The following is a 55,672-nucleotide window of genomic DNA, read 5'->3' as shown; positions in this document are numbered from 1 at the left end:
CCATCGATGCCAAGGACTTGAAGCCGCGCGGCTTGGTCAAGGGCGTGCGCCTGGGCGAACTCGGCGAGGGCGTTTCGCGGCTGATCCTTACCGGCAAGGGGCCATTTGCTGTCGACAAGCTGGATGTGCTCAAGAATGAGGACGGAACCGGCTACCGCATTGCCATCGACATGTCGGCCGCCTCCGAGCGAGAGTTCGACGTGGCCCTTGCCAACCAGGCGCTGACCACGGGATCGACGGTTTCGACCGACAAGGGCGGGCGCGTTGGCACCGGGCCGGTCTCCAATCCGGGCCATCGCTTCACCGTCGTCATCGACCCCGGCCATGGCGGCATCGACGGCGGCGCCGAGGGCCTGAACGGCACCATCGAGAAGAATGTCACGCTGGCCTTCGCCACGGAGCTGCGCGACAAGCTCACGGCTATTGGCAAATACGATGTCTTCATGACCCGCGACACCGATGAGTATCTGCGCCTGGACGACCGGGTGCGCATCGCCCGCCAGCACGAGGCCGATCTGCTGATTTCGATCCATGCCGACACAATCAGCGTCAAGGGCATCCGCGGCGCCACCGTCTATACGGTCTCCGACAAGGCGTCGGATCCGCAGGCGCAGGCGCTTGCCGACCGTGAAAATCTCTCCGACCAGTTCGCCGGCATGGTCATCAAGGACGATAACAAGGAAGTCACCGACATCCTGATCGACCTGATCCGCCGCGAGACGCACACTTTCTCGATGAGTTTCGCCCACACGCTGGTCGGCCAGCTGTCGACCAGCGTCGGCCTCATCAACAATCCGCAACGTTCCGCGGGGTTCAAGGTGCTGAAGGCGCCGGACGTGCCATCCGTGCTGGTCGAACTCGGCTATCTCTCGAATGCCAAGGACGAGGCGCAGCTGCTCGACGCCGAATGGCGCGACAAGGCTGCGCAAAGCATAACCAACGCCGTCGCGCTGTTTGCTTTGGCCCGTGCCGGAACGGCAGCCGGGGGCTGACATGTCTGGCGACGCCTGCAACCAGGGGGCGGCGTTGCGCGTTGACAACACCCGGTGCCTTTATTTCTGGCGCATGGTCACGAAATCAGGCCTTGCCGTATTTTGTCCACATGGTGGCGACATGGGTTTTCGATTACGGATTGGGACCGGCTCGAAAGCTTGCGTGGAAGGCGGCTTCGTTTAGGAAACTCCCGAACCAAGGACTGGAGCGGGTATGATTCGTCTCATTGGCTATTTCTTCGGCGTCGGTACGACGCTGGCGCTGCTGGTCGCGGCGGGCGTTGCGCTTTACATCGGCCATGTAGCAAAGGATCTGCCTGACTACGAAGTGCTGGCCAAGTACGAGCCGCCGGTGACCACCCGCATCCATGCCTCGGATGGTTCGCTGATGGCGGAGTACGCGCGTGAACGGCGCCTGTATCTGCCGATCCAGGCGATCCCGGATCGCGTCAAGGCGGCCTTCCTGTCCGCCGAGGACAAGAACTTCTACAGCCATCCCGGCGTGGATATAACGGGTCTGGGCCGCGCGGTGCTCACCTATGTTTCGGGTGGGCCGATGCAGGGTGGTTCGACGATCACCCAACAGGTTGCCAAGAACTTCCTTCTCACCAACGAGCGCTCTCTGGAACGCAAGGTCAAGGAAGCCATTCTTTCGTTCCGCATTGAACAGGCCTATTCCAAGGATCGTATCCTGGAGCTCTACCTCAACGAAATCTTTTTCGGCTTCAACGCCTATGGCGTCGCCGGCGCCGCACTGACCTATTTCGACAAATCGGTGAACGAACTGACCGTGGCCGAGGCCGCTTATCTGGCGTCGCTGCCAAAAGGTCCGGCCAACTACAATCCCTTCAAGCATGCCGATCGCGCGATCGAGCGGCGAAACTGGGTCATCGGCCAGATGGTCGAGAACGGTTACGTGACCCCCGAAGAGGGTGCGAAGGCGAAGGCCGAGCCGCTTGGTGTCGCCCCACGTCGCACCGGCTCGTATCTGTTCGCGGGCGAGTACTTCACCGAAGAGGTCCGTCGCCAGATCATCGCCCGCTATGGCGAGAATGCGCTCTATGAGGGCGGTCTTTCCATTCGCACCACCCTTGATCCCAAGGTTCAGCTCATTGCCCGCAAGGCGATGCAGAACGGCCTGATGAAATACGACACGCTGCGCGGCTATCGCGGACCGGTGACGTCGATTGATGTGTCGAGCGACTGGGGCGTCCCGCTGGGGGCTGTCAAAGGCCTGGAAGACGTTCCCGAATGGTCGCTGGCCGTCGTGCTCGACAGTTCCGCGACCGGCCTCTCGATCGGCTTGCAGCCGGCGCGCCAGGCGTCGGGCGAGATCGTCAAGGAACGTGTCGAAGGCACTGTCAGCAAGGACGACATGGGCTTTGCCATGCGCCATCTGGTCGATGGCAAGACCGTCAAGGCCAAGTCGCCGGCCGAAGTGCTGAAGCCTGGCGACGTGATTTTCGTTCAGAAGAACGAAGGCTCCGAGAATGCCTACAGCCTGCGCCAGGTTCCCGAAGTGGAAGGCGGCCTGATCGCCATGGATCCGCATACAGGCCGTGTGCTCGCCATGGTCGGCGGCTTCTCCTATTCGCAGTCGGAATTCAACCGCGCCACCCAGGCGATGCGCCAGCCGGGTTCCTCGTTCAAGCCGATCGTCTATTCGGCCGCACTGGACAATGGCTATACGCCGGCCTCGGTGATCATGGACGGGCCGATCACCATCCAGAGCGGCAACACGACCTGGACGCCGAAGAACTATGACGGCACGGTCGCCGGACCGGCAACCCTGCGCTCCGGTATCGAAAAATCGCGCAACCTGATGACGGTGCGGCTTGCCAACGATATGGGCATGAAGCTGGTCGTCGAATATGCCGAGCGCTTCGGCGTCTACGATCATCTGGCGCCGTATCTGCCAATGGCGCTGGGCTCCGGCGAGACGACCGTCATGCGCATGGTTTCGGCCTATTCGATCATGGCTAATGGCGGCAAGTCCATCAAACCATCGCTGATCGACCGCATCCAGGACCGCTACGGCAAGACCGTGTTCAAGCAGGATGAGCGTGGCTGCGAAGGCTGCAACGCGCCGGAATGGAAGAACCAGCCGGAGCCGGAACTGGTCGACAATTCCGAGCAGGTGCTCGATCCGATGACCGCCTACCAGATCACATCGATGATGGAAGGCGTGGTGCAGCGCGGCACCGGCGCCACCATCGGTGAACTGGGCCGTCACATCGCCGGCAAGACCGGCACCACCAACGACGAGAAGGACGCCTGGTTCATCGGCTACACGCCGAACCTCGTGGTCGGCCTCTATATGGGCTACGACACGCCGCGCGGCCTTGGCCATGGCGCCACCGGCGGCGGTCTCGCCGCCCCGATCTTCAAGGATTTCATGCGCGTGGCGCTGGACGGTACGCCCAATGTCGACTTCAAGGTTCCCGACGGCATGAACCTGATAGCCATCAACCGCAAGACCGGCATGCGTGCTACGTCGGGTGATGCGGGCACCATCATCGAGGCCTTCAAGCCGGGCACCGGTCCCGCCGACAGCTATTGGGTGATCGGCATGGGCGCCGACGGCTCCAACGCATCGGGCGGTCCGCTGTCGCCGCAGGCCAACCAGGCCATTCAGGATGGCGGCGGCGGCCTCTACTGACGGGTCCAGATGCCGACCGCTGGGCTGGCCTCAGGCCGGCCCATTTCGCTTTACACGTGGCGGCGCCGTCCCTATGTATCGCGCCGACCGAAGTGTCACTTCAGCAACAGGACAAAATACCAGGCCATGCGCGCGGAAACGCAGAATATTGTCGACGAGATCAGGCAGGCGATAACCCTGCTGAGGAGGCATCTTTGACTGGGATCAGGCCATAAAGCGGCTTGAATACCTGAACGTCCGCGCCGAGGACGCCAGCCTCTGGAACGAACCGCTGGAAGCGCAGAAGCTGATGCGCGAACGCCAGGGTCTCGAAGATGGCATCACAGCGGTCAAGCGTTTCACCCAAGCGCTCGAAGACAATATCGGCCTGATAGAGCTTGGCGAGGAAGAAGGCGACGAAGGTATCGTGGCAGAGGCCGAAGCCGCGATACGCTCGATGCAGGGCGAGGCCAAGGCCCGCCAGGTCGAGACGCTGCTGTCGGGTGAAGCCGACGCCAACGACACCTATCTCGAAGTTCATGCCGGCGCCGGCGGCACCGAAAGCCAGGACTGGGCCTCGATGCTGTTGCGCATGTATACGCGCTGGGCCGAACGTCGCCGCTTCAAGGTCGAGGTGCTGGAAGTTCATGACGGCGAAGAGGCCGGCATCAAATCCGCCACGCTGCTGATCAAGGGCCACAATGCCTATGGCTGGCTGAAGACGGAATCGGGCGTCCACCGCCTGGTGCGCATTTCTCCCTATGACAGCAATGCGCGTCGCCATACGTCCTTCTCCAGCGTCTGGGTCTATCCAGTCGTCGATGACAGGATCGAGATCGATGTTTCGGAATCGGATGTGCGCATCGACACCTATCGCTCGTCCGGTTCGGGTGGCCAGCACGTCAACACCACCGATTCGGCTGTGCGCATCACCCATATCGCGACCGGCATTGCGGTCGCCTGCCAGGCTGAACGCTCGCAGCACAAGAACAAGGCGAAGGCCTGGGAGATGCTGCGTTCGCGCCTCTACGAGGAAGAGCTGAAGAAGCGCGAGGCCGTCGCCAACGCCACCGAGGCGTCGAAGAGCGACATCGGTTGGGGTCACCAGATCCGCTCCTATGTGCTGCAGCCCTATCAGCTGGTGAAGGATCTGCGCACCGGCGTTGAAAGCACCAGCCCGTCGAGCGTGCTCGATGGCGACCTCGACGATTTCATGGAAGCCTCGCTGTCGCAACGCATCGAGGGTGGCGCGGGCGAAGCCGTGGCCGATCTGGACTAAGACTGCCAGGCCCAGGCGGGTTGGCTTGGGCTGGATCCCGATGCACCGTCAAGCCTCGCGGAGAGGATCAGCGGATGACGAACCGGCAAACAACAACCGGCAACAAGCTCGCCGGGAAATGCCTTTGCGGCGCGGTTCAATACGCGGTGGCTGACGAGTTCGTCTATGCCGCCAATTGCCATTGTTCGAATTGCCGGCGTTCGACCGGTTCGGCCTTCAAGCCATTCGCCGGCATCGAACGCGCCAAGCTCAGCCTCACCAACGGCGCTCGCGACCTCATGATCTTTGGCGACGAGCGCGCCAACCACGATACCCACTGCAAGCTGTGCGGTTCATTACTCTATTCGATTGTACGCGAGGGCGCTTTCGCCCATGTCGCCATGGGAACGCTCGTCGATGCTCCGGCAATCCGACCGACAATGCACATCTTTGTCGGCTCCAAGGCACCGTGGTACACAATCAACGACGATCTCCCGCAGTTTGAAGGACACGCAACCTAGCCTGATCGATCCACCCGGCAGGCGTGGTGACCGGGATCTCGTCTTGCGCCAACTCATAAATCGGCTCACCATCGAAGGAGGAGGAGACAAAAGCATTTATGGCCGGTCGCGGCATATCTGCTGACGATCCGGCCACTGGGAAGACACGTTCCGGGAACGGGCAAGCAAAAACGCTTGAACCTCGTTTGAAAGGAACGTTCCCATGTTTGCTGCCAGTTCCAGATCGGCCATCGCCGTTCAGACGGTTGGCCAGCTTCTCCTACCGCTATGTGCTGCCTGTGTAATCGCGGTCGTGTCGGCGCCGGCCCTGGCGCATGACGCCAAGCCGACCGCGGCCAAGCCGCAAGGTTGGAGTTATCCATTCGCCTGCTGCGCCAATTACGATTGCCACGAGGTATCGCAGACCTCGATCAGCGAACGCCCCGAAGGCTATGTCATCAAGGACACCGGCGAGGTGCTGGCCTACAGCGACAGACGGATCAAGGACTTGCCCGACGGCGAGTTCCATTGGTGCGCGCACGAGGCCGGGCTCGATGCCGGCAAGACCATCTGCCTGTTCGTGCCGCCACAGTCCTATTAAGGCCTGGACTCATAATCAGGAGGAGACAGCGGCTGCGATGCCGATCGCAGCGAGCACAGTCTCGGCGTTTCGGTTGTCGTAAACGGATGCTAGACCATAACGGAATTGCCAGGAGACAGGATTCCCTGTGACTGAAAGAATCACCATGGCCGAGTCATTACCGGCAACCGCAGTCGTGCGCGTCTCGCGCGCCAGCTACGATCCGAGCCGGTTCGCCGAGGTCGACGCGGCGAGCAAGAAGACCTCGCAGTACATAATCCCGGCCATCAGACGGCTGCCGGGGCTCCTTCACTTCTATGCCGGCGTCTCGCCGAAGGGCTCGATCGTGCAAGTCAGTGTCTGGGACACCGACGAGCATGCAGCACAGTTGGACCGGCTGAAGGAGATGGTCGTCGACGGCCGCAGGGATATGGAGGCAGTCGGCGTGACGTTCACCCCGATTTTCAACTACCCGATCGACTGGACCTGGACCGTCTGACCTGAAGTCGCTGTTTGCCGACAAAGCCTGCTGACGGACAGTTGTCAGGATCGCCTCTTTATGGTGCCTTGCCGCTGGGTGGCGGACAATGGAGAGGTGATGTTGATGACCATCAAGGGAAGCTGCCACTGCAAGGCGACGACATTCGAGGTTTCTGAGGCGCCGCGGACGGTGACGCAATGCACCTGTTCGTTCTGCTCGAAGCGCGGCTCGCTCTGGGCCTATTACATCCCGTCGCAGTTCAAGCTCATCACGCCACTGAAGAACGTTTCCTTCTATCAATGGGGCTCGAAAACCGTAAAGCATGGTTTTTGCCCCACCTGCGGCTGCGGTACCTTCACCGAAACACCGGACTGGTCGACCGGCGAGCCGGATTTCGACAATCCCAAGATCAGTGTCAATTCGCGATTGTTCGATGATTTCGATCTCGACAAGCTGGAAGTGGTGGTCATCGACGGCAAGAATCTCTGGTAGGTGGCCAACGCGGTTCGTCACGCAACCGATCCTGGGAAAAGCCGTTGCAGGCGCCTTTCCTGTTCCGCTTTTCGCCGCAATTCATGGTACAAGTCGCGGGAAGGGCTGATTTGGCGCCGAAAAGGCGCGACTTGGAGAGGGACCATCTATGAAGAAGACCGTGCTCGTCGTCGTGGCGACGGCTCTGCTCGTGAGCGCTTGCACCACCACCGATCCGTATACGGGCGATCAGAAGATTTCGAACACGGCTGCGGGTGCCGGCCTTGGTGCCCTCGCGGGTGCCAGCCTTGGCCTTCTTGCCGGTGGCAATGACCGCCGCAACGCGCTGATCGGTGCCGGCATCGGCGCGCTGGCCGGCGGCGCCATCGGCGCCACCATGGATCAGAACGAGGCTGAGCTGCGCCGGCAGCTCCAGGGCACCGGCGTCAGCGTCACTCGCAGCGGCGACCAGATCATCCTCAACATGCCGTCGGATATCACCTTCAATATCGATCAGGATGCGGTGAAGCCCGGCTTCTATCCGGTCCTGAATTCCGTTGCACTGGTGCTGAAGAAGTTCCGCCAGACGACTGTCGACGTGTTCGGTCATACCGATTCGACCGGTGGCGAACAGCACAATTTTGATCTGTCGCAGCGTCGGGCATTGGCGGTCGCCAACTATCTGTCCGGTCAGGGCGTCGATCAGCGCCGCTTCGCCGTCACCGGCTTCGGCAAGACGCGGCCCATCGCATCCAATGCGACGGCCGCCGGCCGCGAGCAGAACCGCCGCGTCGAAATCCAGCTGTCGCCGCTCACCTGAGCGATATCGATCTGAAAAACGAAAACGGCCCCGCAAGGGGCCGTCTTTATTTGAGGGACGTCGACGCTCTACTCTTCAGACACGGCGCCAGAGAATTAGCGGGTTCTAAATAACGACTTTCCCGCAGTCATGGAAAGGAATAGCGTCGTCCCATTCCAGAGGGGATGAGGCGGTACAACTGGCTGCGCTATAAGCATTTTTTCGCCTCGGTCTTGCACGGCCAGATCAGAAAGTCTGGGAGGAATGCATGACAAGAACAGGCCTTGGGCGCGGCGGCGTCCTCGTTTTGACCGGTGTTGTGGGCGCATGGTTGGGGGTCGCTACGGCTTGGGCCGAGGACGCCAACAAGGCCGACATCGATGCCTTGAAAAAGTCGCTCGCCAAATATGAAGACTACACCGCCGCCGTTCGCGACCTCTATCTGTCGACCGTCGGCTGCGTCTACTATAGCGGAGAAAAGATAGCGGGCTCTATGGAATACCCGAAAGGCGCCATGGGCATCCATTTCGTCAACGTTCCCAGTGTCGGCCAGAAACTCGACCCGATGAAGCCGAACGTGCTGATCTACGAGCCGACCAAGAAAGGCTTGAAGTTGGTCGGTGTGGAATGGCTGGTGCCGCTGACGCCGGACGTCAAAGCGCCGCCGAAGCTGTTTGGCCAAACCTTCATGGGTCCAATGGAGGGACACTATCCGCTCATTCCGAGAGAGTTCGTCCACTACGATCTTCACGCATGGCTGTTCAGGGACAATCCGAACGGCATGTTCAGCCCGACGAACCCGAACGTGAAATGCACCAAGGCCGAGTTTCCGATGCTGGAGAAACCGACCAAGATGATGCCCGGTCCGATGTAACGGCCGAGCCGAGCCTGAAGCTTACTGCGAAGGCAAGCCGGATCGCTGGCTTGCCTTCCAAAGCGGACGGGGCTCAGACCTTGGCGACGATCTTCATGAAAGCCGGCATGTCGTCGCCGAAGCCGACCGTGGCGTCGTTGTCTTCCTGGTGATGGCGGGCAGGGCGGGCGTTGCTGCGCTGCGGCCTGGTGTCGCCACGCTCCGGTGCGCGCTGCTCGTTGCGATCGGACGTCTTGCGCTCGCCGTTTTCCGAACGAATCGCTTCCTTGCGCGCGCGCCGTTCGCCCATGTCGGCGACAGGCGCCTCGATCACATCGGCCTGCTGATCCTGCTGGGCGACGGCCGGGACGGCCTCTTCGCTATGCTTCGCGCGGCGTTCGCCGCTTCTCTTGCGCTCGCCCCGGTCCTTGCGGTCCTCGTCCTTGCGGCCGGCGCGACGCGGCGCGCCTTTGCCCCGGCGCGGAGCGTCGTCTTCACCACCTTCGCTGGCGACCACGGTCGACAGGTCGCCGTCATGCCATTCGATCTTGTTGCCGATCAGCCGTTCGATGGCGTCGATGTACTTGGTGTCGGACTTGGTTGCGATGGTGAAGGACTTGCCCGAGCGCCCGGCGCGGCCGGTGCGGCCGATGCGGTGGACATAGTCCTCGGCATGGATAGGCACGTCATAGTTGAAGACGTGGCTGACATCGGGGATGTCGAGGCCGCGCGCGGCGACGTCGGACGCCACGAGATAGCGAAGTTTGCCGTCGCGGAAATTGGCCAGCATTTGCATGCGCGCGCGCTGGTCCATGTCGCCATGCAGCGCACCGGCATCGAAATCATGCTTCAGCAGCGAGCGGAACAGTTCCGACACCTCGATCTTGCGGTTGCAGAAGATGATAGCGTTCTTCAGTTCCGCGTCTTCGGCCTTGATCAGGTTGCGCAGCGTCTCGCGCTTGTCCCAAGGCTTCGAGCCGGATTTCACCAGCCGCTGGATGATGTTGGTGGCAGCCGACGCAGCCTTGGAAACCTCGACGCGCACCGGCGCGTGCAGGAATTTTTCAGTGAGCTTGGTGATTTCCGGCGGCATCGTCGCCGAGAAGAACAATGTCTGCCGGGTGAACGGGATCATCTCGCAGATGCGCTCGATATCGGGGATGAAGCCCATGTCGAGCATGCGGTCGGCCTCGTCGATGACGAGGATCTCGACGCCGTTGAGCAAAAGCTTACCGCGCTCGCGGTGATCGAGCAGGCGGCCAGGGGTCGCGATCAGCACGTCGGCGCCGCGTTCCAGCTTCTTGTCCTGTTCATCGAAGGACACGCCGCCAATCAAAAGCGCGATGTTGAGCTTGTGGTTCTTGCCGTATCTGATGAAATTCTCTTCGACCTGTGCGGCGAGCTCGCGCGTCGGCTCCAGGATCAGTGTGCGCGGCATGCGGGCGCGAGCCCGGCCTTTTTCGAGGCGGGTCAGCATTGGCAGCACAAAGGAAGCTGTTTTGCCGGTGCCGGTCTGGGCGATGCCCAAAATATCCTTGCCGAGCAGAGCGTGCGGAATGGCACCGGCCTGGATCGGCGTCGGCTGCGTGTAGCCGGCGTCGGTGACTGCGGAAAGGACCTTCGGCGACAGGCCTAGGTCTGCGAAGGTCAACGCTTCTTGAGCGATCGTGGTGTCTGAGGACAAGTGTTGTTGTCTTTGGCTGGTTCGGGGAAGCGCAACGGCGTTTGTCGCGGCAAGCGCCACGCGCCTGCAAGATTGGCATTGCGATTAGGCGCAAGCCCGCGATTTGTCAACAGAAACGGGCGGCATTGGCACGATTGTGAAGTCGTAACCTTAATCGCGATGCTTAATCCGGCCGCCCGTCTTTGTGCCGGCTCAGTAACGGAACTGTTCGGCCAGGATGCGTTCGTTCCAGGAGTGATTGGGATCAAACAGCAAGGTCGCCGTTGCTGCCGGCGATTCCCGCACCGTTACAGAGGTCACCGCCTTGACCTCCGTGTGGTCGGCGGCGGCGTTCACCGGCCGCTTTTCCGGTTCCAGAATATCGAAGCGCACGGTCGCCTTGTTGGAAAGCAATGCGCCACGCCAACGGCGCGGGCGAAACGGGCTGACCGGTGTGAGCGCCAGTAACGGCGCGTCGAGGGGCAGGATCGGCCCGTGCGCGGAGAGATTGTAGGCGGTCGACCCGGCCGGCGTCGCGATCATGACGCCATCGCAGTTCAGCTCTTCGAGCCGTATCTGCTCATCGATGCTGATGCGAATCTTGGCCGTCTGGTAGGACTGGCGCCAAAGCGCCACCTCGTTGATCGCCAGCGCTGAAACCGTTTCCCCCTCCGAGGTGACGGCCAGCATCTCCAGCGGGCGGATCGTTTCGGCGACGGCGGCCGCGATGCGTTCGGTGAGCCCGCCGGAACGATACTCGTTCATCAGGAATCCGATTGTGCCCCGGTTCATGCCGTAGACCCACTTTCCTGTTCCCATCGTGTCGCGCAAGGTCTGCAGCAGGAAACCGTCGCCGCCAAGGGCGACCACGACCGCGGCCTCCGCGACCGGACATTGGCCGTAGCGTGCCGACAGGCTTTCCAGCGCCGCCTTGGCGTCTGCTGTGTCGGACGAAACGAAGGCGATGCTGTTGGCGGCTGTGCTCATGGCTCCCCGATCGCGACCGATTGGCGGTGGCAGGTCCGGCCGCGCCAGCGTCGGGGTAGCATGGGGCGGGCGGGTCTGCAAAGAGAGCCGTTGTGCGAGCCGACAAAGCGGCGACAGCGACGTCCGGGCAGGCGGATCGCTTTTCATGACAGGGCACGAATGAATGTGATGGTTAAGACGGAGCTTAAACTCTCGTAAAGCCGGATCGATCATGTTAGCCGGCATGAATGGCGTGGGGGCGCCCGCAGTACCGCCATATCCTTCGGGATGGCAAATGGGCGCTGTGGCACTTTTGACCTGTGCGCATGATCCCTGGGAACATCCTGATGTTCGGGGGCACGCACCAGCCAGATGAGGCCGAGATATTGCCGGTAACACGCCTGATCATCGTTTTTGTCATGCTGGGCGGCTTCGCGCTGATCTTCGCCGAGCTAGTGCGCCAGTCGGAAGAGATGAGCATCAGACCGCTGCCCACAGCGTCACGCTGCGGCGATGCCATCGGAATGCGTTGCCCGCAAAGGGCGCTGTAGAGCGCGAAATCCGCTCACTGAAGGCCATGCAAGTACCGCCGTCGCCCGGTCCTTCGCCTGCATGCAGTTCATCCCTTGGTAACCGATCACCGGCTGGCGCAACACAAGTTTGATCGTTGCAATTGCGGCATCGATGAAAGCACTGGTAGAAGACTGCTCGGATCTGGATAGGACCCTGTTCCCATCACCCTTGGGAAACAACCTTGCGGCGCGTTGATCGGCCGTGTTTCTGGAGGGGAGTGCACATGCAGCGCAGCGTGTTGGTTTCTGGTGGCTGCGGCTTCATCGGCTCTCATCTCGTCGATCGCCTGCTGCGGCGCAATGATATGGAAAAGCTGGTCGTTGTCGACAATCTATGGACCGGATTGCGCGACAACATAGCCCATGTCGCGGATCCGCGGTTCAACCTGCAGATCGCCGATGCCGAAAGCTTCACGGCCGGCCAGCATTTCGATGAGATCATCCATCTGGCGTCACCGGCTTCGCCCGTATGGTACATGCGCGAGCCGGCCCGCACGATCAGGGCCAACATAGGCGGCGCGCTCAATCTTCTGTCGCTGCTAAAGCCCGGCGGTCGCTTCTGCTTTGCCTCGACCTCGGAAGTCTATGGCGATCCCGTGGTGTCGCCGCAACCGGAAAGCTACCGGGGGTCCGTGGACTGCACCGGGCCAAGGGCTTCCTATGACGAGAGCAAGCGCTGCACCGAGGCGCTACTGTTTGAAGAACAGCGCGTCAGCGGGCTCGATGTCCGCATCGTCAGGCTGTTCAACACCTATGGCCCGCGAACGCGCGTCGATGACGGCCGCGCCGTTTCGAATTTTATCAGTCAGGCTCTGACGACGGGAATCCTCACCGTCTATGGCGACGGTTCCCAGTCGCGCAGCTGGGGTTATGTCGACGACATCGTCGATGGCCTGGAGCGGTTCTTCTGGCGCGACTTGATCTCGCACCGGGGTCCCCTGAACATCGGCAACAACCGCGAGATCTCGGTTCTCGAGACCGCGAAATTCGTCTGCTCGCTGGTTCCGGGCAGCCGCATCGAACACCATGCGCCTTTCCCGCAGGATCCGACAAACCGGTGCCCGGACCTGACCCTGGCAAGGCAGGTTCTTCCCGGATGGGAGGCAACGATCGGCTATCAGGACGGGATTCGGCGCACCTTCGAATGGTTCCGGCGGCAGATTGTGACTGGCAGCAAGTCGGCGGCATTAGCCTGAGGATTCAAAATCTTGCGGCCCGTCATGGCAACCGCGAAAGAGAATCAAGCCTGCCGGTGAAATAGGGTTCGAACACGGTTTCGAAAGCCTTCAGCGCCGCGCCGATCGCCTGATGCATGTCGAGGTACCGATAGGTGCCCAGCCGTCCTCCGAGATGCAGGTTTCTCTCTGCTGCGGCCCGTTCGAGATAGCGACGGTAAATCGCCTGATCCCGGCGTGTGTCGATCGGATAATAGGGTTCGTCGGTGCGGCCGGCAAAACGGGAATACTCGCGACCGATGAGCGTCTTGTCGCTCTTGTGCTGGCGTTCCGGATTGAAATGCCTGAATTCGACGACGCGGGTGTAGGGCACGGCTTCGTCGGCATAGTTCATGATCGCCGTGCCCTGATGGTCCGGCGTGTCCATGACCTGGAGATCGATATCGATGGTTCGCCAGCCGAGTTCGCCCTCCGAGTGGTCGAAATAGCGGTCGATTGGACCGGTGTAGACAACCGGCAGGTCCTTCGGCAGCGAGGGTTTGATATCGAAGAAATCGACGCCAAGCCGTGCTTCGATGAGCTCGTGTGCGAGCATCTTTTCGAAGATCGCCGTATAGCCGTCGACAGGCTGACCTTGGAAGCGGTCGTTGAAATAGCCATCCTCGAATGTGTAGCGGACCGGCAAGCGGGCGATGATCTGCGCCGGCAGGTCGCGCGGGTCCGTTTGCCATTGCTTGGCGGTGTAGCCCTTGATGAAAGCCTCGTAGAGGGGACGGCCAACGAGGGAGATCGCCTTCTCCTCGAGATTGGCCGGCTGGCGGTCGCCAAGCTCGGCTGCTTGCCCGGCAATCAGGCTACGTGCTTCGTTCGGGCTCAGCCGCTTGCCGAAGAACTGGCAGATCGTGGCGAGGTTGATCGGCAGCGGATAGACCTTGTCGCGATAGGTCGAGAACGCACGATGGCGATAGGCTGTAAAATCGGTGAAGCCGCGCAGGTAGTTCCAGACGTCCTCGTTGGATGTGTGGAAAAGGTGCGGTCCATAGCGATGAACCTCGACGCCGGTGGCGGGATCTTGTTCGGTATAGGCATTGCCGCCGATATGCCGGCGTCGGTCGATCACCAGCACGCGCCGGCCGAGTTGCGTGGCGATCCGCTCGGCAAGCGTTGCGCCATAGAAACCCGCGCCGACTATGAGGATGTCGGCTTCCCCGATAAAAGCCTTGTCTGTTCGCGGCGCTGTCGTCCTCATGCGTCGAGTACGATCTGCGACAGGTCGATCGGTTCGGCGCATTGCCTGCGCAGAAAGCGCCACAACAGCTTCTTCGGCCGAAAGGCCCTCCGGAAATCCTTTCGCTCCCCAAAGTAGTCGGCCATCATGCGCAGGCCGATCATGGATCGCGATCGCCAGCGTCTGCCTGCGTGGTCGACGGCGCCATAAGACAGTGGAAAGAACTCGCCGAAGCCATATCGCATCGCCAGCTGGCGGTATTCCGCCTCGGGCGTGCGGCCGGACTTGAGCATCGCTGCCGCCAGATGATTTCCAACTGGCCGCGTGTGGCGGATAGGCAAGGCGTCGAAGACAGCCGATTTTCCGAGATTCTGCTTGGCAAGTCTCGTCCACAAGAGGTCAAGACCGAACCCACTCATGGATTCCTTGAAAAGAGGTAGCATCTTGGACGCCACGTCCGCTCTCATGCACGGAGCCATGACCTCGACCTTGTCGATCAGACGAAATTCGAAACTCTTGGAACGCAGAAACGGCAGATGGCTGTAATAGCTGTCCGGCGTCAGCGCCGGCTGTGCAATGTGCAGGTCGAGCCGTCTCATGTTGGCGAACATCGCCTCGATCGTTGTCCGGTCTGCTTCCAGGTCATCATCCGGAAACCAGATATACTGGTAGCGATCAAGGAGTTCCGGCTTCTGAACGAGCAAGGCGTGGAGGCCATCCCACTTGCCGCCGGTGTAGTCGACCCTGTTTTCATGGGGCTGCCGAAATGCCGACGGGGCGGAGCCGTAGTAACTGACGATCAGATCAAACGCGCATCCTGGATCGCCCGCACCCCATCCGCGATGGAGAGAGTTGTCGCCGGCCCTTACGATGACGAGATTGCGGCCGGCCCCCGTCAAGGTTTTGCTTTCGCCACCGATGTTTTGGTCCAGGCCAGTCATGGCGAGCCCCTACACCAAAGCCGGATGAATGCGAAGAGCCACGGATGAGAGCAAATTGTTCGTCTGGCATTGTCAGGCGGATGTCCGGCGCTGCGATTTGCAATACAACGCGAACCTGGAGTCGCGACACGGTCGGGTCACGGCTGCCACGCTGACCAAGACACGCAACCATTTCGGGACGGGACGTTATGAAATTGATTGTTGTGACCCCGGCCGGCCGCGAGAAATATCTTCGCCTGCTCAGCCACTATATCCTTAAAAGTCCTGAGGTGTGCGAATGGCACCTGTGGGACAATTGCCGCAACGAGGCCGATCGGGCCTACCTTCAACGACTGGCCGCTTCCGATCCACGTTGCCGGATAAAGAAACTTCCGCATGCCGATGGCGGGACCAATGTCATCGGCGACTTCTACCGTTTTTGCGACGACCCCGATGCTCTCTACCTTCGCCTCGACGATGACGTTGTTTTTGTCGAGGACGGCTTCTTTCAAAAATTCATGGCAAGGGTCATGGCCGAAAGAGGATCGGCTATCTGGTACGCGCCGTTGATCATCAACAACGCAATCTGCAATTCACTGATCAAACAGCTTTCCAGGGTGGTAGTAGACGGGCCGCTGACATGCCAGGCTTGTTGCGAATTTTCCTGGGCCTTTGCCAGCTTTCCACAGGCGCTTCATCCGGTCTTCATCGAAGCAGTCCGCTCCAACCGGCTTGATGACTTTCGCGTGCCTGACCGGGAGATCAGGCTGTCGCGCTTCTCGATCAACGCAATCGGTTTCTTCGGATCGGATATTGTCGGTCTTGGAGAGGGTTTCCATCCGCCGTCAGGCAGCGATGAGGAAGAGTGGCTGTCGGCGACGCTGCCGGCAAAACTGGACCGGCCGGGCAAGATTCTTGGCGACCTGATCATTGCCCATTTCAGCTTCTACACCCAGGAGCGCGAATTGCTGCGCACCAACATTCTCGACGGCTACTATGAGCTCGCCGGCCTGGCTCCCCCGGTCTACGAGAAGCCTCCAGTCAGTTGGAGAGAGGGGCTGAGGCAGTGGAGGAGACGCCGGAGGGGATCGGTGCCACCGCGCTATGTGATCTCGCTTCCGACAGTCATTTCCGACTGATGCTTGGATTCCGGCCCTGTCAGGGCGCAAGCTGCCGCCTACTGCGTCACCACCTGAAGGTTGGCGTTGCCGTAGAAAGTGTAGGCAAGATAGGTCGGGTCGCCGGTTTCGTAAAAGCGCTTGCGGACGCCCTGGAGGACCTCGGCGAGGTAGACCGGTCCGTCCTTGAGCCGGGTGCTAATGCCGCCGTAAAAATCGCTTGAAAAGGCGGCGGCGGCGCGATCGGTCAAAGGCCACATGCCGCCGATGAAGCCGGACGCGCCGCCCGCCAGCACCGCGGGACCCCATCCCTGCACAAAGCCACCGAGCATCTGGGATTTGCCCGTGTCGCAGGCATTGAAGAAATAGAACGGGTTGCCCTTGCCGTGTGCGGCGGCAACCAGCGCACCCCACGTGTCGGGGTCGAGCGACTGGTCGGCGAGGTCAATGGCGAAAACCGGCCGGCCGCTGCTCGGCTGATTGACCTCGCCGTGACCCGAAAAATGGATGAAGCCCGTCGACACCTCGCCGACCAGTTTCTCGAAGGAGACGAAATCGCCACCGAAGCGGCGGTAGCCGGCGAGCTTGCTCAGAGCGTCGATCTCGACCTCCTGGAACGGCAGTGACTGCTTGTCGACATAGGAAGGAGCGACCGCGGCAACGCCGGTAAAAGCCATCCGGTCCAGTGGGTTGTCGACCTGTGAGGAGGTGCTGCGCGGTGCCCAGCGCGCCAGCCGGTAGTTTATGCCGAGGAAACCATCGCGGGTTGCGCCATCGGCGCTTTGCGGGCGGATCAACTCCCAGGGCAGGGTGGGACTGTTCGAGGTGATCTGGATCGAATGCAGTTCGCCCTTGTCGCGCAGCGACCAGAACACATCCTTGAATGCCTGCGGCACGTAATCCTTGTACAGCGCATCGCCGAAACCTTCGGCGGCCAGCGTGACGAAGCGCTTTTGCGCTTCGGGGTCGCTGCTTGCGGCAGGCTGTTGCAGCGACACTGCACTGCGCAGACCGAGGCCGAGTTGCAGCAAGCGGCGATATTCGGAATCAAGCCAGGTCGCCATTTGCGGCGGTGTTGAGAATGTATCGGTCACCGGTCCAGCCAGATGCGGCGAATGGATGATGATCTGGCCCGGGCCTAATCCGCTTGGATCGTCATAGAGGATGGTGACATCGAGGTCGGGCACCTCGTCGGCTGCGGCATTACCGAGTTGGACGCTGCCGGTCAGCGCCGGCTGGGGCGGGGCGGAGGCGAGCATCAACATGGCGGGCGCGGCCGCCTTTTGGGCCGTGGCACCTGGCGCGGCGGCCTCAACCGGCGCTCCTCGTTGCACTATAACGGGCCGCGACGCCGATCCCAGGAATTTTCCCGCACTGTAGATTCGGGCAATGAACTGGCTTGGCTTGCTGTCCTTTGCAATTGTCCGCGCCTTGAGGTCGAAGCGGACGAAGTCGCTGTCACCTTCACGATAGAGGGTGGTCTGCCGGCTCCATTTGCCGCCGTCGGCAAGGTCAAAGCCCGTAGCAAAGAGGTCTATGTCGATGGGCCATTGGTCGGCGCCCGCCGGCATCGCCATGGCCAGCGCGCCATCCGCCGTCACCGACGACCCCGGCGCCGCTTTCACCTTAACCTCCGGCGTCAGTTGCTCCTCGGTCAAGGCAATCGAAACCGTCACCGTCTCACCCGCCACCACTTCGTCTGGCGCGTCGATAGTCGGATGGCGGACCACTTCGACTTCCGCCCCACTCCCCGACGGCGAAGGGGCAGTTGCTGGAGGTGGGGCGGGCGAGCCGCCTGCGTCCCCGGGAGCATTTTCCACCTGATCGAGGGGTGGCGGAGGTGGTTCGACATCCGCTGGCGCCGCCGCCTCTTGCGGGCTTTCGGCGCCGGTTGCAGTCGGTGGTGGTGCGGGCAATGGCGCGTTATCGCCGCTTCCCGGCGCAGTCTCCGCCTGGTCGACGGGCGGCGGTGGCGGCTCGGTGCTTGACTGCGCATCGGGCGGCTGAGGAGGCTCTGCACCGGCTGTTGCGCCGCCCTTCGGATATGTATCGGCGAGATTGTTCTGAGCGGCCGCCGACGACTTGGCTGCATCTTCCTGATATTTCCTTTGCTCTTCGTACTGCTGCCGAGCCTGCTCCTCATAATGCTGGCGCTGCAACTCCTGGCGTTTGTATTCCTCGTATTGGGCTGCCTCATCGGCGCTGTTGCCCGTCATGGCATCGGGATTGCCGGAGCCCGGTGCAACATCCGCCGGAGGGACTTCCTGGCTGCCGCCATCGAAGTTGCCGGAGCCATAGTCACTGCTTCCGGCGCTCGAACCGTCATTTGCGGAATCGGGGCTGGCCGGTGGGCTATTGTCGCCGCCCTCATTGGCGCCACTCTGCATCGGTGGCGGTGCCGGTTCGGGAGCAACTGCTTCCGGGGCAGCCGCTTGTGGCGCCGCGCCGGCCGGCTCCGGCGGTGCTGGCTCGGCGGCAACTGGATCATCAGGCGTTGTCACGAAGTCTGCCGACAGGCCCGGGCTTGTCCATGGCCGCTGGGCGCCGAGCGTCTGGTCCGCCACGTTTTGGCTGACCGATGCGATCATGGCTTGGATGCTCACGCCTTTTCTGGCCAGTGCGGCTGCCAGTGCATCGGCAAACACCGTGACCGGTCCATCTCCATTCAGCGCAGCGCTTCCTGGTTGAGCGGAAAAGGCGACGATGCCGTTGGGCAGCGGACCAGCCGCAGCCAGACCCCGCGCCACACCTGGGGCGGAGGTGTCTCCGCCGCCGAGATTATCCAGCAAAACCACCTTGAATGTCGGTGTCGACTCAAGCGCCTTCGTGAACAGGTCGAGAGGCAATGCCGTCTGGTCGACCGCTTCCTTGGAATCGGTCCGTGAGCCGCGCGTAAGCAGATAGTTCCTGTCATTGGCCTGGGTCGTATGGCCGACATAATAGAAGATGCCGACGGCATCCGGGTCGGCCAGGGATTTGGCGAAATCATACATGGCGTGCGCGACATCGGCGCGGTCGCCGTCTGAGACCTGTCGCACGGTGAAGCCGAGTGACCGTAGGCTGGCCGCAACGAGTTCGGCGCTAGGTTCGGCGTTGGCGATCGCCGGCGAACCCTCATATCCCGGATTGGCCACAACTAATGCGAGCCGCTCTTCGCCGCGCGCGGCGGAAAAGAACGACATGGCTATCAGCAGCACGGTCGCCACAAGAAGGCGCATGACCCTGACCCAAGCCCACAAGCCGCTGCGAATACGCCAGAGCTTGCCCCAATCCATCAATCAATGGCCTCGTCTGCGACCAATAGCACGTTTGGGGAGCCAGCGCATCGGCCGCCCCGCCGGTGTCGCGGCATCTGCGCAATGACAAAAAGATATTGACTGTATATTTAGTCATAGTTATCCCTGAGGGTGGAACACCGAGTTGGCCAGTTGGCATCCGCCAGTGAATGGCCACTAAGGAGGGGAATATCTTGACAGCCATGCGGCCAGCCGTTGAGGCGAAGGGCGTCACTAGGATTTTCCAGGGGACAGGCCAGGACGCGGTCCGAGCCCTTGACAACGTTTCAGTTTCCATTCGCGAGAACGAGTTTTTCACACTGCTGGGACCATCCGGCTGCGGAAAGACGACGTTGTTGCGGCTGATAGCCGGCTTCGATTTTCCGAGTGCCGGCGAAATCCTGCTCTACGGCCAGGACATCGCGCCGCTGCCGCCGTTCAAGCGCCCGGTCAACACCGTCTTCCAGTCCTATGCGCTGTTTCCCCATATGACGGTGGCCGAGAATATCGGCTTCGGCCTGAAGATGCTGGGCAAGCCCAAGGCCGAGATCGAGGCGCGCGTTGATGCGATGCTGACGCTCGTCCACATGCAGAAATTGAAGAGCCGCCGCACCAGCCAGATTTCCGGCGGCCAACAGCAGCGCGTGGCGCTGGCGCGGGCGCTGGCGCCGCAGCCGAAGGTGCTCTTGCTCGACGAACCCTTGTCGGCGCTCGACTACAAGCTGCGCAAGGAGATGCAGATCGAGTTGAAGCGGCTGCAGCACGAAACCGGCATCACCTTCATCTTCGTCACCCATGATCAGGAAGAAGCACTGACCATGTCGGACCGCATCGCGGTGATGTCGTCAGGCAAGATCCTGCAGGTTGGTACCCCTTGGGACATCTACGATCACCCGGCGCAACGCTTCGTCGCCGACTTCATTGGCGAGACCAATTTCCTGGACGGCACGGTCGAAGGCGCCGCGGATGGCAAGGCACGGGTCACACTGCGCTCGGGAGCAAGGATCCTGGCGACCACCGCCAGCGATTTCCGGCCCGGCAGGCAGGCGACGCTGATGGTGCGGCCCGAGCATGCCAGGCTGGTCAAGGCCGCCGGCGACCTGAGCGGCACGGTCGAGACCGTCGTCTATTTCGGCACCGACACGCATATCCATGTCCGACTGGCGGACGGCGGTCCCTTCATCGTGCGCCAGCAGAATTCACGTTGTGCCGGCTGCGGCTTCGAAGCCGGCGACAAGGTCGGCATTCAGATCGGCGATGCCGCCGCGCAGCTGCTGAAGGATTAGGTCATGGCGACCGCGAAAGAGATCGCCGACAAGGCCGAACGCAACGATATCCGCTCGCGCTGGCTGCTTTCCGCGCCAGCGTTGCTGATCGTCTTCCTCGCGGCGCTCGGGCCGCTGCTGATCGTGGTCGTCTATTCCTTCCTCACCCCAGGCAATTACGGCGACGTGAAATGGCAGTTTTCGACCGACGCCTGGGTGAGCGTGCTGCTTCAGCGAGACGCCTTCGACGACACGCTGTCCTTCGCCAGTGCGCATCTGTCGATCTTCTGGCGCTCGGTGTCGCTGTCGGCCATGACCACGATCCTGACGCTGATCTTCGGCTTTCCGACCGCCTATTTCATCGCGACACGGCCGGAACACCGGCGCGATATCTGGCTGTTCCTGATCACCATCCCCTTCTGGACTAACCTTTTGATCCGAACCTTCGCCATGCAGGAAGTGCTGCGCAACGACGGCCTCATCAATTGGCTGCTGCAGCTGCTGCGGATCACTGATCATCCCATCCAGCTGATGTATACGAATTTCGCCGTCCTGCTCGGCATGGTCTATGTGTTCCTGCCGCTGATGGTGCTGCCGCTCTACGCCAGCATGGAGAAGATCGACTTCCGGCTGATCGAGGCGGGTTACGACCTGTACGCGACGCGGTTCCAGGTGTTGCGGCGCATCATCGTGCCGCTGGTCGCGCCGGGTATCGTCGCCGGCTCGATCCTGGTCTTCATTCCTTCGCTCGGCGCCTATGTGACGCCGCGTGTGCTGGGCGGCGGCACCAATCTGATGATCGGCAATCTGATCGAACTGCAATTCGGCCAAGGGCGCAACTGGCCGCTCGGTGCGGCGCTGTCGATCACGCTGATGGCGATCGTGATGGTGGCGCTGCTGTTCTACGTCCGCAACATGACAAGGTCGGATGGCAGCCATGGCTAAGCGCTTCGATGTCCGCCAGCAGAACGGCTTCGTCACCATGGCGATGGTGTGTTTCTTCCTCCTCTATCTGCCGATCGGCACGCTCGTCGTCTTCGCCTTCAACGACAACGAATCGCTGGCGATCTGGAAGGGCTTTTCGCTGCGCTGGTTCCATGTCGCCTGGAACAACACGCTGGTGATCGAATCCTCAATTCGCTCGTTCCAGATCGCAGCCGTCGCCGCCATCCTGGCGACGATCACGGCAACGATGGCGGCTCTGGCGACGACCCGGACCAAGCCATATCGCGGGCTGACTTTCAAATACGCCTTCATCAACCAGCCGCTGATGGTGCCGGAGATTGTCACGGCGGTGGCGCTGCTGATTGTGTTCTCGCGGATCAAGATCTGGACCGGCTATCCGGGCCTTGGATACTTGATCGCAGCCCACACCGCATTCTGCATCCCGTTCGCCTATCTGCCGATCCGTGCGCGGCTCGAAAGCATGGATCTATCGCTCGAAACGGCGGCGGCCGACCTCTATGCAGGCAAATGGCAGGCCTTCCGGCATGTGACGCTGCCGCTGCTTTGGCCGGGCATCCTGGCAGGGCTGATGCTCGCTTTCGTCGTCTCGCTGGATGACGTGGTCATCACCGAATTCGTCAAATCCGGCGGCCAGGACACGCTGCCGACCTTCATGCTGGGCCAGATTCGTCGCGGCGTGACGCCGGAAATCAATGCGATCTCGACAGTCTTCCTTGTCCTGTCGATCGGCATTGTCACGGCTTTCTTTTTCTTCAGCAGGAAACGGACCTGAGGCCGCGTCGCCGCCGGTCCCAACAATGGGAGCAACGAGCATGAACTGGAAACTGACCGCGACAGCCGTCGGGCTATCGCTGCTGGCTGTCACGGGTGTGGCGCGTGCCGATGGCGAGCTCAACATCTACAATTGGGGCAACTACACCAACCCCGACCTGATCAAGAAGTTCGAGGAGACCTACAAGGTCAAGGTCACCGTCACCGACTTCGATTCCAACGACACCGCGCTCGCCAAGATCCGCCAGGGCGGCGCCGGTTTCGACATCGTCGTGCCCTCGGCCAGCGTCGTCCCCATCTGGATCAGCGAGGGGCTGCTGCTGGAGACCGATCCCAACGCTATGGAGAATTTCAAGAATGTCGATCCCAAGTGGGTCGATGTACCGTTCGACCCAGGCCGCAAATACACGGTTCCGTGGCAGTGGGGCACGACAGGCATATCGGTGAACAAATCAGTCTACTCAGGCGATGTGAACACGTCGGCAATTTTCCTCGACCCGCCGCCCGAACTGGTCGGCAAAATCAACGTCGTGCCCGAGATGGGTGACATCATGTTCCTCGCCATTGCCTACGAAGGTGGCCAGTATTGCACCGACGACAAGGTGTTGTTGAAGAAGGTGCGCGACAAGCTGGTCGAGGCCAAGGCGAAATGGCTGTCCTTCGACTACGGTGCCGTCGACGGCCTGGGCAAGGGTGACATCGCCGCCGGCGTCAACTGGAACGGCATTTCGCTGCGCCAGCGGCTGCAGAACGACAAGATCGTCTACGGCTATCCCAAGGAGGGCTATCCGATCTGGATGGACAACGTCGCGGTTCTCAAGGACGCCAAGAACGTCGACAACGCCAAGCTGTTCCAGAACTTCATCATGGATCCGCAGAACGCCGCCCTGATCTCGGCCTTTGCCCGCTATTCGAACGGCATCAAGGGCTCGGAAGCCTTCATGCCGGCCGACATGAAGGACGCGCCGGAGGTGAACGTGCCGGCCGAATTCGCCACCAAGGGCCAGTTCATGGCGGCCTGTCCGCCGGATGTGCAGGCGCTCTACACGAAAATCTGGACCGACCTGCAGAAATAGCCTGATCCGTTGTTTTCCGCGCCGCGACATGCGGCGCGGCCACCTCTCGATCCATCAAGCCAAGGCGATCCGGCGATCGCAGGAGACTTTCATGACCGATCTCGACCTCTGCTACATGCCGGCGAGCGAAGCGCTGCGGCGGTTTAAGGCCAAGAGCCTTTCGCCCGTCGAACTGATGCAAGCCACCATCAGCCGCGCCGAGGCCACGAAGCCGACGATCAACTGCTTCACCTTCACTCATTTCGACGAGGCGATGGAACTGGCCAGGAAAGCCGAGGCGAAATACGCCAAGGGCGCCACAACCGGCGCACTCGAGGGCCTGCCGATCGGCATCAAGGACGAGAGCTACATCAAGGGCAAGCCGACCTCGCATGGCTCGCTGCTGACCAGGGACGCCATCGGCAGTCACACCTCGACGATGAACGAGCGCGTCATCAAGGCGGGCGGCATCGTGCATGCGCGTACGGCGACGCCGGAATTCAGCTGCGCCGGCTACACCTGGTCGAAGCGATGGGGTGTCACCCGCAATCCGTGGAATCGCGATTTCACGCCAGGCGGTTCGTCGGGCGGCGCGGCGGCAACGCTGGCTTCAGGCACATCGTCGATTGCCACCGGTTCGGACATTGCCGGGTCGATCCGCATTCCGGCATCGGCCTGCGGCCTTGTCGGCTTCAAGCCGCCTTACGGCCGCAATCCCGACGAGCCGCCCTTCAACCTCGACTTCTATTGCCACACCGGACCGCTGGCGCGAAATGTCAGGGATGCGATCCTGCTGCAGAACGTCATGGCCGGACCGAGCCCGCTCGACATCGCCACGCTACGCCCCAAGCTGCGCCTGCCGCTCGACTACAAGCCGATCAAGGGCTGGAAGATCGCTTTCTCCATGGACCTCGGTTCGTTTGAAGTCGATGCCGACGTGCGCAAGAACACGCTCGCCGCCTGCGATGTGTTCCGGTCGCTTGGCGCCACAGTCGAGGAGGTCGATCTTGGCTGGGGCGACGAGGTGCTGAAGGCGGGCATGGCCTATCTCGAACATCTGTTCGGCGCCTCGCTGTCGCAATTGTTGAAGAAGCACGGCAACGACATGACGAGCTATGCCAGGCAGTTCGCCGAGGATGGGCAGAAGTCGAAGGCTGCGGATTTTGTCGCCACACTGGAGGTGGCGGCCAGGATGTACCAGACGCTGGGTCCACTGCTGGAGACCTACGACGTGCTGATCTGCCCGACAAATGCGCTTCCCGCGGTGCCGGCGGAGTTCGATCAGACCAGGGACAAGGTTGAGATCAACGGCAGGGAGGTGAACCCATCGCTGGGTTGGGTGATGACGACGCCGTTCAACATGATGAGCCGTTGTCCGGTTCTCTCCATGCCCTCGGGCTGGGCTGCGAACGGTGTCCCGACGGGTATCCAGATCGTCGGCCGCACCTATTGCGACGCCGATGTGTTCCGGGCGGCACTCGCCTATGAAACGGCACAGGGCCAGTGGTACAGGAATGCCGAGACACGTCCGTCGCTTTGATCAACGGCAGCGTCTGCGACTGGTGCTTGATCTCGGGCGTCGGCTATGGTGAGCCGGGGATTCTTGCTGACAGTTCGAAAGGCCGGATGAAAATGGCACAACGCGAGGCAACCGCGGCCGAAAAACGCAGGGCTACGATGGCTGAGGGCAGGGGCTCGGCGAACGATGCCGTGTCGAAAGACCGTCGGCGCGAGCGCGGCGAAGCAAGCGTCCAGCGGATCATCGATGCCACCATCGATCTCATCGCGGAGGAGGGCCTGGCCAGCGTCACCATGCAGCGCATCGCCGAACATGTTGGCTCGTCCAATGCGCTTGTGGTTTTCCACTTTCGCAGCAAGGAAAACCTGTTCCGGGCTGTCCTGCAGTATCTCAGCGATCGATACGACGAGTTGTGGGTGACGCTGGTGCGAGCGCCGGGCTTGTCGCCGGCTGAAAGACTACTCGGCGCGGTCGAATGCGCGCAACGCTTCGCCAGGCAGCATCCGAAATGGGTTTCCGTTTTTGTCGTCTTCTCCAGCGACCGTAAGAGCATGCAGATCTACAATGAAATCGGCCTGCCGAGCGATCTCGCCTACACCGCCGAAGCGCGCGAGTTTCTGATCGAGATTTCGCACAGCGGCGGCTATGCCGACGTCGACATAAACACCTTGTCGGAGAGCCTGAACTATCTGGTTCACGGTGCCTGGTACTGGGACCATCTCAACCCTTCGAGCCGTGACACCAATGTGCTGCGCAAGACCATGCTGCTGCTGCTGCATCAGGCATTTCCGCGGCATTTCGAATTGATGCCGTAGCTGTTTCTCAGGGGCGCTGGCTCAGATGGCAGCCTGACTGCCGCTTCTGCGCCAGGTACTCGTCGATCAACTGGCGGTAGCGCACCTTGCCGAAGCTCGGAAAATGGCCGCCATGCACGACCGAGACATCGAGATCGCGCATGGCGAGCAGCGTCTCGACGTAGTCGGAAATGTCGGAGTGATAGACGTCGTCGATCAGCGGGCCGTCATAGATGACGTCGCCGGATAAAAGGATGCCGGTCTTTCTCTCGTAGAGCGCGATGCCGCCGGGTGAATGGCCGGGCGTGTGGATCACCTCGAAGGCGCGGTCGCCAAGATCGATGATGTCGTCATGCTCGAGCAGGCGGTCCGCCGGCGCGGCCAGAATGCCGTAGCGCGCCGTGTCCCAGCCCTGTGGCTGGCGATCGAACATCTCCTCGGTGGCATAGGTGCCGGCGGCCGTCCATTCATTGCGCGGATCGGCGAGGATTTCCGCCTCGGCCCTGTGCACGCAACGGTCGGGAAATTCGTGATGGCAGCCGATGTGGTCGAAATGCGTGTGGCTGGCAACGCAAGTCAGCTTGCGCTCGCTGACCAAAGGCACATGTGTGCACAGGCTGAAATGGCCGAGACCGGTATCGAACAGGAGATCGCGGTCGCGACCACGCACATGCCACATGTTGCAGCGGAAGAACGGTTTGATCCATGGCTCGTGGATCAGCGTCACGCCATCGGCCATGCGGATGGTCTCGTACCAGTCTGGCGCGTCGATAACCGGAAGGCTTCCCATTTCAGTCCGTCAAAACGATGATCTGGTCGGTATCGCATGAAACGGCAACAGTGTCGCCGGGCTGGACGGTGGCTGACGCGGGCAGTTTTGCAATGAACTGCAACGAGGGGTCTTCGGCGGAAACCGCGAGCACGCGCTTGAAACTGCCCTGGAAGACGACGTCGCGTACCTCTGCCATCCCCAGCTTCACGGCCCGCGCTGCACCGAAAGCAAGGTGCTCCGGCCGAATGGCCAGCGCAACAGCCGAGCCCGCTGGCAAGGCGCTGGGCACCAAAACCGGTCCGACCGGCGTCGAGACCGTGCTCGTCCTGTCTCCGGCCTGCGTGACCGTGCCGGCAAGGATGGTGCTTTCACCCATGAAGGTCGCCGAAAAACGCGTCGCTGGCCTAGCATAGACGCGTTCTGGCGGGCCTTCGTCCTCGATGCGGCCGTCATTCATCACCACGCAGTGGTCGGCCAGTGCCATCGCTTCTTCCTGGTCGTGGGTGACATGGATGAAGGCTGTGCCGACGCGCTTCTGGATCGCCTTCAACTCGTCCTGCATCTGGCGGCGCAGTTTGAGGTCGAGCGCACCGAGCGGCTCGTCGAGCAACAGCACCGCCGGCTCGATCACCAGCGCGCGCGCCAGCGCCACGCGCTGCCGCTGGCCGCCGGAGAGCTGGTGTGGTTTCTTGTCGAACGCGGCAGCCAACCCGACAAGCGCCAGCGTCTCGCGCGCTTTCGCGGCTCGCGTTGCACCATCGACGCCCTGCATGCGCAGCCCGAAGCCGACATTGCCGCCGACGCTCATATGCGGAAACAGCGCATAGTCCTGGAACACCGTCGTCGTTGGGCGTTTGGCCGGCGGCACCGCGGTGCAGTCCTCGCCGCGAATGAACACCTTGCCTTCGCTAGGCGTGACGAAGCCGCCCAGTATGGACAGCAGCGTCGTCTTGCCGGACCCGGATGGCCCAAGCAGGATCGTGTAGCTGCCTGGCTCGATCCTGAGCGAGACGTTCTTCAGCACCGCCAGCTGCCCGAAACGGTGTGAGACGGCGCGGATATCGACCAGGGGCGCGGTCATGTTTTTCTCTTGCGCAGCAATGTCAGTTCGAACAGCACGACCAGCACGATGGAAACGGCGAAGACCAGCGAGCCGACCGCGTTGGTTTTCGGATTGAGGCCGGAGCGCAGCAGGTTTCAGATTTCCACCGGCAGCGTGGTGTCGAAGCGCGTCAGCAGGAAGGAGATCACGAACTCGTCCCAGGAGAAGGTCATCGACAGGAAGAAGCCGGCGAAGATAGCGGGCGCCATGACCGGCACGGTGATCAGCAGCAGCACCCTCCATTCCGGCGCGCCGAGATCGCGCGCGGCGCGTTCGATGTTGATCTGGTGGTCGCCCATCTGGCTGTAGATGATGGCGAAGCACAGCGGCAGGTTGATCACGACATGGCCGATGCCGGCGGCAAGCAGCGATTTCGGCACGCCGGCCCAGTTGAACAGCACCAGGAGCCCCATGCCGATGATGAGGTAGCTGACCGTCAGCGGCAGCGTGATCAGGCCGCGCAACAGGCCGGAGCCCGGCAGCACGAAGCGTGCAAAACCCCAGGCCGAGAGGAAGCCGAGCGTGACGGCGGTGGCTGAGGAGATTGACGCCACCAGCAATGAATTGACCAGCGCCGAGGTCAGCCTCGCGTCGGAGAGCACGGCGTCATACCAGCGCAGCGACGGGCCGGTGAAGGGCGGGATCGGAAACGAGGTTGCCTGCAGCGAAAACAGCACCAGCACAACCACCGGCAGGAAGATGAAGCCGTAGACGGCAAGCGCATAGGCCCAGGATGCGATGCGGACAAACGGGCGCATCTCAGGCCCGCTCGATCTTCAGCCAGCGCGCGCAGGCAAGGTAGGCGATCGTTACGACCGCCATCAGGATGATCGACAGCGCCGAGGCCAGCGGAAAATCGCCGCGCCGGCCGATCTGCATCATCACCAGCTGCGGCATCAGCAGCTCGTTGTTGCCGCCGAGGATCTGCGGCGTGATGTAGTCGCCGATGCACAGCACGAAGGTCAGGAAGGCGCCGACCATGATACCGGGCAAGGTCAGCGGCAAAACGACATGCAGGAAGGTGCGCACCGGCCCGGCGCCGAGATCGGCGGCTGCCTTGCGGTAGCTCGGGCTGAGCTGCTTGAGGTTGGCGAAAATGGTCAGCGTCAAAAGCATGACGAAGAAATGCACGAAGCCGGTGACGGTGGCTAGCCGAGTATTGGCGAGCTGCAGCGGCTCGGCGATCAGGCCGGAACCGGTGAGCGCGCGGTTGATGACGCCGTTCTGTGCCAGCACCAGCAGCCAGGAATAGGAACGCACGACGTAGGAAGTCCAGAACGGCAGCACGGCCAGCATCAGCGCCAGCCGCTGCCAGCGTTCCGGCACCTGTTCCGCCAGGATCCAGGCGAAGGGATAGGCAAGCAGCACCGAGACCACGGTGACGATCGCCGTCACTTGCAGCGAGTTGACCATCGCCTGCCAGTAGGAGGGGTTGGTGAAGAACTGGCTGTAGTTGCTGAGCGTGAAGCCGCCGCCCTCATGCGCCGTCAGGCTGGAAAACCCCATGGCGATGAAGGGCAGCACGAAGAACAGCAGCGTCCAGCCGAGCGCCGGCGTGACCAGCGCCCAGGGCAGAGCTTTGCTCGCCCGGGGCAGGGCGCGTCCGCTGTTCCCATTTGAACTCACGAGCGGCTACCGATCATTTCGCCTGCAGCATTTCGGTCCACATGTCCTGCATCTTCTTGTCGAGATCGGCATTCGGCGCCGGATACGCCTGCGCACGGGCAAGGAAGCCGGGCTGTTCGTCGAAGCGCAGCACCTTCTTCTGGTCGTCGGTGAGTGCGGCCTTGGTGTTGGACGGCATGCCCCAGTAGCAGGAGGAGGTTGCAAGCCGCGCCTGGCCTTCCGGGCTCATGATGTACTGGATGAACTTCAGCGCCATGTCCTTGTTCTTGGAATCCTTGAACATGGCCAGCGACTGCGACCACAGCACCGCGCCCTCCTTGGGGATGGAGAAGTCGAGAGCAGGATTCTCTTTGGCCAGTCCCGCCGTCACCCATTCGCCGCCGCCGACCAGGATGTCGACCTCGCCGGTGGCGAGCGCCGTCTGGCTGGCGGTGACTTCGCCGACCAGCTTGGCATTGGCCTTCATCTTGAGAAGCTCTGCCTTGAGGGCGGGCAGGTCGGCTTCGGTCAAATCCGCCGTCTTCTTGCCGATGGCGAGCGCCGCCATGCCGATGACCGGCAGGTAATAGTCGTAGATGGCGACCTTGCCCTTGTATTTGTCTGATGTCAGCGAAGCCAGGGACTGCATGTCGGCCGGATCGACCTTGGTTTTGTTGAAGCCGATCGTGTTGTAGCCGAATTTTTCGGTGATGCCGTAGCGCTTGCCGCCGACGACGGTGGAGCCGTCCATCTTCACCTGCGGGAAGAGGTCGGCGAAGGGCAACTTGTCTTCCGGTAACGGCTCGAACAGGCCCTTTTCGACCCCACGCGGCACGTCGATCGAGTCGATCACCATCACGTCCCAGTCGCCGGGCTGCGACTGTTCGACAATAGCCAGGCCGGCGCCGGTGCCCTCGAACTCCTTGACGTTGACCTTGACGTTGTTTGCTTCCTCGAAGGGCTGCAGAAGTGCGGGATCGGAATGATCGCACCAGATCAGCGCGTTAAGATCGGCGGCCTCGGCGAGGCTGCCTGCCCCGAGCAGCAGTGCTGTGGCGGCGCACGCGGCGTGCAGATGACGCTTCAGGACGGAATGAGGATTCCTGGATGCGGATTTGACGGACATCGAGTGTTCTCCCTTGCCTTTGTGGCTTCTTGCAAAAAATTGAACCAATTCTAAAATTGAGTCAATTCTGTTTTTGTGGCAAGAGGCTGATATGATCGGATTGCGGGCAAGGCAAAAGGCGGACCGGCACAGGCGCATCATCGAGGCGGCCGCAGAGCTTTTCCGCGAGGCCGGCTATGAGGGCGCCAAGATCGAGGCGATCGCGGCCCAGGCGGAAGTGTCGATCGGCACGATCTACAATTACTATGAGAACAAGGGCGACATCCTCGGCGCCATCGTCTCACTGGAAGTCAACGAGGTGCTCAACGCCGGACGCGGCGTCGTCGCCAGGCCGCCGGCCAATGTCGGCGACGCACTGGACACGCTGATCGGCATCTACATCGAGCACTCGCTGCACTATCTCAGCAAGGAGATGTGGCGGCAGGCGATGGCGATCTCGACGCAATTGCCCGACAGCCCGTTCGGCCAGGCCTACACGGCGCTCGACCGCTCACTGACCGAACAGATCCGCGCGCTGATCGCCCGGCTGCAGGAGATTGGCCTGGTGCGCCAGGACATAGACGGGGCAGCGCTGGGCGAACTGATTTTCAACAACATGAACATGATGTTCATCGAGTTCGTGAAGCGCGACGAGGCCAGGATACCGGAGCTGCGCGCGGCAATACGGAGGCAGAACCGGATTTTGGTGTCGGCGATCGGCGTGTGAGGGAGTCAGCAGCAGGCAGGAGAAATCTTCGCTTCGGCATAAACGTCGTTTTGCGCGAGGCTCACCTCTTGAGTTGAGCTTGAAATCTGATACAACCTATAGGGGCATTAGAAGGGGGAGGAAGGGTAAATGGGGGCGTTTTCAATCTGGCACTGGGCAATCGTGCTGCTTTTAATCGGCGTGCCTGCTTTCTTTGCGATTCGATCCGCCGCGAAGCCGTCACAGAATCCTGAGGCTCTTGTGGGCTTCGGCGGCTGGCTGATGCTGCTGGCTATCGGTCAGGCATTGTCACCGCTGCGCACACTCGCCGACTTCGCCAATTCGGCCGACGGCTACCAGCAACTCATGACCCTCTCAAATGGACCACTGGCGGTGTATGGCGAGGTTGCTCTCAATCTGGCATTTCTGGCGCTTCAACTCGTTGTGCTCGTTTCGATGCTGCGGCGGAGCCGCCGGTTCCCGCAATTGTTTCTGCTTCAGTGGCTTGCGATCCCTGTTGTTTTCGTCCTGGACACGATCTGGATCGCGTTAATTCTGGGTGTTCCGGTGAACCAGGTGCTCGCAGACGATGCGCTGGTAGCACCAATAGCCTCGTTTGTTGGGACCGGCATCTGGGTCGCTTATGTCTATAAGTCGATCAGGGTGAGGAACACGTTCAACAGGACGGGCGCATCTGGGCAAGTTGCCCGCGCCTCATAGCGGGCTGGGGCTGGCGATCGAGCCGCCCACCCTTGGCGCAGCCTGCGTGAACCACTCGAGAGTCGGTCATAGACGTGCCTAAGTTCAGTGCCCAACTTGCGCGTGCGGCATGGGAACGCGTGCAGGAGGGGCAATGCGAATCTTTTTCGGGGCTCTCTTGGCATCTGGGGTGTTTTCCGCGCCAGCCTTTAGCGGTGACATCGAAGGGCCTATGAAGCAATTTGGCCTCATTGGCGCGTGGTCGCCGGATTGCAGCAAGGACATTTCTCAGCCGACGATGGACAGAGTGACGTTTGCGGCACCGTCTGGTGGAGAGGCGACGGCGAGCATCCTGGACAAGCGCAGCGGCGTATTGGTTACCACTGTCGATCAAGTCACTGAATCTGCACTCGTTGCCAGCGACGAAATCGGGATAGGCCTCCACCCCGTCACGGTCACCCGATCAGATGGCCAAGCAGCATCCCAACACGACTACGACAACATGCATCTTGTCTTTCAGAAGGTCGGAGCAAGGATCGAAGTGGTTCGGGTTCAGTTTGAAGGCCTGCCGGAAATCCAACGATCGGCTTTTTTCGAGAAATGTCCGAACTAGGGGATGATGCCGAAAGCTCATCGATTATCTCATCGGCGAATGATGTGCCTTGCACCTTTATCACCGACCAAACCGAGCATGAGAATGGACTAGCGCCAGCCGTGTCGCGTGGCCTAAGTCTGAAGGAAACTGGTGCCCCCGGACGGAATCGAACCGCCGACCTTCGGTTTACAAAACCGCTGCTCTACCAGCTGAGCTACAAGGGCACGGCGCTCCGGTTAGCATATTTGTTGCGCCAGTAAAGACAAAACTCCGTTTTCGGTTACGTGCAGCGGTGGATGACGCGGTGCAGGCGGGTGCTGAAATCCACAAACCCGCTTCCTACATATTCGTCAGGTGCAATCGCTTCTGACTGGAGTGTCGCATGATCAGGCTTGTCATCATTCTCCCCATCGTCGTCATCGCCTGGATGCTGCTCGTGAGGCTCATCAGCGACGTAAAGAAGGCCAATGTCGACTGGACCGGGGTCACCACGATCATCGGCTTCATCGCGCTCGCCTTCTGGCTTCGCCATGTCACGGGCATGGGGTGAGGAATAGGGAATAGGGAACAGGCAGGAGGGAATAGAGATTGCAATGTGCGGTTGCGTAGAGTGAATTTCTTTACTGGCCGAAAAATCTCCTCCACCTTTCGAACCTTTTGCCGCACTCCGCCGACTGATCTCCAGAGGCGAATGGTCGCCTCGGTCAAGGATCCAGGAGATCATCATGTTCAAGCGCACGCTCACTTCCGCTCTCGCAGCTATTTTCGTCGCCACAGGCGCGCTGGCCGCCACGGTTCAGACGTCGTCGGCCCATGGCATGCACCATCATCACCACCACGGTTATTACGAGGATTACTCGGACTATCCGGATTATCCGGACTACTGGTGGCACCATCATCATCATCACCGCCACCACCATCATCATCACATCATCATCTACTGAACCTATCTGGCGACGCGATTGGAGAAGGGCGGCTTCGACCGCCCTTCTTCGCGTCTGCGTGTCGTCATGCGCGACCATTGTTGATGATTGGCGTCACATGCCACTTCGAATTGGGCGATCACCATCTATTCGAAAAAATATTCGAACCTTTTTCGTTGCCGCAGCGACACATGATCAAGAGGCGGATGAATCGCCTCGGTAACCAAACCAAGGAGATCGTCATGTTCAAGCGCACACTCGTTTCTGGCCTCATCGCCTCCACCGTCGCCGCCACCGCATTGGTCGGCACCGTCCAGCCTTCGGCGGCCCATTCGCATCACCACGACCTCGGCATCGGCATCGCCGCCGGCGTTGGCGGGTTTGTCCTGGGCAGCCTGCTCGCTCAGCAGCCGCCGCGCACCGTCTATGTCGACGAAGACGGCGGTTCCTGGCACGTCCGCCGCTGCTTCGACCGTTATTCGAGCTACGATCCGGACTCCGACACCTACATCGGCCATGACGGCTACAGCCACTACTGCCGGCTCTGAGAGGAGGACCATTTCCGCAACAAAAGAGGGGCTCGCGCGAGCCCCTCTTTCGTTCGTCTCACAGATAGTTACAGTTGCATATTCAGGTCGGAATCGGCGATCGGCAATCCGGCAGCGCTGCAGGTCCTGCCGACGAGACGCCGCGTTTCCGAAGCGCTGCCCATGGTGACGAGTTCGAAGCTGCTTCCCGAATCCGGGTAGATCTTGGCAATGAAGGCTTGGTCGCCGCCAGAGCCGCCGGGCGGATCCTTGCCGTTGACGAAGCCGCAGACCAAAATCTCCCTGCGGCCATTCAGCGTCCGCTCGCCGGCAAGCGTCCTGCCGAACCTGGCGGAAGCAGGATCTGGCAAGCGCTGACGAATGCCGGTGGTGACGATCTCCTCAAGCGCGAGCGAGAACGGAATAGGGTCGACGCGTTGATCGCCGGCATCGGGTCGAGGTGTCGTCGCCACGCATCCGTAAAGCGAAGCGACAAGCAAAAGCTGAAGCGTTTTCCTCATCCGCGCCCTTTCGCATGCATTCGAACGCCACGGCAAGGCGGTGAAATCCGATCTGGCGGGCGCTGTACAGCGATTTTCGCAGCGTCTAGTCTATCCCGATGGCCGACTGAGGGAGGGTGTCTTGGACGAGCAGGATCCCAGGGAAGACCTGATCGAGACGGTTTTCCGCAACGGCACCGTCACCACTGTCGGCATCCTGCTGGCATTTTCGCTTGGGTTCATCACTCATTGGGCCGCCAACCCGATCCCTTGGCGGGCCTACCATCTTGTCGCCGTTCTGCCGATCCTGGCCGGCATCGCCTTGCAGATGTGGGCGCTGTCGCTGCTGCTCGACATCAACTCCCTGCAGCGGCGCGTCTATGAACGCGCCAACCGCATCTTCATCGCCGGCCTCATCTTCACCGCCTGTGGTGTCGGCATGGCTATCCTGCTCGATTTCTTTGATATTGCGACGAGGAGTGCGCTGCCCGGGGCAGGCTGATCAGCCGGCGTGCATGCCGCCGATCATCCTGGTCACCTCAGCTGCGGCGCTGCGCACCATCGGTCCGATCTCGGCCAGCCGCTCCGGCGTCACCCGCACGGTTGGCCCCGACACGGAGACGCCGCCGATCGGCTCGCCGAATTCATTGAAGATGGCGGCCGCCACGCAACGCATGCCGGGATGCCGTTCCTCGTCATCGACAGACCAGCCGCGCTGCTTGATGACAGCCAGATCGTGGGCAAGGGCAGGGATCTCGGAAAGCGTCTTGTTAGTGAAACGCTGCAGTCCAGCCTTGCGCAAGATGGTGCCTACGCGCTCCGGTTCGAGATGGGCCAGCACCGCCTTGCCGATGCCCGACGCGTGAAAGGGGCTGCGCGTCCCCGGCCGGAAGAAGGCGCGGATCGCCTGGTGTGTCTCGACCTGGCTGACAAACACCACGCAATCATCCTCGGCGACGCCGAGATTGGCCGTCTCGCCGGTCTTTTCCATCAGCTCCTGCATGACGATGCGGGCGCGGTCGACCAGCTTGCGACGGCGCAGGAAGGCCGCGCCCATGCGGTAGGTCTCGACGCCGATCGACCACAGCTGGTCTGATGTGTCGAACTCAACCATGCCGTGGTTTTGCAAAGTCGTCAGCATGCGGTAGGCGGTGGAGGCGGCAAGGCCGCTCTGCGCTGATATCTCGCTCAGCGACAGGCCGCTGCCCTCAGCGACAATGGCCAGGATGCGCAAGGCCCGGTCGAGCGACTGCACCGAACTGGCCTCGGATGGCCCATTGAAAGCGCGCGGCCGGCCGCGCTGGCGTTTTTCGGTCGTGTCCATGGCGTCATCCTTGCTGATTTCACCAAACAAGCAATGAAAAAGTTTTTCACTCGGGCGGAAAGGCAAATTCTTGGAAAACAGAAAAGTCAATAAAATCAGCACTCAGTCGCCGTTTTCTAGAAATGAAAAAATATTCTGAAAAAATTGAAAAATAGCCGACGTGCTGACATTCTTGGCCATCCAACAATGACAAACCCTGTGGAGGGCCGGACAAATGGCCAGGATGCACGCTGTCGATGCGGCGGTTCTTGTTCTCGAAAAGGAAGGCATTTCCTGTGCTTTCGGCGTGCCGGGCGCGGCGATCAATCCGCTCTATTCGGCGCTGAAGGCGAGAGGCACGATCCGCCATGTGCTGGCTCGCCACGTCGAGGGCGCCTCGCACATGGCGGAAGGCTATACGCGAGCCAAGGCAGGCAATATCGGTCTCTGCATCGGCACTTCGGGGCCGGCCGGCACAGACATGATCACCGGACTTTACTCGGCGGCGGCGGATTCCATTCCGATCCTCTGCATCACCGGCCAGGCACCGCGTGCACGGTTGAACAAGGAGGATTTCCAGGCTGTCGATATCGCCGCCATCGCCACACCGGTCGCCAAATGGGCGGTCACCGTCATGGAGCCCTATCTGGTGCCGATGGCGCTGCAAAAGGCGTTTCACCTCATGCGCTCGTCGCGTCCGGGGCCGGTGCTGATTGATTTGCCGGTCGATGTCCAACTGGCCGAGATCGAATTCGACATCGAAACCTATGAGCCGCTGGTGCCGTTCAAACCAGCGATGACCCGCGCCCAGGCCGAAAAGGCGCTGGCGATGCTCAATGCGGCCGAAAAGCCGCTGATCGTCGCCGGCGGCGGCATCATCAGTGCCGATGCATCGGATCTGCTGATCGAGTTCGCCGAAATCTCCGGTGTGCCGGTCATCCCGACGCTGATGGGCTGGGGCGCGATCCCCGACGACCATCGGCTGATGGCCGGCATGTGCGGGCTGCAGACGTCGCACCGCTACGGCAACGCCACGATGCTCGAAGCCGACTTCGTCTTCGGCATCGGCAACCGCTGGGCCAACCGCCACACCGGCTCCGTCGATGTCTACACCAAGGGCAAGAAATTCATCCACGTCGACATCGAGCCGACGCAGATCGGCCGTGTCTTCGCGCCGGACCTCGGCGTCGTCTCGGATGCGGGTGCCGCGCTGAAGATGCTGCTCGACGTCGCCACCGAGTGGAAGACATCAGGCAAATTGCGCGATTGGTCGGGCTGGGCGAAGGAATGCCAGGCCCGCAAGAAGACGATGAAGCGCAAGACCCATTTCGACCAGGTGCCGCTGAAGCCGCAACGCGTCTACGAGGAGATGAACAAGGCCTTTGGCCGCGATGTCACCTATGTCACCACCATCGGCCTGTCGCAGATCGCCGGCGCGCAGTTCCTGCATGTCTACAAGCCGCGCAACTGGATCAATTGCGGTCAGGCCGGCCCACTCGGCTGGACGCTGCCGGCAGCGCTCGGCGTGCGTGCCGCCGATCCGGAGCGCACCATCGTGGCGCTGTCGGGCGACTATGATTTCCAGTTCATGATCGAGGAACTGGCGGTCGGCGCACAGCACAAGTTGCCCTACATCCATGTCGTCGTGAACAATGCCTATCTCGGCCTGATCCGCCAGGCGCAGCGGGGTTTTGCGATGGACTACGAGGTCAGCCTTGCCTTCGAGAACATCAACCGATCAGGAGATCCCGAGGCCGGTTATGGCGTCGACCATGTCGCCGTTGCCGAGGCGATGGGGTGCAAGGCGGTCCGGGTGCGCAAGCCGGAGGAGTTTGCCGGCGCCTTCAAGCAGGCGCAGCAACTGATGAAGGAGCACCAGGTTCCGGTCGTGCTCGAATTCATCCTGGAGCGCGTCACCAACATCTCGATGGGCACCGAGATCGACAAGATCACCGAATTCGAGGACCTTGCGGAAAGCCATGAGGATGCGCCGACCGCGATCGTCATGCTGGATTAGGAGAAAAAGTATGCCGCGTTTTTCAGCCAATCTGTCGATGCTCTTTGGCGAGCATGATTTCCTCGACCGCTTCGATGCCGCCGCGCGCGCGGGCTTCAAGGGCGTCGAATATATCGGTCCTTACGAGCATGCGCCGGAGGTGGTGGCCGCAAGGTTGAAGAAGAACGGCCTGACGCAAGTGCTGTTCAACCTTCCTGCCGGCGACTGGGGCAAGGGCGAGCGCGGCATTGCCGTGTTGCCGGACCGCGTGCCGGAATTCCGCCAGGGCATCGCCAAGGCGATCACCTACGCACAGGCGCTCGGCTGTCCGCAGGTCAATTGCCTGGCCGGCATCGCGCCCGTCGGCGCCGATCGCAAGGTGCTCGAGGATGTTTTCGCCGAAAATCTCGCCTTCGCGGCGGAGAAACTGGAGCAGGCCGGCATCAGGCTCTTGATCGAGCCGATCAACACCCGCGATATTCCCGGCTTCTTCCTCAATTACTCGGATCAGGCATTAGCGCTCATCGACCGCGTCGGCTCGAAAAATCTGTTCCTGCAATATGACATCTATCACATGCAGATCATGGAGGGGGATCTCGCCCGTAAGATCGAGGCAAACCTCGGCCGCATCGCGCATATCCAGCTTGCGGACAATCCCGGCCGTCACGAGCCGGGGACGGGCGAGATCAATTATCCCTTCCTCTACGACCACATTGACCGCATCGGCTATTCCGGCTGGATCGGGGCTGAGTACAAGCCAAAGGCGGGCACCGAGGCTGGACTGGGCTGGTTTCGGGAACTGGCCGGTCAGGGGAGTGCGGCGGCGTAGCGGCTAAGGCCCCCCTCATCCGGCCGCTACGCGGCCACCTTCTCCCCGGTGGGGAGAAGAGACGCGCACCAACGTCGGCAACCTCTTCTCCCCTCGGGGAGAAGGTGGCCCGAAGGGCCGGATGAGGGGGCGTTCACACAAGCATCGGGAGAACCAAAATGGAAACGATCGGCTTCATCGGCCTCGGCATCATGGGCGCGCCGATGGCGGGGCATCTGCTGGATGCCGGCTACAAGGTCATCGCCAGCGAGCACCGCTCGAAGCCACCGGCCGATCTCATCGCCAAGGGGCTGAAGACCGTTACCGGCCATGCCGCCGTGGCAAAAGCCGCCGACATCATCATCACCATGGTACCCGACACCCCGCAGGTCGCCGAGGTGCTGTTCGGCGACAACGGCGTCGCATCGGGCCTGACCAAGGGCAAGCTGGTCATCGACATGAGCTCGATCTCGCCGATCGAGACCAAGATATTTGCGAAGAAGATCAACGAACTGGGCTGCGATTACCTCGACGCGCCGGTTTCGGGCGGCGAGGTCGGCGCCAAGGCGGCATCTCTGACAATCATGGTCGGCGGCGAGGAAAAGGCCTTCGAGCGCGCCAAACCCGTGTTCGAGAAGATGGGCAAGAACATCACCCTGGTCGGCCCGAACGGTGTCGGCCAGACCACCAAGGTCGCCAACCAGATCGTCGTCGCGCTGACGATTGAAGCTGTCGCCGAAGCACTTGTTTTTGCTTCGAAAGCCGGCGCCGACCCGGCCAAGGTCAGGCAGGCGCTGATGGGCGGGCTGGCGGCCTCGCGCATTCTTGAGGTGCATGGCGAGCGCATGGTCAAGCGCACGTTTGCGCCGGGCTTCCGTATCGAGCTGCACCAAAAGGATCTCAACCTGGCGCTGGAAGGCGCCAAGGCGCTTGGTGTTTCGCTGCCCAACACCTCGACCACGCAGCAGCTGTTCAATTCCTGCGCGGCCAATGGCGGCGCAAAAGAAGATCATTCGGCGCTGGTCCGCGCGCTGGAGCGGATGGCCAATTTCGAGGTCGGCAGCGAGGCAGCCGACGTGAAAGGTAAAGCGGCATAGGTCAGGAGAGGGCGGCGCAACGTTCCCATGTCGTCATCTTCTGACCTACACAAGAACGGGTTCCAGCGCTGTCGCTGGAACCCGTTTCTCGCTTCGAGATATTTAGCAGGCGGCCCTGCCGCTTTCTGGTCAGCCGCGCTTCAAGAATGTCTGCGCGACATAGAGGCTGATCGCCGCGGCATTCGAGACGTTGAGCGAATGGATCGCGCCAGGCATGTCGAGCCGCGCCAGCGTCGTCACCGTCTCGCGCGTCTTCTGGCGCAGGCCCTTGCCTTCGGCGCCTAGCACCAGCGCGATCTTTTCTCCGGCAAAGCTCTTTTCGAGCTCCGCCGGGCCCTCCGAATCAAGCCCGATGGTGCGGAAGCCGGCCTCGTGCAACTGGGCGAGCGCGTCGGCGAGGTTCTTCACCTCGATCTGGTCGATATGCTCGAGCGCGCCGGAGGCGGCTTTCGCCAGCACGCCCGACTCCTGCGGGCTGTGGCGGGCCGTGGTGATCAGCGCGCCGGCGCCGAAGGCAACCGCCGAGCGCAGGATGGCGCCGACATTGTGCGGATCGGTGACCTGGTCGAGCACCAGCACCAGCTTTGCGTCGCCCAGCGCATCGAGGCGCTTGGGCTTCAGCGGCTCCGCCTCGATCAGCACGCCCTGGTGCACGGCATCCGACCCGGTGATCTTGTCGATGTCGCGGGGTTCGACCAGTTCCGCCTTGAAGGGCAGGGCGGCGAGGTCGGCGATCTCCAAACGCTCGGCCGCATTGCGCGTCACCAGCATTTTCCGGATCTTGCGCTTCGGATTGTCGAGCGCCGCCCGCACCGTGTGCAGGCCATAAAGCCGCACCAGGCCGTCGGCGGCGTTGTCGCCGGGCGGCACGGGCTGGCGTGGCTTGAATGCCGGCGCGCCACCGCTTTTCTCGTCGCGAAAAGCGCGGCGCAGCTTGGCGTAATGGGTGTCTTTGGGAGTGTTGGAATTGTTGCTCATGGCCGGCTTCTATAGCTGTCTCCTCCCGCCAAGGATATGCCCAGTCGCCGCAGTCGGCGAACAACATTGAAAAACCCTTCCTGCGCGGTTGACACCCAATGGCCTTGCCGCCATAAGGCGCTTCGCTGGTTTCGGAGAAGACACAACTCGGGTCCGAATTGGCGCGAATGCCTCGTTGCATGGCTCCGGCGGCAGACTGGAGAGGTGCCCGAGTGGTTAAAGGGGACGGACTGTAAATCCGTTAGCTTAGCTTACGTTGGTTCGAATCCAACCCTCTCCACCACTGCCGGCCCGGAAGCCCTGAAACGTAAAAACACGAAAAGCATCGGAGACGAAAAGCGCATGGCGCTTTTCCAGTGAATCCGGTACTTCAGTGCAAGGCGCGGGTATAGCTCAGTGGTAGAGCAGCAGCCTTCCAAGCTGAATATGCGGGTTCGATTCCCGCTACCCGCTCCAGATATCATCACATGACCAGCAAGCCGAAGCGCTGCGGCGATGCGCGCAACGCTTCAGTGCAGCCCTAGCTGTTGAACGCGGACGCCACCTGGTGCTGCTGCGGCACCTGGCCGTTCGGCGTCAGCTTGTCGACGATGCCGGGCAAAGCCGTGGACAACTGCTTGAGCAGTTCGCCCTCGTCCATTCCAGTGCGCTGCGCGATCTCGCGGATGACCTGCGGCCCGAGTGCGGCCCCGAGATCATTGGCGTTGATCGACTGGTTCTGGCCGGTGCCGACCCAGGAATCGGCGACATTGCCATGGCCGGCGTTCTTGAGCTTGTCGAGCAGGCCGCCCAGGCCACCGAGCAGGCCGCCATCGCCGGGATTGGCTTCGGTCGGAGCGGGAACAGGCGGCGCAGCGGCATCGGGCTGATCGGCACTTCTGCCGCTCAGCATCTTTCCCACCAGCAGCGCGCCGAGCGCGATCATCAGTGGTTTGGTGATGTTGCCGCCAGGAACGGCGTTGTCAAAAAGTCCCATAAGTGGATCCTCCATCTCTCAACCAAGCCCAGCCCGTCTCTGACAATGGCGCATTCGGGCGGGATTTCAAGCTCGCTTGTGGTTTTGACAATCATATGAAAATGTCGGGCTTGCGAGGGATGGAGAGGAAAAAATGGGTATCATCAGCTGGATCATTCTCGGCGCCATCGCCGGCTTCATCGGCAGCAAGATCGTCAACAAGACCGGTCAGGGTCTGCTCATGGATATCGTGCTCGGCATTGTCGGCGCCATCGTCGGCGGCGTGATCTGCAGCCAGATCTTTGGCGTGGGTGTCACCGGGCTCAACATCTCCAGCCTGATCGTCTCAGTGGTTGGCGCGATAGTTGTGCTGTGGGCTTACCACCAGTTCAGCGGAAGGCGGACGCTTTAGAGCAATTCCAGGAAAAGTGTGAAACGGTTTTCCGTCCGGAATTGCGTCAAGACAAAAGGCCTGGAGCAGTCGCCGTTTCCGTGAAACGGTCGACCGCTGCAGGTGCCAGCCGCAGCGTCTGAAGTTCCAAAAATATTGCCGAGGCAGGACCAGCTTCAGGCCGGTATTTGCGGCAGCTTGCCTATGGCATCAACACCGCATCGGCCGCGGCGAAGAAGATAAGCGTTCCGGCGATGAACACCGCCCAGCCTAGCAGCGACTTGCGAATGGCGGCCTTGTGCTCGGCGTCGGAGTTCTTGTTCTGGTCAAAATCGGTCATGGGGAAACTCCCTTGGCTGATTGATCGTGGCGTCGCCGGATAGACGATCAGTCTGGCCTCTGCAACAGTCAGAAACAGGCGCTCGGGTGTCGATGCTATGCGACGAGGGTCAGCCTGCGCTTGCGCTGATCCAGTGACACGATGGTCAGCCCGCTGACCACCACCAGCAGGATGCCGCAGACCGCCAACGTATTGGGGAACTGCCCGAACACCAGCAGGCCTGAAATGACCGCCCAGACGGTAAAACAGTAGTAGAATGGCGCCACCGCGCTGGTCGGTCCGACGCGGTAGGCCATGAAGATGAAGAAATGGCCGAAGATCAGGAAAAAACCGGCGCCGGCCATCAGCAGCAAATGGCGTGCCTCGGGCATGACCCAGCGCTCGGAAAGCAGATGCGCGGCACCGGCGCCGATCAGCACCACGACGACGGCGGAAATCGCCACGATCATCCCCGGCACCTCTGCCGGCACACGCCGGCCGGCAAGGTCGCGCGCGGCTGCCAGTGTGGCGTTGCCGAGCGCCAGCAGCGCGTAGACCGAAATGCCTTGCATGGTCGGCTGCGCCACCATCAGCGCGCCGACGAAGCCGATCCCGATCAGCGCCATGCGCTGGCCACCGATGCGCTCGCCAAACAGGATCGACGAGCCGACCAGCATGAGCAGCGGCGTGATTTGTCCGAGCGCCGTGGAATCGGCGATCTGCATGTTGGCGAGCGCCACGACGTAACAAAGGATCGCCGCCATCTCGAGCAGGTTCCTGCGCAGCACATGGCCGTCGAAGATCAGCGGGATCTGTTTGCCGTAGCCGAGCAGGAACAACAGCGGGAAGCCCCAAAGCGTTGCCGCGACCCCGCGCAGGAACAGCACTTCGTAGGACGGCAAGCCTGCGGTCGCGAGTTTCATCATCGTATCGTTGATCAGGTACGACCCGGTCGAAACGATCATGAACAGGGGGCCGCGGATTGAGGCGGGGATGAAATGCATCTGGTCAGGAGATCAGACCTCGATAGCGACCGCAATGGGCCATCAACTGGCCGTGAATTCAGACAGGGATTGGCCGATGGGTGCACTTGATGCGGGCCTCGGTCAATCGGCCTGTCGCCCATTTCATTTCACGCTTCGCCTTCCTATATCAGCGCCACATCCCCGCAATCGGATCCCAGGTTTGGACTGAGTGAGACGGCACCCGGCCAAAAGACGCTTGTGTTTTTTGGCCTTTGTCGTTAATCGCCCCGCATTCGACTGAACTGAAGGTCAAGGCCGTCCAAGGAAAGAGACTATGGCAAAAGGTAAATTCGAGCGTAACAAGCCTCATGTGAACATCGGCACGATTGGTCACGTCGATCACGGCAAGACGTCGCTGACGGCGGCAATCACGAAGTATTTTGGCGAGTACAAGCGCTACGACCAGATCGATGCGGCGCCCGAAGAGAAGGCCCGCGGCATCACCATCTCGACGGCTCACGTCGAATATGAGACGGCCAACCGCCACTACGCCCACGTCGACTGCCCCGGCCACGCCGACTATGTGAAGAACATGATCACCGGTGCCGCGCAGATGGACGGCGCGATCCTGGTCGTTTCGGCTGCCGACGGCCCGATGCCGCAGACCCGCGAGCACATCCTGCTTGCCCGTCAGGTCGGCGTGCCGTCGATCGTGGTGTTCCTCAACAAGGTCGACCAGGTCGACGACGCCGAGCTGCTCGAACTGGTCGAGCTCGAGGTTCGCGAGCTTCTGTCGAAGAACGAATTCCCCGGCGACGACATTCCGATCGTCAAGGGTTCGGCGCTGGCTGCTCTTGAAGATTCCAACAAGACGATCGGCGAAGACGCGATCCGCGAGCTGATGGCTGCGGTCGACGCCTACATCCCGACGCCGGTTCGTCCGCTCGACAAGCCGTTCCTGATGCCGATCGAAGACGTGTTCTCGATCTCGGGCCGTGGCACGGTCGTGACCGGCCGCGTCGAGCGCGGCATTGTCAAGGTTGGCGAGGAACTCGAGATCATCGGCATCCGTCCGACGACCAAGACGACCTGCACGGGCGTTGAAATGTTCCGCAAGCTGCTCGATCAGGGCCAGGCTGGCGACAACATCGGCGCGCTGCTGCGTGGCGTTGATCGTGAAGGTGTCGAGCGCGGCCAGGTTCTGGCGAAGCCCGGTACGGTGAAGCCGCACAAGAAGTTCGTGGCCGAAGCCTACATCCTGACCAAGGACGAAGGTGGCCGTCACACGCCGTTCTTCACCAACTACCGTCCGCAGTTCTACTTCCGCACGACCGACGTGACCGGCATCGTGTCGCTGCCGGAAGGCACCGAGATGGTTATGCCTGGCGACAACATCACGGTCGATGTCGAGCTGATCGTGCCGATCGCCATGGAAGAGAAGCTGCGCTTCGCCATCCGTGAAGGCGGCCGCACCGTCGGTGCCGGCATCGTCGTCACCATCAAGGAATAATCGATCCGGCAATAGCCGGATCGACGAGGAAAGGGCGGTCTTCGGGCCGCCCTTTTTCGTTTACTGGCGCTGCGTACGCCCATCCCTCAAAGCTGTTGCAAGCGCCATCGCGGCAACTAGTATAGGTTGCATTGAGGGAGCTTTGCGAAAGAGTGGTTCCGAGGCGCTGTTTCGATGCGAAGGCATGGCGGTTGCGGGCAATGGTCCGCCTCATGCTGTTGGTCGCCGCGATCCTGTCTGTCCAGCCGGCGCAGGCTCAGGAGCAGTCGCTGGACATCCCGTCGATGCGGTTCGCTGTCGTGCGCAGCAATGCGTCGGGCTGCGAGCCCAATTGTCCGGAATGGATATCGGCGGAAGGCACCATCGAGGCTGAGACGCCGTCGCTGTTCAAGCGCACGCTCAAGACGCTCAAAGGTCGGCAATTGCCGGTGGTCGTCAATTCCCCCGGCGGCAATGTCGATGCGGCGGTGGCGCTTGGCCAGCTGATCCGCAAGAACAAGCTCGACATCGCCGTCGGCACGACGGTGTTTTACGGCTGCGAGCCGGAGATGAAGAATTGCAGGGACAACAAAGGCAGGCGTGCCGACTATTTCGGCGTGGCCCATGACGACGGCGCCATGTGCAATTCCGCTTGCCCGCTGATGTTTTCCGGCGGTGTCCGCCGCGTTGTCGGGGATTTCGCCTATCTCGGCGTCCATCAGGTCACCACCACCTTCATGCGCGAGAAGCTGCTCTACCGGACCACCTACCGGATCGTGAACGGCAAGAAGAAGATCCTCAGCACCAAGGTCGTCAGCCGCAAGAACGCCGGCAGCTACAAGACCTATGAAATGAGCAAGGCGGTCGAGAAGAAGCTTTCGGCCTATCTGCAGGGAATGGGGATAGGCGATGGTGTGTTCCTGACGATGAAGAACACACCCGCCAGCGAAATCCATCAGCTGGTTCTCGCGAATATGCTCCGGATGAACCTCGTCACCTCCCTGGACACGGTCGAGCTTTTCACTGCCGGAACCATCTGCAAGGCAGATCCGATGCCGGCGAATTGCCGGGAGATCCAGGCGGGCAAAGATACGAAGCCGGCGGACCTCCCGACCGCCCAGGCAAACCCGGCTGAAGCGACGACGCCGAAGGGCGCGGACATGCGCTTCGTGCTTGTCCGCGGCAGCAACCCGCTCTGCAATCCCGATTGCCCGGAATGGATCTCGGCGGAGGGTACGATCACCGCGCAGACGCCGGAAAAGCTGCGCCAGGTGCTCGATGCCGTCGCCGGCCGGCGGCTGCCGATCGTCATCAGCTCGCAAGGAGGCGATGTAGAGGGCGCGCTTGCCGCCGGCAGACTGATCCGGGAGCACAAGCTCGACGTTGTCGTCGCCCACACCGATTTCGTGGATTGTGATCCCTCTGTCGATTGCCTGGCCAAGGATGGCGTGCACACTGGTCTCACCATCGAAGCTGAAGGCGAATGTGCTTCGGCCTGTCCGATCATGGTTGCCGGTGGCGTCAAACGCATCATCGGCCCGGCCGTTCGCCTCAGCGTGCGTTCCGTTGGGCCCGGGGACAAGGTCAAGGCTTATCTTGAGGAGATGGCGATCGGACCCGGCCTGTTCGCGGCCATACAGCTCTCCTCATCCAACCGGCAGCTCTATCCGCAGGCGATACTGAAATTCGGGCTTGCGACCGGGCCTCGGTCCGCCGACGAAATGACGGGCGCGACCATATGCAGGTCAGTTCCGAGGCCGGACAATTGCCGGGTCGTGCCGTCAGCCAACGCCGAAGCCGACATGCCGGCCAAACTGTAGCGCTCGCGTCTGTTGAACTGGCCATCGAGGCAGGTTGAGGCCGGCGGTGGCTTTCCGCTACCGTCTGTGGCAATCGAGGACAGGTGACCGCCATGCGCAAGGATGTTCCGACACTCTATGAATGGGCGGGCGGCGGCGACGCCCTGAACCGGCTGACACAGACCTTCTATGACAAGGTGGCGCAGGACCCGATCGTCGGGCCGGTGTTCAAGGCGATGTCGCCGGATCACCCCGCCCATGTCGCGGCCTTCATCGGCGAGGTGTTTGGTGGGCCTAAAACCTACAGCGAAAAATTTGGCGGCCACCGCGAGATGGTCATGCATCATCTGGGCAAGCATCTCACCGAAGAACAGCGCCGCCGCTGGATCAATCTCCTTGCCGACGCCGCCGATGCCGTCGGTCTGCCCGACGATCCTGAATTCCGTTCTGCTTTCATGGGCTATGTCGAATGGGGATCGCGGCTGGCCAAGATGAACTCGAATCTTGGTGAGACCTGCGATCCGGAAACCGAGCCGATGCCGGCCTGGGGCTGGGGCGTGCCTGGCGGCCCGTATACGCCGCTGGAAACAAAGTAGCTTCCTTGCCGCCCCGGAGTGCAGGATTGATGCCGGAAGATATGAAGATCGTGCGCTGGCGCGAATGGGACGGCCCCGGCATCGAGCATCTTGAACTGCGCGAGCGGGCAGGGGAGGTTCTGGCCGACTCCGTCGTCATTTGCTCCGGCCAAACGCCGTTTGCCGTTCGCTATCGCATAGAATGCGACGCGAACTGGCGCGCCAGGAGTGTCATGGTCGACATGATCGGCTCTGGTCAGACCCTTGTCCTTGTCTCCGATGGTGAAGGCCGCTGGATCCGGGACGGCTTGGCCGTGCCCGAGCTTGATGGTGTGCTCGACCCTGATCTCACCGTCATGCCGTTCACCAACACGCTGCCGATCCGGCGCTTGCGGCTTTCCTCCGGACAGAGCGCTGACATCATCACCGCCTTCATGAGACTCCCGGCGCTCACGGTCGTCGCCAACCCGCAACGCTACACCTGCCTCGAGGACGGCCGGCGATATCTCTATGAATCGCGTGCCAGCGACTTCAGGCGGGAACTCGAGATCGACGCTGACGGGCTGGTCGTCACCTATCCCGATTTCTGGCGAAGGGAATGAAGGCGCGTTTGCGTGCAAACCACTCTTTACACAGAGCGCGGAAGCTTTTAGGAAGCCCCTGCTGCGCCGAGGCGCGCGATACGGGCATAGCTCAGTTGGTAGAGCGGCGGTCTCCAAAACCGCAGGTCGTAGGTTCGAGCCCTGCTGCCCGTGCCATTTCCCGAAATGGCCATCAAAACGAGATTTTTGCGGGTTGACCTTTGAAAATTGGTGACCCGCTTGCCATATTAGGCCAGTTGAGGCATAAGGGCGCCATAGCCGGGACGGAACGACTGGATGGTTCCGAGGCGGTGTTTGGTCATAAAGCGGGCACTTGCCACTTGCGTGGATCAAGAATTGGTTTTATGTAGACAGAACAGACACGCGACGCGTGGAGCTGGGAAGCCGGCTTTACGCGTCTGATTTGCATGGGCGAAACGATTGCGCTGATTCGGCGCGAGGTTGGCTCAGGCGGCACGTCCCGGTCAGCGGGATCATCCAGGGGGCCCGGCCAACGGGTCTTGAAGACAGGCGGCATATGGCTTCGAAAACCACAAATCCTTTCGTCTTTCTCCAGCAGGTCCGCGCGGAGACAGCCAAGGTGACTTGGCCGTCGCGTCGCGAGACGATGATCTCGACGATCATGGTTCTGGCCTTTGCTGTGATCGCGATGATCTTTTTCTTCAGCGCCGATCAGCTGATGGGCCTCGCTGTCGAACAGCTTCTGGGAATTGGACGCTAAGTCCGGCGATTACGGAGAAGTCGAAAAATGACTGCGCGCTGGTACATCGTCCACGCTTATTCGAATTTTGAAAAGAAGGTCGCTGAAGACATCGTCAACAAGGCCAAGCAAAAGGGCCTGTCCGCCGATATCGAGCAGATCGTGGTGCCGACCGAGAAGGTCGTCGAGGTTCGTCGCGGCCGCAAGGTCGATGCCGAGCGCAAATTCTTCCCGGGCTACGTGCTCTTGAAGGCCAACCTGACCGACGCGGTGTTCTCGCTGGTCAAGAACACGCCGAAGGTCACCGGTTTTCTCGGAGACTCCAAGCCGGTGCCGATCACCGAGGCGGAAGCGCAGCGCATCCTGAACCAGGTGCAGGAAGGTGTCGAGCGGCCGAAGCCTTCCGTCACCTTCGAGATCGGCGAGGCGATCCGCGTTTCGGATGGTCCCTTCGCGTCGTTCAATGGCTTCGTCCAGGAAGTGGACGAGGAGCGGGCGCGGCTCAAGGTGGAAGTGTCGATCTTCGGGCGCGCCGTGCCTGTCGATCTGGAATTCGGACAGGTCGAAAAAGGCTGATCCGAAACTCCTGGCGCCGGTTCGGCGATCAGGGGAGGCGGCGCGGAAACGTGCAGCCTCGAGAACGGTGGGAGACGAGTGCGGCTTTAGCCGGCTGCATGGATCGAACCACCAGACTGCAACCGCCGGTGTTTCCCAGATGGTTGGGGCCGGCATAGACAAAGGCAGGAAAAGAGATGGCTAAGAAAATTGCAGGCCAGCTCAAGCTCCAGGTGAAAGCGGGATCGGCTACGCCGTCTCCCCCGATCGGCCCGGCGCTTGGTCAGCGTGGCATCAACATCATGGAATTCTGCAAGGCGTTCAACGCGCAGACCCAGGAAATGGAAAAGGGATCGCCGGTTCCGGTCGTCATCACCTATTATCAGGACAAGTCCTTCACCTTCGTCATGAAGACGGCACCGGTGAGCTACTTCCTGAAGAAGGCGGCGAACCTCACGTCAGGTTCGAAGGAGCCGGGCAAGGTCAAGGCTGGCACCGTTTCGCGCGACAAGGTTCGCGAGATCGCCACTGCCAAGATGAAGGATCTGAACGCAAACGACGTCGAGGCGGCCATGCGCATGGTCGAGGGCTCCGCCCGCTCGATGGGTCTGGAAGTGGTGGGCTGAGATCATGGCAAAGATTGCAAAGCGTGTATCGAAGACCCGCGAAGGCATTGATCCCAACAAGGCTTATGCCTTGGGCGATGCGTTGAAGCTTCTCAAGGACCGTTCCTCGGTCAAGTTCGACGAGACCGTCGAAGTGGCGATGAACCTCGGCGTCGACCCGCGCCATGCCGACCAGATGGTCCGCGGCGTGGTCAACCTGCCGAACGGCACTGGCCGCTCGGTTCGCGTTGCCGTGTTCGCCCGTGGCGACAAGGCGGAAGAGGCCAAGGCCGCCGGTGCCGACATCGTTGGTGCCGAGGATCTGGTCGAGATCGTCCAGAAGGGCACGATCGATTTCGATCGCTGCATCGCCACGCCGGACATGATGCCGCTGGTCGGCCGTCTCGGCAAGGTGCTCGGCCCGCGCGGCATGATGCCGAACCCGAAGGTCGGCACCGTCACCACCGACGTCGCCGCTGCCGTCAAGGCATCGAAGGGCGGCGCTGTCGAATTCCGCGTCGAGAAGGCCGGCATCGTTCATGCCGGCGTCGGCAAGGTCTCGTTCGACGTCAAGGCACTGGAAGAGAATATCCGCGCCTTCACCGATGCGGTGACCAAGGCAAAGCCGGCTGGCGCCAAGGGCAACTACGTCAAGAAGGTGTCGGTCACCTCGACGATGGGCCCGGGCCTCAAGCTCGACGTCTCGACGCTCACCGCGTCCTGATGCGAACATATTGGATTGGCCGCTAAACGGCTGATCCGCAACTGAATTCCGGGCCTACAACTTGTTGGTGGCCCGGTACCGGAAGCCGAGAGGCTTCCGGACATCCTGTCCGAGATTGCAGGCGGCCCAGAAGCCTTAATTCAATTGGGCCTGCATGAGACGGGTGAAAACCGGACAACGGAGCGACAAGCTCCAATGAAAGGTTCGAACCGTGTTTGCCTTTTGTCTGCGCATCGTCGGCCTGGCCGGTGGTGTGGCGAAAGGGGGCAGGATCCTCGAGCGTCGTTCGGGAGATCCGTTACTGGATGGCCCGACCGGCAAAAGGCAACCCGACGCCTGTCCTCGCGAATGGGATGTTCCCATTAACAGGATAGGGGTCAACTGGAGATAGGCAGTGGACAGAGCGGAAAAACGCGAACTCGTCACGGGCCTGAATGATGCGTTTTCGGGCGCAGGTTCAGTCGTAGTGGCCCACTATGCCGGTATCACCGTCGCGCAAATGAACGACCTTCGGTCGAAAATGCGCGCTGCCGGTGGCACCGTTAAAGTCGCGAAGAACCGTCTCGCCAAAATCGCTCTTCAGGGCACGGACTCCGCATCGATCATCGACCTGTTCAAGGGACAGACGCTGATTGCTTATTCGGAGGATCCGATTGCGGCGCCGAAGGTCGCGTCCGATTTCGCCAAGGGGAATGACAAGTTGATCATTCTCGGCGGTGCAATGGGCACAACCTCGCTCAATGCCGACGGTGTGAAGGCACTCGCCACACTTCCGTCGCTCAATGAGCTGCGCGCCAGGCTGGTTGGCATGATCGCCACGCCGGCAACCCGGATCGCCCAGATCGTCAATGCGCCAGCGGCTTCGGTCGCGCGCGTCATCGGCGCTTACGCCCGGAAGGACGAGGCGGCATGAGGCCGTTCCTCGCTATCACAAACACACGTTCGAACCTTATGAAGGAATACAACAATGGCTGATCTCGCAAAGATCGTAGACGACCTTTCGAAGCTGACCGTCCTCGAGGCGGCCGAGCTGTCGAAGCTTCTGGAAGAAAAGTGGGGCGTTTCGGCTGCTGCTCCGGTGGCTGTTGCCGCTGCTGGCGGTGGCGCTGCTGCCGCAGCTCCGGTTGAGGAAAAGACGGAATTCGACGTCGTCCTCACCGAAGCTGGCGCTCAGAAGATCAACGTCATCAAGGAAGTCCGCGCCATCACCGGTCTTGGCCTCAAGGAAGCCAAGGACCTGGTCGAAGCGGCTCCGAAGCCGGTCAAGGAAGGCGTTTCCAAGGCCGACGCTGACAAGTTCAAGGCCCAGCTGGAAGCAGCCGGCGCCAAGGTCGACCTGAAGTAAGCGTAAAAGCGGCGGGCGGCCTCGCGCCGTCCGCCACTCCCTTCATGCGATGGGAGGACGCGTAGCGCGAGATGTTCGAAAACCTCTTTCCTGAGGGCCGTGGACGGCCTTCAGGAAACGGGTTTTCTACCGTTTTAGCCGGTCGCCGCCAAGCAATTGGTTGGGGCTGCCGGAGAACAGACAGAGGGCCGCCGCCCAGGCGGCTCGGTATGCAAGGCGAGCCGCGGCGAGGTTCGTCCCGAGTTTAGAGCTAAGGAGCGACGATGGCCCAGACCCAGACTTTCAATGGCCGCAGACGCGTACGCAAATTCTTCGGAAAGATTCCGGAAGTTGCGGAGATGCCGAACCTAATCGAGGTTCAGAAGGCATCCTATGACCAGTTCCTGATGGTGGCGGAGCCCAAGGGTGGGCGTCCGGACGAGGGACTCCAGGCCGTTTTCAAGTCGGTCTTCCCGATTCAGGACTTTTCCGGCTCCTCCATGCTGGAGTTCGTGAAGTACGAGTTCGAAGGACCGAAATTCGACGTTGACGAATGCCGTCAGCGCGACCTGACCTATGCCGCGCCGCTGAAGGTGACGCTGCGCCTTATCGTGTTCGATATCGACGAAGATACCGGCGCCAAGTCGATCAAGGACATCAAGGAGCAGGACGTCTACATGGGCGACATGCCGCTCATGACCTTGAATGGCACCTTTATCGTCAACGGCACCGAGCGCGTCATCGTCTCGCAGATGCACCGCTCGCCGGGCGTCTTCTTTGACCATGACAAGGGCAAGTCGCATTCGTCGGGCAAGCTTTTGTTTGCCGCGCGCGTCATCCCTTATCGTGGTTCGTGGCTCGATATCGAGTTCGATTCCAAGGACGTCGTGCATGCCCGCATCGACCGTCGCCGCAAGATTCCGGCGACCTCGCTGCTGATGGCGCTCGGCATGGACGGCGAAGAGATCCTGTCGACCTTCTACAACAAGATCACCTACAAGCGTGCCGGCGACCACTGGCGCATCCCGTTCAACGTCGAGCGTTTCCGAGGCCTCAAGGCCGTCGGTGATCTGGTCGACGCCGATACGGGCGAGATCGTTGTCGAGCAAGGCAAGAAGATCACCGCCCGCCAGGCCAGGGCGCTTGGCGAAAAGGGTCTCAAGGCGATCAAGGCGACCGACGAGGATCTGCTCGGCAATTACCTCGCCGAGGACATCGTCAACTACGCCACCGGCGAGATCTTCCTCGAAGCCGGCGACGAGATCGACGAAAAGACGCTGAAAGTGCTGCTTGGCACTGGCGAGAACGAGATCAAGGTTCTCGACATCGACCACGTCAATGTCGGCGCCTATATCAGAAACACGCTCAACGTCGACAAGAACGAGAGCCGCCAGGACGCGCTGTTCGACATCTATCGTGTCATGCGCCCCGGCGAGCCGCCGACGCTCGAGACCGCCGAAGCCATGTTCAACTCGCTGTTTTTCGACAGCGAGCGCTACGATCTGTCGGCCGTTGGCCGCGTCAAGATGAACATGCGCCTCGAACTCAAGGCCGAGGACACCGTGCGCGTGCTGCGCAAGGACGACATCCTGGCCGTGGTCAAGACGCTGGTCGAACTGCGCGACGGCAAGGGCGAGATTGACGACATCGACAATCTCGGCAACCGCCGCGTGCGTTCGGTCGGCGAGCTGATGGAAAACCAGTACCGCGTCGGCCTGTTGCGCATGGAGCGCGCGATCAAGGAGCGTATGTCCTCGATCGAGATCGACACGGTCATGCCGCAGGACCTGATCAACGCCAAGCCGGCGGCTGCCGCCGTGCGCGAGTTCTTCGGTTCCTCGCAGCTGTCGCAGTTCATGGACCAGACCAACCCGCTGTCGGAGATCACCCACAAGCGTCGCCTGTCGGCACTTGGACCGGGCGGTCTGACCCGCGAGCGCGCCGGCTTCGAAGTGCGCGACGTGCATCCGACGCATTATGGCCGTATCTGCCCGATCGAGACGCCGGAAGGCCCGAATATCGGTCTGATCAACTCGCTGGCCACCTTCGCACGCGTCAACAAGTACGGCTTCATCGAGAGCCCGTACCGCAAGATCGTCGACGGCAAGCTGACCAATGACGTCGTCTATCTCTCGGCGATGGAAGAAGCCAAGCACCATGTCGCGCAGGCTAACGCCGAGCTCGACAAGAATGGCGGCTTCGTCGACGAGTTCGTCATTTGCCGCAGCGCCGGCGAAGTGATGATGGCGCCGCGTGAAAACGTCGACCTGATGGACGTGTCGCCCAAGCAGATGGTGTCGGTGGCCGCGGCCCTGATCCCGTTCCTCGAGAACGACGACGCCAACCGCGCGCTGATGGGCTCGAACATGCAGCGTCAGGCCGTGCCGCTGGTACGCGCCGAGGCGCCGTTCGTCGGCACCGGCATGGAGCCGATCGTTGCCCGTGACTCGGGCGCCGCCATCGGCGCCCGTCGTGGCGGCATCGTCGACCAGGTGGACGCGACGCGTATCGTTATCCGCGCGACGGAAGATCTCGATCCGGGCAAGTCCGGCGTCGACATCTACCGGCTGATGAAGTTCCAGCGTTCGAACCAGAACACCTGCATCAACCAGCGTCCGCTGGTGCGTATGGGTGACCGGGTCAACAAGGGCGACATCATTGCCGATGGTCCGTCGACCGAGCTCGGTGATCTGGCGCTCGGCCGCAACGTGCTGGTCGCGTTCATGCCTTGGAACGGCTACAACTACGAGGACTCGATCCTGCTCTCCGAGCGCATCGTGGCCGACGACGTCTTCACCTCGATCCATATCGAGGAGTTCGAGGTCATGGCGCGCGATACCAAGCTTGGACCGGAGGAAATCACGCGTGATATTCCCAACGTCTCGGAAGAAGCGCTGAAGAACCTCGACGAAGCCGGCATCGTCTATATCGGTGCGGAAGTTCAGCCGGGCGACATCCTGGTCGGCAAGATCACGCCGAAGGGCGAAAGCCCGATGACGCCGGAAGAAAAGCTTCTTCGCGCCATCTTCGGCGAAAAGGCTTCGGACGTGCGCGACACCTCGATGCGCATGCCTCCGGGCACCTTCGGCACCGTCGTCGAGGTGCGCGTGTTCAATCGCCACGGTGTGGAGAAGGACGAGCGCGCCATGGCGATCGAGCGCGAGGAGATCGAACGCCTCGCCAAGGACCGCGACGACGAGCAGGCCATCCTGGACCGTAACGTCTACGCGCGCCTTTCCGACGTGCTCGTCGGCAAGGAAGCGATCGCTGGACCGAAGGGCTTCAAGAAGGGCTCGACGCTGTCCAAGGATACGCTCGACGAGTATCCGCGTTCGCAGTGGTGGCAGTTTGCCGTGGAGAACGAAAAGCTCCAGAGCGAACTGGAAGCCCTGCGTGGTCAGTACGACGACTTCAAGAAGGCGCTTGAACAGCGCTTCATGGACAAGGTCGAGAAGGTGCAGCGCGGCGACGAAATGCCTCCGGGCGTCATGAAGATGGTCAAGGTCTTCGTGGCCGTGAAGCGCAAGATGCAGCCGGGCGACAAGATGGCCGGCCGTCACGGCAACAAGGGTGTCGTGTCGCGCATCGTTCCGGTCGAAGACATGCCTTTCCTCGAGGACGGCACGCATGCCGATATCGTGCTCAACCCGCTGGGTGTGCCGAGCCGCATGAATGTCGGCCAGATCCTGGAAACGCATCTGGGCTGGGCATGCGCTGGCATGGGCAAGAAGATCGGCGATCTGATCGACGCGTATAAGGTGGCGGGTGACATCAAGCCGCTGCGCAAGACGCTCGAGAGCTTCATTCCGGCCAACGATCGCAACGAGCCGGTCCGCGAATATGACGACGAGAGCATTGTTCGCCTCAGCGAGCAGATGCGCCGCGGCGTCTCGATCGCGACCCCGGTGTTCGACGGCGCGCATGAAGCTGACATCAACATCATGCTGGAGCAGGCGGGCCTGCACACATCAGGTCAGTCGCAGCTCTATGACGGACGCACGGGCGAACCGTTCGATCGCAAGGTGACGATGGGGTATATCTATATGCTCAAGCTTCACCACCTGGTGGACGACAAGATCCACGCGCGTTCGATC

At 61.4% G+C, this 55,672-nt stretch carries 55 protein-coding genes, 4 tRNA genes and 1 pseudogene (2 of these 60 running past the window's edge); 43 read left to right on the top strand and 17 right to left on the bottom strand.

Going from position 1 to position 55,672, the window contains the following annotated elements; translation table 11 throughout:
* The 9 genes from ACZYHG_RS24245 to ACZYHG_RS24205 form a co-directional block, all read left to right on the top strand.
* Window positions 1-992 carry the 3' portion of an N-acetylmuramoyl-L-alanine amidase gene (locus tag ACZYHG_RS24245; protein ID WP_464610685.1) on the top strand. It extends 271 nt beyond the left edge of the window, so the window shows 992 of its 1,263 coding nt (coding positions 272-1,263); the start codon falls outside the window, past its left edge; it ends in the stop codon at window positions 990-992.
* Between the two features lie 214 nt (window positions 993-1,206).
* The gene (locus ACZYHG_RS24240; protein ID WP_027028780.1) at window positions 1,207-3,651 is read left to right on the top strand and encodes a penicillin-binding protein 1A; all 2,445 of its coding nucleotides are present in this window, start codon (window positions 1,207-1,209) and stop codon (window positions 3,649-3,651) included.
* A 126-nt stretch (window positions 3,652-3,777) separates the two neighbouring features.
* A protein-coding gene (gene prfB / locus ACZYHG_RS24235) for a peptide chain release factor 2 (protein ID WP_464610684.1) occupies window positions 3,778-4,909 on the top strand; the annotation gives its coding sequence in 2 pieces (ribosomal slippage) (window positions 3,778-3,843 and window positions 3,845-4,909; 1,131 coding nt in all).
* 74 nt (window positions 4,910-4,983) lie between these two features.
* Entirely contained in the window at window positions 4,984-5,409 is a 426-nt protein-coding gene (locus ACZYHG_RS24230; protein ID WP_464610683.1) for a GFA family protein, read from the top strand.
* Between the two features lie 202 nt (window positions 5,410-5,611).
* Window positions 5,612-5,989, top strand: a complete 378-nt coding sequence (locus tag ACZYHG_RS24225; protein ID WP_464610682.1) for a hypothetical protein — start codon at window positions 5,612-5,614, stop codon at window positions 5,987-5,989.
* A 127-nt stretch (window positions 5,990-6,116) separates the two neighbouring features.
* Window positions 6,117-6,467 (top strand): hypothetical protein, encoded by a 351-nt coding sequence (locus ACZYHG_RS24220; RefSeq protein ID WP_027028784.1) that lies wholly within the window; start codon window positions 6,117-6,119, stop codon window positions 6,465-6,467.
* A gap of 105 nt (window positions 6,468-6,572) precedes the next feature.
* Window positions 6,573-6,941: a GFA family protein gene (locus ACZYHG_RS24215; protein WP_464614777.1), complete on the top strand. Its 369-nt coding sequence runs from the start codon at window positions 6,573-6,575 to the stop codon at window positions 6,939-6,941.
* Between the two features lie 148 nt (window positions 6,942-7,089).
* Window positions 7,090-7,740, top strand: coding sequence for a YiaD family glycine zipper/OmpA-like lipoprotein (locus ACZYHG_RS24210; RefSeq protein WP_027028786.1), 651 nt, complete (start codon window positions 7,090-7,092; stop codon window positions 7,738-7,740).
* A 247-nt stretch (window positions 7,741-7,987) separates the two neighbouring features.
* A complete protein-coding gene (locus ACZYHG_RS24205; RefSeq protein ID WP_464610681.1) occupies window positions 7,988-8,593 on the top strand; it encodes a hypothetical protein in 606 nt (201 codons plus the stop codon).
* A 73-nt stretch (window positions 8,594-8,666) separates the two neighbouring features.
* On the opposite strand, the gene ACZYHG_RS24200 is transcribed toward ACZYHG_RS24205, so the two are convergent.
* Window positions 8,667-10,256 carry a DEAD/DEAH box helicase gene (locus tag ACZYHG_RS24200; protein WP_464610680.1) on the bottom strand — a complete coding sequence of 530 codons (1,590 nt, stop codon included), beginning with the start codon at window positions 10,254-10,256 and terminating at the stop codon, window positions 8,667-8,669.
* Between the two features lie 192 nt (window positions 10,257-10,448).
* The gene (locus tag ACZYHG_RS24195) at window positions 10,449-11,222 is read right to left on the bottom strand and encodes an NAD kinase (RefSeq protein ID WP_464614776.1); all 774 of its coding nucleotides are present in this window, start codon (window positions 11,220-11,222) and stop codon (window positions 10,449-10,451) included.
* A gap of 326 nt (window positions 11,223-11,548) precedes the next feature.
* On the opposite strand from ACZYHG_RS24195, the gene ACZYHG_RS24190 reads away from it, so the two are divergent.
* Window positions 11,549-11,752 (top strand): hypothetical protein, encoded by a 204-nt coding sequence (locus ACZYHG_RS24190; RefSeq protein WP_464610679.1) that lies wholly within the window; start codon window positions 11,549-11,551, stop codon window positions 11,750-11,752.
* A 245-nt stretch (window positions 11,753-11,997) separates the two neighbouring features.
* Window positions 11,998-12,969, top strand: a complete 972-nt coding sequence (locus tag ACZYHG_RS24185; RefSeq protein WP_464610678.1) for an NAD-dependent epimerase/dehydratase family protein — start codon at window positions 11,998-12,000, stop codon at window positions 12,967-12,969.
* A 22-nt stretch (window positions 12,970-12,991) separates the two neighbouring features.
* On the opposite strand, the gene glf is transcribed toward ACZYHG_RS24185, so the two are convergent.
* Window positions 12,992-14,197: a UDP-galactopyranose mutase gene (gene glf / locus ACZYHG_RS24180; RefSeq protein WP_464610677.1), complete on the bottom strand. Its 1,206-nt coding sequence runs from the start codon at window positions 14,195-14,197 to the stop codon at window positions 12,992-12,994.
* Window positions 14,194-15,117, bottom strand: coding sequence for a hypothetical protein (locus tag ACZYHG_RS24175; protein ID WP_464610676.1), 924 nt, complete (start codon window positions 15,115-15,117; stop codon window positions 14,194-14,196). The genes glf and ACZYHG_RS24175 overlap by 4 nt, the downstream gene beginning before the upstream one ends.
* A 188-nt stretch (window positions 15,118-15,305) precedes the next feature.
* Between ACZYHG_RS24175 and ACZYHG_RS24170 the strand changes: the two genes are divergently transcribed.
* On the top strand, window positions 15,306-16,235 hold the full coding sequence (locus tag ACZYHG_RS24170) for a hypothetical protein (protein WP_464610675.1): 930 nt from the start codon (window positions 15,306-15,308) through the stop codon (window positions 16,233-16,235).
* Between the two features lie 38 nt (window positions 16,236-16,273).
* Here the strand turns inward: ACZYHG_RS24170 and ACZYHG_RS24165 are convergent, their stop codons facing one another.
* Window positions 16,274-19,432 (bottom strand): caspase family protein, encoded by a 3,159-nt coding sequence (locus ACZYHG_RS24165; RefSeq protein ID WP_464610674.1) that lies wholly within the window; start codon window positions 19,430-19,432, stop codon window positions 16,274-16,276.
* Window positions 19,433-19,692: 260 nt separating this feature from the next.
* On the opposite strand from ACZYHG_RS24165, the gene ACZYHG_RS24160 reads away from it, so the two are divergent.
* From ACZYHG_RS24160 to ACZYHG_RS24135, 6 genes are all read left to right on the top strand, one after another.
* A complete protein-coding gene (locus ACZYHG_RS24160) occupies window positions 19,693-20,775 on the top strand; it encodes an ABC transporter ATP-binding protein (protein WP_464614775.1) in 1,083 nt (360 codons plus the stop codon).
* 3 nt (window positions 20,776-20,778) lie between these two features.
* Complete coding sequence (locus ACZYHG_RS24155) at window positions 20,779-21,699, top strand: ABC transporter permease (RefSeq protein ID WP_464610673.1); 921 nt, start codon at window positions 20,779-20,781, stop codon at window positions 21,697-21,699.
* Entirely contained in the window at window positions 21,692-22,492 is an 801-nt protein-coding gene (locus tag ACZYHG_RS24150) for an ABC transporter permease (RefSeq protein ID WP_464610672.1), read from the top strand. Before ACZYHG_RS24155 ends, ACZYHG_RS24150 begins: the two co-directional genes overlap by 8 nt.
* Before the next feature lie 40 nt (window positions 22,493-22,532).
* Window positions 22,533-23,567: an extracellular solute-binding protein gene (locus ACZYHG_RS24145; protein ID WP_464610671.1), complete on the top strand. Its 1,035-nt coding sequence runs from the start codon at window positions 22,533-22,535 to the stop codon at window positions 23,565-23,567.
* A gap of 91 nt (window positions 23,568-23,658) precedes the next feature.
* The gene (locus ACZYHG_RS24140; protein WP_464610670.1) at window positions 23,659-25,086 is read left to right on the top strand and encodes an amidase; all 1,428 of its coding nucleotides are present in this window, start codon (window positions 23,659-23,661) and stop codon (window positions 25,084-25,086) included.
* 137 nt (window positions 25,087-25,223) lie between these two features.
* Window positions 25,224-25,880 carry a TetR/AcrR family transcriptional regulator gene (locus ACZYHG_RS24135; RefSeq protein WP_464610669.1) on the top strand — a complete coding sequence of 219 codons (657 nt, stop codon included), beginning with the start codon at window positions 25,224-25,226 and terminating at the stop codon, window positions 25,878-25,880.
* Between the two features lie 7 nt (window positions 25,881-25,887).
* Here ACZYHG_RS24135 and ACZYHG_RS24130 read toward each other — a convergent pair whose 3' ends face one another.
* The 5 genes and pseudogenes from ACZYHG_RS24130 to ACZYHG_RS24110 all read right to left on the bottom strand — a co-directional run bounded on the left by ACZYHG_RS24130 (window position 25,888) and on the right by ACZYHG_RS24110 (window position 30,464).
* On the bottom strand, window positions 25,888-26,649 hold the full coding sequence (locus ACZYHG_RS24130; protein ID WP_464610668.1) for an MBL fold metallo-hydrolase: 762 nt from the start codon (window positions 26,647-26,649) through the stop codon (window positions 25,888-25,890).
* A gap of 1 nt (window position 26,650) precedes the next feature.
* On the bottom strand, window positions 26,651-27,712 hold the full coding sequence (locus ACZYHG_RS24125; RefSeq protein ID WP_464610667.1) for an ABC transporter ATP-binding protein: 1,062 nt from the start codon (window positions 27,710-27,712) through the stop codon (window positions 26,651-26,653).
* Window positions 27,709-28,491: pseudogene (locus tag ACZYHG_RS24120) on the bottom strand (ABC transporter permease). The gene ACZYHG_RS24125 and the pseudogene ACZYHG_RS24120 overlap by 4 nt, the downstream one beginning before the upstream one ends.
* Window position 28,492: 1 nt before the next feature.
* Window positions 28,493-29,359: an ABC transporter permease gene (locus ACZYHG_RS24115; protein ID WP_464610666.1), complete on the bottom strand. Its 867-nt coding sequence runs from the start codon at window positions 29,357-29,359 to the stop codon at window positions 28,493-28,495.
* A 13-nt stretch (window positions 29,360-29,372) separates the two neighbouring features.
* Window positions 29,373-30,464, bottom strand: coding sequence for a polyamine ABC transporter substrate-binding protein (locus ACZYHG_RS24110; RefSeq protein ID WP_464610665.1), 1,092 nt, complete (start codon window positions 30,462-30,464; stop codon window positions 29,373-29,375).
* A 91-nt stretch (window positions 30,465-30,555) separates the two neighbouring features.
* Between ACZYHG_RS24110 and ACZYHG_RS24105 the strand changes: the two genes are divergently transcribed.
* The 3 genes from ACZYHG_RS24105 (at window position 30,556) to ACZYHG_RS24095 (ending at window position 32,461) form a co-directional block, all read left to right on the top strand.
* Window positions 30,556-31,170, top strand: coding sequence for a TetR/AcrR family transcriptional regulator (locus ACZYHG_RS24105; protein ID WP_464610664.1), 615 nt, complete (start codon window positions 30,556-30,558; stop codon window positions 31,168-31,170).
* 129 nt (window positions 31,171-31,299) lie between these two features.
* On the top strand, window positions 31,300-31,869 hold the full coding sequence (locus ACZYHG_RS24100) for a DUF2569 domain-containing protein (RefSeq protein WP_464610663.1): 570 nt from the start codon (window positions 31,300-31,302) through the stop codon (window positions 31,867-31,869).
* A 133-nt stretch (window positions 31,870-32,002) separates the two neighbouring features.
* Complete coding sequence (locus tag ACZYHG_RS24095) at window positions 32,003-32,461, top strand: hypothetical protein (protein WP_464610662.1); 459 nt, start codon at window positions 32,003-32,005, stop codon at window positions 32,459-32,461.
* A 130-nt stretch (window positions 32,462-32,591) separates the two neighbouring features.
* Here the strand turns inward: ACZYHG_RS24095 and ACZYHG_RS24090 are convergent.
* Window positions 32,592-32,667: transfer RNA gene (locus ACZYHG_RS24090), tRNA-Thr, on the bottom strand.
* Window positions 32,668-32,825: 158 nt separating this feature from the next.
* Between ACZYHG_RS24090 and ACZYHG_RS24085 the strand changes: the two genes are divergently transcribed.
* The 3 genes from ACZYHG_RS24085 to ACZYHG_RS24075 all read left to right on the top strand — a co-directional run bounded on the left by ACZYHG_RS24085 (window position 32,826) and on the right by ACZYHG_RS24075 (window position 33,914).
* Window positions 32,826-32,993 carry a hypothetical protein gene (locus ACZYHG_RS24085; protein WP_464610661.1) on the top strand — a complete coding sequence of 56 codons (168 nt, stop codon included), beginning with the start codon at window positions 32,826-32,828 and terminating at the stop codon, window positions 32,991-32,993.
* A 175-nt stretch (window positions 32,994-33,168) separates the two neighbouring features.
* Window positions 33,169-33,387, top strand: a complete 219-nt coding sequence (locus tag ACZYHG_RS24080) for a hypothetical protein (protein WP_464610660.1) — start codon at window positions 33,169-33,171, stop codon at window positions 33,385-33,387.
* A 221-nt stretch (window positions 33,388-33,608) separates the two neighbouring features.
* Window positions 33,609-33,914, top strand: a complete 306-nt coding sequence (locus tag ACZYHG_RS24075) for a BA14K family protein (protein WP_027028810.1) — start codon at window positions 33,609-33,611, stop codon at window positions 33,912-33,914.
* A 68-nt stretch (window positions 33,915-33,982) separates the two neighbouring features.
* Here the strand turns inward: ACZYHG_RS24075 and ACZYHG_RS24070 are convergent, their stop codons facing one another.
* On the bottom strand, window positions 33,983-34,414 hold the full coding sequence (locus ACZYHG_RS24070) for a hypothetical protein (RefSeq protein WP_464610659.1): 432 nt from the start codon (window positions 34,412-34,414) through the stop codon (window positions 33,983-33,985).
* A 121-nt stretch (window positions 34,415-34,535) separates the two neighbouring features.
* On the opposite strand from ACZYHG_RS24070, the gene ACZYHG_RS24065 reads away from it, so the two are divergent.
* Window positions 34,536-34,895 carry a hypothetical protein gene (locus ACZYHG_RS24065; RefSeq protein ID WP_464610658.1) on the top strand — a complete coding sequence of 120 codons (360 nt, stop codon included), beginning with the start codon at window positions 34,536-34,538 and terminating at the stop codon, window positions 34,893-34,895.
* Here the strand turns inward: ACZYHG_RS24065 and bhcR are convergent, their stop codons facing one another.
* Window positions 34,896-35,717, bottom strand: a complete 822-nt coding sequence (gene bhcR / locus ACZYHG_RS24060; RefSeq protein ID WP_464610657.1) for an HTH-type transcriptional regulator BhcR — start codon at window positions 35,715-35,717, stop codon at window positions 34,896-34,898.
* A 214-nt stretch (window positions 35,718-35,931) separates the two neighbouring features.
* Here bhcR and gcl point away from each other — a divergent pair, with 214 nt between their 5' ends.
* The 3 genes from gcl to ACZYHG_RS24045 all read left to right on the top strand — a co-directional run bounded on the left by gcl (window position 35,932) and on the right by ACZYHG_RS24045 (window position 39,597).
* On the top strand, window positions 35,932-37,713 hold the full coding sequence (gcl, locus tag ACZYHG_RS24055; RefSeq protein ID WP_464610656.1) for a glyoxylate carboligase: 1,782 nt from the start codon (window positions 35,932-35,934) through the stop codon (window positions 37,711-37,713).
* 10 nt (window positions 37,714-37,723) lie between these two features.
* The gene (gene otnI / locus ACZYHG_RS24050; RefSeq protein WP_464610655.1) at window positions 37,724-38,521 is read left to right on the top strand and encodes a 2-oxo-tetronate isomerase; all 798 of its coding nucleotides are present in this window, start codon (window positions 37,724-37,726) and stop codon (window positions 38,519-38,521) included.
* Between the two features lie 158 nt (window positions 38,522-38,679).
* On the top strand, window positions 38,680-39,597 hold the full coding sequence (locus ACZYHG_RS24045) for a 2-hydroxy-3-oxopropionate reductase (RefSeq protein WP_464610654.1): 918 nt from the start codon (window positions 38,680-38,682) through the stop codon (window positions 39,595-39,597).
* Between the two features lie 129 nt (window positions 39,598-39,726).
* Here ACZYHG_RS24045 and ACZYHG_RS24040 read toward each other — a convergent pair whose 3' ends face one another.
* Complete coding sequence (locus tag ACZYHG_RS24040) at window positions 39,727-40,575, bottom strand: TrmH family RNA methyltransferase (RefSeq protein WP_464610653.1); 849 nt, start codon at window positions 40,573-40,575, stop codon at window positions 39,727-39,729.
* A gap of 198 nt (window positions 40,576-40,773) precedes the next feature.
* Here ACZYHG_RS24040 and ACZYHG_RS24035 point away from each other — a divergent pair.
* Together ACZYHG_RS24035 and ACZYHG_RS24030 are read left to right on the top strand one after the other, a co-directional pair.
* Window positions 40,774-40,858: transfer RNA gene (locus ACZYHG_RS24035), tRNA-Tyr, on the top strand.
* A gap of 99 nt (window positions 40,859-40,957) precedes the next feature.
* A tRNA-Gly gene (locus ACZYHG_RS24030) sits at window positions 40,958-41,031 on the top strand.
* Window positions 41,032-41,095: 64 nt separating this feature from the next.
* Here the strand turns inward: ACZYHG_RS24030 and ACZYHG_RS24025 are convergent.
* Window positions 41,096-41,551, bottom strand: coding sequence for a YidB family protein (locus ACZYHG_RS24025; RefSeq protein WP_464610652.1), 456 nt, complete (start codon window positions 41,549-41,551; stop codon window positions 41,096-41,098).
* A 133-nt stretch (window positions 41,552-41,684) separates the two neighbouring features.
* On the opposite strand from ACZYHG_RS24025, the gene ACZYHG_RS24020 reads away from it, so the two are divergent.
* Entirely contained in the window at window positions 41,685-41,942 is a 258-nt protein-coding gene (locus ACZYHG_RS24020; protein WP_027028819.1) for a GlsB/YeaQ/YmgE family stress response membrane protein, read from the top strand.
* Between the two features lie 181 nt (window positions 41,943-42,123).
* Here the strand turns inward: ACZYHG_RS24020 and ACZYHG_RS24015 are convergent, their stop codons facing one another.
* Both ACZYHG_RS24015 and ACZYHG_RS24010 read right to left on the bottom strand, forming a co-directional pair.
* Complete coding sequence (locus ACZYHG_RS24015) at window positions 42,124-42,261, bottom strand: hypothetical protein (protein ID WP_464610651.1); 138 nt, start codon at window positions 42,259-42,261, stop codon at window positions 42,124-42,126.
* 95 nt (window positions 42,262-42,356) lie between these two features.
* Window positions 42,357-43,244, bottom strand: coding sequence for a DMT family transporter (locus ACZYHG_RS24010; RefSeq protein WP_464610650.1), 888 nt, complete (start codon window positions 43,242-43,244; stop codon window positions 42,357-42,359).
* A 295-nt stretch (window positions 43,245-43,539) separates the two neighbouring features.
* Between ACZYHG_RS24010 and tuf the strand changes: the two genes are divergently transcribed.
* The 12 genes from tuf to rpoB all read left to right on the top strand — a co-directional run.
* The gene (tuf, locus tag ACZYHG_RS24005) at window positions 43,540-44,715 is read left to right on the top strand and encodes an elongation factor Tu (RefSeq protein WP_027044958.1); all 1,176 of its coding nucleotides are present in this window, start codon (window positions 43,540-43,542) and stop codon (window positions 44,713-44,715) included.
* Window positions 44,716-44,915: 200 nt separating this feature from the next.
* Window positions 44,916-46,514, top strand: coding sequence for a COG3904 family protein (locus ACZYHG_RS24000; protein ID WP_464610649.1), 1,599 nt, complete (start codon window positions 44,916-44,918; stop codon window positions 46,512-46,514).
* A gap of 92 nt (window positions 46,515-46,606) precedes the next feature.
* The gene (locus ACZYHG_RS23995; protein ID WP_464610648.1) at window positions 46,607-47,089 is read left to right on the top strand and encodes a group II truncated hemoglobin; all 483 of its coding nucleotides are present in this window, start codon (window positions 46,607-46,609) and stop codon (window positions 47,087-47,089) included.
* A 29-nt stretch (window positions 47,090-47,118) separates the two neighbouring features.
* Entirely contained in the window at window positions 47,119-47,670 is a 552-nt protein-coding gene (locus ACZYHG_RS23990) for a putative glycolipid-binding domain-containing protein (RefSeq protein WP_464610647.1), read from the top strand.
* A gap of 80 nt (window positions 47,671-47,750) precedes the next feature.
* Window positions 47,751-47,826 (top strand) — tRNA-Trp (locus tag ACZYHG_RS23985).
* Between the two features lie 361 nt (window positions 47,827-48,187).
* Complete coding sequence (gene secE, locus ACZYHG_RS23980; RefSeq protein WP_027028825.1) at window positions 48,188-48,391, top strand: preprotein translocase subunit SecE; 204 nt, start codon at window positions 48,188-48,190, stop codon at window positions 48,389-48,391.
* Between the two features lie 27 nt (window positions 48,392-48,418).
* Window positions 48,419-48,946, top strand: coding sequence for a transcription termination/antitermination protein NusG (gene nusG, locus ACZYHG_RS23975; RefSeq protein WP_027028826.1), 528 nt, complete (start codon window positions 48,419-48,421; stop codon window positions 48,944-48,946).
* 176 nt (window positions 48,947-49,122) lie between these two features.
* Complete coding sequence (gene rplK, locus ACZYHG_RS23970) at window positions 49,123-49,551, top strand: 50S ribosomal protein L11 (protein ID WP_013531410.1); 429 nt, start codon at window positions 49,123-49,125, stop codon at window positions 49,549-49,551.
* 4 nt (window positions 49,552-49,555) lie between these two features.
* Entirely contained in the window at window positions 49,556-50,254 is a 699-nt protein-coding gene (gene rplA / locus ACZYHG_RS23965) for a 50S ribosomal protein L1 (RefSeq protein WP_464610646.1), read from the top strand.
* A 394-nt stretch (window positions 50,255-50,648) separates the two neighbouring features.
* The gene (gene rplJ, locus ACZYHG_RS23960; protein WP_027028828.1) at window positions 50,649-51,167 is read left to right on the top strand and encodes a 50S ribosomal protein L10; all 519 of its coding nucleotides are present in this window, start codon (window positions 50,649-50,651) and stop codon (window positions 51,165-51,167) included.
* Between the two features lie 54 nt (window positions 51,168-51,221).
* Complete coding sequence (rplL, locus tag ACZYHG_RS23955; protein WP_023762907.1) at window positions 51,222-51,599, top strand: 50S ribosomal protein L7/L12; 378 nt, start codon at window positions 51,222-51,224, stop codon at window positions 51,597-51,599.
* Window positions 51,600-51,862: 263 nt separating this feature from the next.
* Window positions 51,863-55,672 carry the 5' portion of a DNA-directed RNA polymerase subunit beta gene (gene rpoB, locus ACZYHG_RS23950; RefSeq protein ID WP_464610645.1) on the top strand. The gene runs 327 nt beyond the window's last position, so only the first 3,810 of its 4,137 coding nucleotides appear in the window; it begins with the start codon at window positions 51,863-51,865; its stop codon lies beyond the right edge, outside the window.

Source organism: Mesorhizobium subarcticum (assembly GCF_055456085.1).
This window is presented reverse-complemented; position numbering and strand designations above follow the sequence as displayed.

Excerpts from the sequence above, each read along its gene's own strand:
- ACZYHG_RS24240 (WP_027028780.1), top strand. The coding sequence starts at position 1,207 with ATGATTCGTCTCATTGGCTATTTCTTCGGCGTCGGTACGACGCTGGCG.
- ACZYHG_RS24230 (WP_464610683.1), top strand. The coding sequence starts at position 4,984 with ATGACGAACCGGCAAACAACAACCGGCAACAAGCTCGCCGGGAAATGC.
- ACZYHG_RS24225 (WP_464610682.1), top strand. The coding sequence starts at position 5,612 with ATGTTTGCTGCCAGTTCCAGATCGGCCATCGCCGTTCAGACGGTTGGC.
- ACZYHG_RS24215 (WP_464614777.1), top strand. The coding sequence starts at position 6,573 with ATGACCATCAAGGGAAGCTGCCACTGCAAGGCGACGACATTCGAGGTT.
- ACZYHG_RS24210 (WP_027028786.1), top strand. The coding sequence starts at position 7,090 with ATGAAGAAGACCGTGCTCGTCGTCGTGGCGACGGCTCTGCTCGTGAGC.
- ACZYHG_RS24205 (WP_464610681.1), top strand. The coding sequence starts at position 7,988 with ATGACAAGAACAGGCCTTGGGCGCGGCGGCGTCCTCGTTTTGACCGGT.
- ACZYHG_RS24195 (WP_464614776.1), bottom strand. The coding sequence starts at position 11,222 with ATGAGCACAGCCGCCAACAGCATCGCCTTCGTTTCGTCCGACACAGCA.
- ACZYHG_RS24190 (WP_464610679.1), top strand. The coding sequence starts at position 11,549 with ATGTTCGGGGGCACGCACCAGCCAGATGAGGCCGAGATATTGCCGGTA.
- ACZYHG_RS24185 (WP_464610678.1), top strand. The coding sequence starts at position 11,998 with ATGCAGCGCAGCGTGTTGGTTTCTGGTGGCTGCGGCTTCATCGGCTCT.
- glf (WP_464610677.1), bottom strand. The coding sequence starts at position 14,197 with ATGAGGACGACAGCGCCGCGAACAGACAAGGCTTTTATCGGGGAAGCC.
- ACZYHG_RS24175 (WP_464610676.1), bottom strand. The coding sequence starts at position 15,117 with ATGACTGGCCTGGACCAAAACATCGGTGGCGAAAGCAAAACCTTGACG.
- ACZYHG_RS24170 (WP_464610675.1), top strand. The coding sequence starts at position 15,306 with ATGAAATTGATTGTTGTGACCCCGGCCGGCCGCGAGAAATATCTTCGC.
- ACZYHG_RS24165 (WP_464610674.1), bottom strand. The coding sequence starts at position 19,432 with ATGCGCCTTCTTGTGGCGACCGTGCTGCTGATAGCCATGTCGTTCTTT.
- ACZYHG_RS24160 (WP_464614775.1), top strand. The coding sequence starts at position 19,693 with ATGCGGCCAGCCGTTGAGGCGAAGGGCGTCACTAGGATTTTCCAGGGG.
- ACZYHG_RS24155 (WP_464610673.1), top strand. The coding sequence starts at position 20,779 with ATGGCGACCGCGAAAGAGATCGCCGACAAGGCCGAACGCAACGATATC.
- ACZYHG_RS24150 (WP_464610672.1), top strand. The coding sequence starts at position 21,692 with ATGGCTAAGCGCTTCGATGTCCGCCAGCAGAACGGCTTCGTCACCATG.
- ACZYHG_RS24145 (WP_464610671.1), top strand. The coding sequence starts at position 22,533 with ATGAACTGGAAACTGACCGCGACAGCCGTCGGGCTATCGCTGCTGGCT.
- ACZYHG_RS24140 (WP_464610670.1), top strand. The coding sequence starts at position 23,659 with ATGACCGATCTCGACCTCTGCTACATGCCGGCGAGCGAAGCGCTGCGG.
- ACZYHG_RS24135 (WP_464610669.1), top strand. The coding sequence starts at position 25,224 with ATGGCTGAGGGCAGGGGCTCGGCGAACGATGCCGTGTCGAAAGACCGT.
- ACZYHG_RS24130 (WP_464610668.1), bottom strand. The coding sequence starts at position 26,649 with ATGGGAAGCCTTCCGGTTATCGACGCGCCAGACTGGTACGAGACCATC.
- ACZYHG_RS24125 (WP_464610667.1), bottom strand. The coding sequence starts at position 27,712 with ATGACCGCGCCCCTGGTCGATATCCGCGCCGTCTCACACCGTTTCGGG.
- ACZYHG_RS24110 (WP_464610665.1), bottom strand. The coding sequence starts at position 30,464 with ATGTCCGTCAAATCCGCATCCAGGAATCCTCATTCCGTCCTGAAGCGT.
- ACZYHG_RS24105 (WP_464610664.1), top strand. The coding sequence starts at position 30,556 with ATGATCGGATTGCGGGCAAGGCAAAAGGCGGACCGGCACAGGCGCATC.
- ACZYHG_RS24100 (WP_464610663.1), top strand. The coding sequence starts at position 31,300 with ATGGGGGCGTTTTCAATCTGGCACTGGGCAATCGTGCTGCTTTTAATC.
- ACZYHG_RS24095 (WP_464610662.1), top strand. The coding sequence starts at position 32,003 with ATGCGAATCTTTTTCGGGGCTCTCTTGGCATCTGGGGTGTTTTCCGCG.
- ACZYHG_RS24085 (WP_464610661.1), top strand. The coding sequence starts at position 32,826 with ATGATCAGGCTTGTCATCATTCTCCCCATCGTCGTCATCGCCTGGATG.
- ACZYHG_RS24080 (WP_464610660.1), top strand. The coding sequence starts at position 33,169 with ATGTTCAAGCGCACGCTCACTTCCGCTCTCGCAGCTATTTTCGTCGCC.
- ACZYHG_RS24075 (WP_027028810.1), top strand. The coding sequence starts at position 33,609 with ATGTTCAAGCGCACACTCGTTTCTGGCCTCATCGCCTCCACCGTCGCC.
- ACZYHG_RS24070 (WP_464610659.1), bottom strand. The coding sequence starts at position 34,414 with ATGAGGAAAACGCTTCAGCTTTTGCTTGTCGCTTCGCTTTACGGATGC.
- bhcR (WP_464610657.1), bottom strand. The coding sequence starts at position 35,717 with ATGGACACGACCGAAAAACGCCAGCGCGGCCGGCCGCGCGCTTTCAAT.
- gcl (WP_464610656.1), top strand. The coding sequence starts at position 35,932 with ATGGCCAGGATGCACGCTGTCGATGCGGCGGTTCTTGTTCTCGAAAAG.
- otnI (WP_464610655.1), top strand. The coding sequence starts at position 37,724 with ATGCCGCGTTTTTCAGCCAATCTGTCGATGCTCTTTGGCGAGCATGAT.
- ACZYHG_RS24045 (WP_464610654.1), top strand. The coding sequence starts at position 38,680 with ATGGAAACGATCGGCTTCATCGGCCTCGGCATCATGGGCGCGCCGATG.
- ACZYHG_RS24040 (WP_464610653.1), bottom strand. The coding sequence starts at position 40,575 with ATGAGCAACAATTCCAACACTCCCAAAGACACCCATTACGCCAAGCTG.
- ACZYHG_RS24025 (WP_464610652.1), bottom strand. The coding sequence starts at position 41,551 with ATGGGACTTTTTGACAACGCCGTTCCTGGCGGCAACATCACCAAACCA.
- ACZYHG_RS24020 (WP_027028819.1), top strand. The coding sequence starts at position 41,685 with ATGGGTATCATCAGCTGGATCATTCTCGGCGCCATCGCCGGCTTCATC.
- ACZYHG_RS24015 (WP_464610651.1), bottom strand. The coding sequence starts at position 42,261 with ATGACCGATTTTGACCAGAACAAGAACTCCGACGCCGAGCACAAGGCC.
- ACZYHG_RS24010 (WP_464610650.1), bottom strand. The coding sequence starts at position 43,244 with ATGCATTTCATCCCCGCCTCAATCCGCGGCCCCCTGTTCATGATCGTT.
- tuf (WP_027044958.1), top strand. The coding sequence starts at position 43,540 with ATGGCAAAAGGTAAATTCGAGCGTAACAAGCCTCATGTGAACATCGGC.
- ACZYHG_RS24000 (WP_464610649.1), top strand. The coding sequence starts at position 44,916 with ATGGTCCGCCTCATGCTGTTGGTCGCCGCGATCCTGTCTGTCCAGCCG.
- ACZYHG_RS23995 (WP_464610648.1), top strand. The coding sequence starts at position 46,607 with ATGCGCAAGGATGTTCCGACACTCTATGAATGGGCGGGCGGCGGCGAC.
- ACZYHG_RS23990 (WP_464610647.1), top strand. The coding sequence starts at position 47,119 with ATGCCGGAAGATATGAAGATCGTGCGCTGGCGCGAATGGGACGGCCCC.
- secE (WP_027028825.1), top strand. The coding sequence starts at position 48,188 with ATGGCTTCGAAAACCACAAATCCTTTCGTCTTTCTCCAGCAGGTCCGC.
- nusG (WP_027028826.1), top strand. The coding sequence starts at position 48,419 with ATGACTGCGCGCTGGTACATCGTCCACGCTTATTCGAATTTTGAAAAG.
- rplK (WP_013531410.1), top strand. The coding sequence starts at position 49,123 with ATGGCTAAGAAAATTGCAGGCCAGCTCAAGCTCCAGGTGAAAGCGGGA.
- rplA (WP_464610646.1), top strand. The coding sequence starts at position 49,556 with ATGGCAAAGATTGCAAAGCGTGTATCGAAGACCCGCGAAGGCATTGAT.
- rplL (WP_023762907.1), top strand. The coding sequence starts at position 51,222 with ATGGCTGATCTCGCAAAGATCGTAGACGACCTTTCGAAGCTGACCGTC.